This is a genomic window from Pectobacterium atrosepticum (genome assembly GCF_000740965.1).
Classification (GTDB): domain Bacteria; phylum Pseudomonadota; class Gammaproteobacteria; order Enterobacterales; family Enterobacteriaceae; genus Pectobacterium; species Pectobacterium atrosepticum.
In genome coordinates, this window is record NZ_CP009125.1 from 3,919,508 (window position 1) to 3,977,178 (window position 57,671).

The 57,671-nt window shown below is 51.7% G+C and carries 53 protein-coding genes (2 of these 53 running past the window's edge); 21 read left to right on the forward strand and 32 right to left on the reverse strand.

The window, feature by feature from the left end; genetic code table 11:
* The 6 genes from GZ59_RS17320 to GZ59_RS17345 form a co-directional block, all read right to left on the reverse strand.
* On the reverse strand, positions 1-392 hold the 5' portion of the coding sequence (locus GZ59_RS17320; RefSeq protein WP_011095075.1) for a glycerate kinase. 754 nt of this gene lie to the left of the window's left edge; only the first 392 of its 1,146 coding nucleotides appear in the window; its start codon is at positions 390-392; its stop codon lies off the left edge, out of view.
* A gap of 176 nt (positions 393-568) precedes the next feature.
* Positions 569-1,483 (reverse strand): 2-hydroxy-3-oxopropionate reductase, encoded by a 915-nt coding sequence (gene garR, locus GZ59_RS17325; RefSeq protein WP_258042075.1) that lies wholly within the window; start codon positions 1,481-1,483, stop codon positions 569-571.
* Between the two features lie 60 nt (positions 1,484-1,543).
* On the reverse strand, positions 1,544-2,314 hold the full coding sequence (gene garL, locus GZ59_RS17330; protein ID WP_011095077.1) for a 2-dehydro-3-deoxyglucarate aldolase: 771 nt from the start codon (positions 2,312-2,314) through the stop codon (positions 1,544-1,546).
* Positions 2,315-2,382: 68 nt separating this feature from the next.
* Entirely contained in the window at positions 2,383-3,723 is a 1,341-nt protein-coding gene (gene gudD / locus GZ59_RS17335) for a glucarate dehydratase (RefSeq protein ID WP_011095078.1), read from the reverse strand.
* A gap of 37 nt (positions 3,724-3,760) precedes the next feature.
* On the reverse strand, positions 3,761-5,113 hold the full coding sequence (locus GZ59_RS17340; protein WP_011095079.1) for an enolase C-terminal domain-like protein: 1,353 nt from the start codon (positions 5,111-5,113) through the stop codon (positions 3,761-3,763).
* Positions 5,114-5,716: 603 nt separating this feature from the next.
* Entirely contained in the window at positions 5,717-7,069 is a 1,353-nt protein-coding gene (locus GZ59_RS17345) for an MFS transporter (RefSeq protein ID WP_011095080.1), read from the reverse strand.
* A gap of 560 nt (positions 7,070-7,629) precedes the next feature.
* On the opposite strand from GZ59_RS17345, the gene garD reads away from it, so the two are divergent.
* From garD to GZ59_RS17365, 4 genes are all read left to right on the forward strand, one after another.
* Positions 7,630-9,204: a galactarate dehydratase gene (gene garD, locus GZ59_RS17350; protein ID WP_011095081.1), complete on the forward strand. Its 1,575-nt coding sequence runs from the start codon at positions 7,630-7,632 to the stop codon at positions 9,202-9,204.
* A 665-nt stretch (positions 9,205-9,869) separates the two neighbouring features.
* A complete protein-coding gene (locus tag GZ59_RS17355; RefSeq protein ID WP_011095082.1) occupies positions 9,870-11,405 on the forward strand; it encodes a methyl-accepting chemotaxis protein in 1,536 nt (511 codons plus the stop codon).
* 174 nt (positions 11,406-11,579) lie between these two features.
* Entirely contained in the window at positions 11,580-11,984 is a 405-nt protein-coding gene (locus GZ59_RS17360; RefSeq protein WP_011095083.1) for a FlxA-like family protein, read from the forward strand.
* A gap of 197 nt (positions 11,985-12,181) precedes the next feature.
* Positions 12,182-12,538: a FlxA-like family protein gene (locus GZ59_RS17365; RefSeq protein ID WP_011095084.1), complete on the forward strand. Its 357-nt coding sequence runs from the start codon at positions 12,182-12,184 to the stop codon at positions 12,536-12,538.
* A gap of 92 nt (positions 12,539-12,630) precedes the next feature.
* On the opposite strand, the gene GZ59_RS17370 is transcribed toward GZ59_RS17365, so the two are convergent.
* The 5 genes from GZ59_RS17370 to GZ59_RS17390 form a co-directional block, all read right to left on the reverse strand.
* Positions 12,631-12,852 (reverse strand): DUF3820 family protein, encoded by a 222-nt coding sequence (locus tag GZ59_RS17370; RefSeq protein WP_011095085.1) that lies wholly within the window; start codon positions 12,850-12,852, stop codon positions 12,631-12,633.
* A 98-nt stretch (positions 12,853-12,950) separates the two neighbouring features.
* Positions 12,951-15,026, reverse strand: a complete 2,076-nt coding sequence (ligA, locus tag GZ59_RS17375; RefSeq protein ID WP_071843039.1) for an NAD-dependent DNA ligase LigA — start codon at positions 15,024-15,026, stop codon at positions 12,951-12,953.
* Between the two features lie 126 nt (positions 15,027-15,152).
* Positions 15,153-16,589, reverse strand: coding sequence for a bifunctional D-glycero-beta-D-manno-heptose-7-phosphate kinase/D-glycero-beta-D-manno-heptose 1-phosphate adenylyltransferase HldE (hldE, locus tag GZ59_RS17380; protein ID WP_039293420.1), 1,437 nt, complete (start codon positions 16,587-16,589; stop codon positions 15,153-15,155).
* Between the two features lie 243 nt (positions 16,590-16,832).
* Complete coding sequence (gene glnE / locus GZ59_RS17385) at positions 16,833-19,688, reverse strand: bifunctional [glutamate--ammonia ligase]-adenylyl-L-tyrosine phosphorylase/[glutamate--ammonia-ligase] adenylyltransferase (protein ID WP_039293423.1); 2,856 nt, start codon at positions 19,686-19,688, stop codon at positions 16,833-16,835.
* Between the two features lie 52 nt (positions 19,689-19,740).
* Positions 19,741-21,078: a CYTH domain-containing protein gene (locus GZ59_RS17390; RefSeq protein ID WP_039293426.1), complete on the reverse strand. Its 1,338-nt coding sequence runs from the start codon at positions 21,076-21,078 to the stop codon at positions 19,741-19,743.
* 346 nt (positions 21,079-21,424) lie between these two features.
* On the opposite strand from GZ59_RS17390, the gene GZ59_RS17395 reads away from it, so the two are divergent.
* Positions 21,425-22,045, forward strand: a complete 621-nt coding sequence (locus GZ59_RS17395; RefSeq protein WP_039293429.1) for a TIGR04211 family SH3 domain-containing protein — start codon at positions 21,425-21,427, stop codon at positions 22,043-22,045.
* A 108-nt stretch (positions 22,046-22,153) separates the two neighbouring features.
* Positions 22,154-23,398 (forward strand): multifunctional CCA addition/repair protein, encoded by a 1,245-nt coding sequence (locus GZ59_RS17400; RefSeq protein ID WP_039293435.1) that lies wholly within the window; start codon positions 22,154-22,156, stop codon positions 23,396-23,398.
* 59 nt (positions 23,399-23,457) lie between these two features.
* On the opposite strand, the gene bacA is transcribed toward GZ59_RS17400, so the two are convergent.
* A complete protein-coding gene (gene bacA / locus GZ59_RS17405) occupies positions 23,458-24,276 on the reverse strand; it encodes an undecaprenyl-diphosphate phosphatase (RefSeq protein WP_011095092.1) in 819 nt (272 codons plus the stop codon).
* Positions 24,277-24,583: 307 nt separating this feature from the next.
* Positions 24,584-24,937, reverse strand: a complete 354-nt coding sequence (gene folB / locus GZ59_RS17410) for a bifunctional dihydroneopterin aldolase/7,8-dihydroneopterin epimerase (protein WP_039293439.1) — start codon at positions 24,935-24,937, stop codon at positions 24,584-24,586.
* 107 nt (positions 24,938-25,044) lie between these two features.
* Between folB and plsY the strand changes: the two genes are divergently transcribed.
* Entirely contained in the window at positions 25,045-25,680 is a 636-nt protein-coding gene (gene plsY, locus GZ59_RS17415; RefSeq protein ID WP_039293442.1) for a glycerol-3-phosphate 1-O-acyltransferase PlsY, read from the forward strand.
* 78 nt (positions 25,681-25,758) lie between these two features.
* Here plsY and GZ59_RS17420 read toward each other — a convergent pair whose 3' ends face one another.
* Complete coding sequence (locus GZ59_RS17420) at positions 25,759-27,345, reverse strand: methyl-accepting chemotaxis protein (RefSeq protein WP_039293444.1); 1,587 nt, start codon at positions 27,343-27,345, stop codon at positions 25,759-25,761.
* Between the two features lie 247 nt (positions 27,346-27,592).
* Here GZ59_RS17420 and ppa point away from each other — a divergent pair, with 247 nt between their 5' ends.
* A complete protein-coding gene (gene ppa, locus GZ59_RS17425; RefSeq protein ID WP_011095096.1) occupies positions 27,593-28,123 on the forward strand; it encodes an inorganic diphosphatase in 531 nt (176 codons plus the stop codon).
* A 93-nt stretch (positions 28,124-28,216) separates the two neighbouring features.
* Here the strand turns inward: ppa and GZ59_RS17430 are convergent, their stop codons facing one another.
* Genes GZ59_RS17430 through tamA form a run of 3 tightly spaced genes read right to left on the reverse strand, consistent with a single transcriptional unit; the run spans position 28,217 to position 34,319 of the window.
* Positions 28,217-28,567: a gamma-glutamylcyclotransferase family protein gene (locus GZ59_RS17430; RefSeq protein ID WP_011095097.1), complete on the reverse strand. Its 351-nt coding sequence runs from the start codon at positions 28,565-28,567 to the stop codon at positions 28,217-28,219.
* A gap of 2 nt (positions 28,568-28,569) precedes the next feature.
* Positions 28,570-32,607 carry an autotransporter assembly complex protein TamB gene (tamB, locus tag GZ59_RS17435; protein ID WP_039293447.1) on the reverse strand — a complete coding sequence of 1,346 codons (4,038 nt, stop codon included), beginning with the start codon at positions 32,605-32,607 and terminating at the stop codon, positions 28,570-28,572.
* Entirely contained in the window at positions 32,604-34,319 is a 1,716-nt protein-coding gene (tamA, locus tag GZ59_RS17440; protein ID WP_039295233.1) for an autotransporter assembly complex protein TamA, read from the reverse strand. The genes tamB and tamA overlap by 4 nt, the downstream gene beginning before the upstream one ends.
* A 476-nt stretch (positions 34,320-34,795) precedes the next feature.
* Here tamA and msrA point away from each other — a divergent pair, with 476 nt between their 5' ends.
* Entirely contained in the window at positions 34,796-35,434 is a 639-nt protein-coding gene (gene msrA / locus GZ59_RS17445) for a peptide-methionine (S)-S-oxide reductase MsrA (protein ID WP_011095100.1), read from the forward strand.
* A 171-nt stretch (positions 35,435-35,605) separates the two neighbouring features.
* Positions 35,606-36,931 (forward strand): polyamine export protein PaeA, encoded by a 1,326-nt coding sequence (gene paeA, locus GZ59_RS17450; protein WP_011095101.1) that lies wholly within the window; start codon positions 35,606-35,608, stop codon positions 36,929-36,931.
* Positions 36,932-36,995: 64 nt separating this feature from the next.
* Here paeA and GZ59_RS17455 read toward each other — a convergent pair whose 3' ends face one another.
* Positions 36,996-37,202 (reverse strand): DUF1107 domain-containing protein, encoded by a 207-nt coding sequence (locus GZ59_RS17455; RefSeq protein WP_011095102.1) that lies wholly within the window; start codon positions 37,200-37,202, stop codon positions 36,996-36,998.
* A 348-nt stretch (positions 37,203-37,550) separates the two neighbouring features.
* Here GZ59_RS17455 and GZ59_RS17460 point away from each other — a divergent pair, with 348 nt between their 5' ends.
* Positions 37,551-38,129 (forward strand): YtfJ family protein, encoded by a 579-nt coding sequence (locus tag GZ59_RS17460; protein ID WP_039293450.1) that lies wholly within the window; start codon positions 37,551-37,553, stop codon positions 38,127-38,129.
* Between the two features lie 2 nt (positions 38,130-38,131).
* Here the strand turns inward: GZ59_RS17460 and cysQ are convergent, their stop codons facing one another.
* On the reverse strand, positions 38,132-38,872 hold the full coding sequence (cysQ, locus tag GZ59_RS17465; protein ID WP_039293453.1) for a 3'(2'),5'-bisphosphate nucleotidase CysQ: 741 nt from the start codon (positions 38,870-38,872) through the stop codon (positions 38,132-38,134).
* Between the two features lie 328 nt (positions 38,873-39,200).
* Between cysQ and GZ59_RS17470 the strand changes: the two genes are divergently transcribed.
* Both GZ59_RS17470 and GZ59_RS17475 read left to right on the forward strand, forming a co-directional pair.
* Positions 39,201-41,153 (forward strand): bifunctional 2',3'-cyclic-nucleotide 2'-phosphodiesterase/3'-nucleotidase, encoded by a 1,953-nt coding sequence (locus GZ59_RS17470; RefSeq protein ID WP_039293458.1) that lies wholly within the window; start codon positions 39,201-39,203, stop codon positions 41,151-41,153.
* Between the two features lie 190 nt (positions 41,154-41,343).
* Positions 41,344-41,898 carry a flavodoxin family protein gene (locus GZ59_RS17475; protein WP_011095106.1) on the forward strand — a complete coding sequence of 185 codons (555 nt, stop codon included), beginning with the start codon at positions 41,344-41,346 and terminating at the stop codon, positions 41,896-41,898.
* 63 nt (positions 41,899-41,961) lie between these two features.
* Here GZ59_RS17475 and GZ59_RS17480 read toward each other — a convergent pair whose 3' ends face one another.
* Positions 41,962-42,384 carry a DUF2502 domain-containing protein gene (locus GZ59_RS17480; RefSeq protein ID WP_011095107.1) on the reverse strand — a complete coding sequence of 141 codons (423 nt, stop codon included), beginning with the start codon at positions 42,382-42,384 and terminating at the stop codon, positions 41,962-41,964.
* A 291-nt stretch (positions 42,385-42,675) separates the two neighbouring features.
* On the opposite strand from GZ59_RS17480, the gene ipdC reads away from it, so the two are divergent.
* Together ipdC and ytfE are read left to right on the forward strand one after the other, a co-directional pair.
* Positions 42,676-44,343 (forward strand): indolepyruvate decarboxylase, encoded by a 1,668-nt coding sequence (ipdC, locus tag GZ59_RS17485; protein WP_011095108.1) that lies wholly within the window; start codon positions 42,676-42,678, stop codon positions 44,341-44,343.
* A gap of 102 nt (positions 44,344-44,445) precedes the next feature.
* Positions 44,446-45,111, forward strand: a complete 666-nt coding sequence (gene ytfE / locus GZ59_RS17490; protein ID WP_039293463.1) for an iron-sulfur cluster repair protein YtfE — start codon at positions 44,446-44,448, stop codon at positions 45,109-45,111.
* A gap of 108 nt (positions 45,112-45,219) precedes the next feature.
* On the opposite strand, the gene fklB is transcribed toward ytfE, so the two are convergent.
* A complete protein-coding gene (gene fklB / locus GZ59_RS17495; protein WP_011095110.1) occupies positions 45,220-45,840 on the reverse strand; it encodes a BamJ family beta-barrel-assembly machinery protein in 621 nt (206 codons plus the stop codon).
* 2 nt (positions 45,841-45,842) lie between these two features.
* Here fklB and GZ59_RS23965 point away from each other — a divergent pair, with 2 nt between their 5' ends.
* On the forward strand, positions 45,843-45,977 hold the full coding sequence (locus GZ59_RS23965; protein ID WP_258042074.1) for a hypothetical protein: 135 nt from the start codon (positions 45,843-45,845) through the stop codon (positions 45,975-45,977).
* A 265-nt stretch (positions 45,978-46,242) separates the two neighbouring features.
* Positions 46,243-46,956 carry an OapA family protein gene (locus tag GZ59_RS17505; protein WP_039293467.1) on the forward strand — a complete coding sequence of 238 codons (714 nt, stop codon included), beginning with the start codon at positions 46,243-46,245 and terminating at the stop codon, positions 46,954-46,956.
* Here GZ59_RS17505 and GZ59_RS17510 read toward each other — a convergent pair.
* The 6 genes from GZ59_RS17510 to yjfP form a co-directional block, all read right to left on the reverse strand.
* Positions 46,953-47,315, reverse strand: a complete 363-nt coding sequence (locus GZ59_RS17510; protein ID WP_039293470.1) for a DUF488 domain-containing protein — start codon at positions 47,313-47,315, stop codon at positions 46,953-46,955. The genes GZ59_RS17505 and GZ59_RS17510 overlap by 4 nt on opposite strands.
* A 127-nt stretch (positions 47,316-47,442) precedes the next feature.
* On the reverse strand, positions 47,443-47,895 hold the full coding sequence (gene rplI, locus GZ59_RS17515; RefSeq protein ID WP_039293471.1) for a 50S ribosomal protein L9: 453 nt from the start codon (positions 47,893-47,895) through the stop codon (positions 47,443-47,445).
* A 41-nt stretch (positions 47,896-47,936) separates the two neighbouring features.
* Positions 47,937-48,164, reverse strand: a complete 228-nt coding sequence (rpsR, locus tag GZ59_RS17520; protein WP_005974788.1) for a 30S ribosomal protein S18 — start codon at positions 48,162-48,164, stop codon at positions 47,937-47,939.
* Positions 48,165-48,168: 4 nt separating this feature from the next.
* Entirely contained in the window at positions 48,169-48,480 is a 312-nt protein-coding gene (gene priB / locus GZ59_RS23090) for a primosomal replication protein N (RefSeq protein WP_162014383.1), read from the reverse strand.
* Between the two features lie 14 nt (positions 48,481-48,494).
* Positions 48,495-48,887, reverse strand: coding sequence for a 30S ribosomal protein S6 (gene rpsF, locus GZ59_RS17525; protein WP_011095115.1), 393 nt, complete (start codon positions 48,885-48,887; stop codon positions 48,495-48,497).
* 181 nt (positions 48,888-49,068) lie between these two features.
* Entirely contained in the window at positions 49,069-49,821 is a 753-nt protein-coding gene (yjfP, locus tag GZ59_RS17530; protein ID WP_011095116.1) for an esterase, read from the reverse strand.
* Between the two features lie 294 nt (positions 49,822-50,115).
* Here yjfP and GZ59_RS17535 point away from each other — a divergent pair, with 294 nt between their 5' ends.
* The 3 genes from GZ59_RS17535 (at position 50,116) to prfH (ending at position 54,032) form a co-directional block, all read left to right on the forward strand.
* A complete protein-coding gene (locus GZ59_RS17535; RefSeq protein WP_011095117.1) occupies positions 50,116-52,056 on the forward strand; it encodes a methyl-accepting chemotaxis protein in 1,941 nt (646 codons plus the stop codon).
* 234 nt (positions 52,057-52,290) lie between these two features.
* Positions 52,291-53,412, forward strand: a complete 1,122-nt coding sequence (locus GZ59_RS17540; RefSeq protein ID WP_011095118.1) for an RNA ligase RtcB family protein — start codon at positions 52,291-52,293, stop codon at positions 53,410-53,412.
* Complete coding sequence (gene prfH / locus GZ59_RS17545) at positions 53,409-54,032, forward strand: peptide chain release factor H (protein ID WP_011095119.1); 624 nt, start codon at positions 53,409-53,411, stop codon at positions 54,030-54,032. Before GZ59_RS17540 ends, prfH begins: the two co-directional genes overlap by 4 nt.
* Before the next feature lie 36 nt (positions 54,033-54,068).
* Here the strand turns inward: prfH and GZ59_RS17550 are convergent, their stop codons facing one another.
* Together GZ59_RS17550 and GZ59_RS17555 are read right to left on the reverse strand one after the other, a co-directional pair.
* The gene (locus tag GZ59_RS17550; RefSeq protein WP_011095120.1) at positions 54,069-54,530 is read right to left on the reverse strand and encodes a hypothetical protein; all 462 of its coding nucleotides are present in this window, start codon (positions 54,528-54,530) and stop codon (positions 54,069-54,071) included.
* Entirely contained in the window at positions 54,511-54,846 is a 336-nt protein-coding gene (locus GZ59_RS17555) for a hypothetical protein (protein ID WP_039293476.1), read from the reverse strand. Before GZ59_RS17555 ends, GZ59_RS17550 begins: the two co-directional genes overlap by 20 nt.
* Positions 54,847-55,023: 177 nt before the next feature.
* Here GZ59_RS17555 and bsmA point away from each other — a divergent pair, with 177 nt between their 5' ends.
* The gene (gene bsmA, locus GZ59_RS17560) at positions 55,024-55,332 is read left to right on the forward strand and encodes a biofilm peroxide resistance protein BsmA (protein WP_011095121.1); all 309 of its coding nucleotides are present in this window, start codon (positions 55,024-55,026) and stop codon (positions 55,330-55,332) included.
* 63 nt (positions 55,333-55,395) lie between these two features.
* Here the strand turns inward: bsmA and GZ59_RS17565 are convergent, their stop codons facing one another.
* The 3 genes from GZ59_RS17565 to rnr all read right to left on the reverse strand — a co-directional run.
* Positions 55,396-55,794, reverse strand: coding sequence for a DUF350 domain-containing protein (locus GZ59_RS17565; protein ID WP_011095122.1), 399 nt, complete (start codon positions 55,792-55,794; stop codon positions 55,396-55,398).
* A gap of 23 nt (positions 55,795-55,817) precedes the next feature.
* Complete coding sequence (gene rlmB / locus GZ59_RS17570) at positions 55,818-56,552, reverse strand: 23S rRNA (guanosine(2251)-2'-O)-methyltransferase RlmB (RefSeq protein ID WP_011095123.1); 735 nt, start codon at positions 56,550-56,552, stop codon at positions 55,818-55,820.
* A 102-nt stretch (positions 56,553-56,654) separates the two neighbouring features.
* Positions 56,655-57,671: the end of a ribonuclease R gene (gene rnr, locus GZ59_RS17575; protein ID WP_011095124.1), read on the reverse strand. Its footprint extends 1,440 nt past the window's final position; 1,017 of the gene's 2,457 nt are visible here — the last part of the coding sequence; the start codon falls outside the window, past its right edge — the gene reads right to left on this strand; the stop codon is at positions 56,655-56,657.

Below are 57,671 nucleotides of genomic sequence, written 5' to 3' on the forward strand. Positions count from 1 at the left end.
ATGATGCAGTGCTGAACGCCGTGATCCAACGCGCAGCGAATCAACTCGCCCGTACCATAGCTGGTGGTCTTTAACGGATTACGCAGTTGAGAAGGCACGCGTTCCAGACCGCTTGCCGCCGCCATCTCAATAAAAGCTGTTTTTTCATCGCCAGACAGGCCAAAGAACGCATCAATGTTATCGCCTAACGGCCCTGTCACCTTCACATTCACAATCTTGCCATCGGTCGCAGCAACCATGGCTTCAACTGTCCCTTCCCCACCATCTGCAACGGGCAATTTGACATAGCAGGCATCGGGAAATATTTCACGAAATCCCTTTTCAATCTGCGTGGCAACTTCTTGTGCAGACAGGCTTTCTTTATAAGAATCCGGTGCGATCACTATTTTCATAAACGATCCGATTTCATCAACGTTCCGATTGCATCAATAATCCGCGCGCTCATGAAATAGCGCTTATATCCACCTGCTTTCAGGGTAGAGATCCTGAAATCTCTTGGGTAGATCAGAATGCTTATCTGCCAGTCGGCTGGCACACAGTGCCAGCCTCGTGACTATCGCTTCACGGGTTATCTCGTGACTTCTACTTTAGCCAGCTTTTCGTAATAACACGCCAGTGCGCTATGGTCGGCCGATCCCAGATCGTCCGCTTTCAACGCCTGCATCATTTCCATCACCGCCGCCGTTAACGGCAACTGTGCGCCCACGCCATGTGAGGTATCCAGCGCGTTCGCCAGATCTTTAATATGCAGATCGATGCGGAAGCCCGGCTTAAAGTTACGATCCATGACCATCGGCGCTTTCGCATCCAGCACGGTGCTGCCAGCCAGCCCACCGCGAATCGCCTGATAAACCAGATCGGGGTTAACGCCTGCTTTCGTCGCCAGCACCAGCGCTTCAGACATGGCAGCAATGTTCAGTGCCACAATCACCTGGTTCGCCAGTTTGGTGACGTTGCCCGCACCGATATCACCGGTATGTACAACAGAACCTGCCATTGATTTCAGAATTTCAAAGCAGCGCTCAAACTGCGCTTTGTCACCACCGACCATCACGGACAGCGTGCCGTCGACCGCTTTGGGTTCACCGCCGCTGACCGGTGCGTCCAGCATGGCGATCTCTTTCTCCGCCAGCACAGCAGCAATTTCACGGCTGGCAAGCGGTGCGATTGAACTCATATCCACCACAATGCTTCCGGCACGCGCACCTTCGATGACGCCGTTTTCGCCCAGCACCACCTCTTTTACATGTGGAGAGTTAGGCAGCATGGTGATGATAACGTCGCTCTGCTCCGCAACCTGTTTCGGTGTTTCAGCTGACGTCGCACCTGCCGCAACCACTTCCGCGACGGCTTCCAGATTTCTGTCCATCACGACTAATGAGTAACCTGCTTTCAGCAGATTTTTACTCATCGGTTTTCCCATAATGCCCAGTCCAATAAAACCAATTTTCATCGCCCTAACCTCATTGTCTGATGTAGATATCACTTCAATTCACGATGAACCCGCCTCATGACGGATCCGATTCGCAGCGGAATCACTGAATTACTTTTTGTATTTGTCGCTCAGCGCCTGTGTCGCGCTGCGGAATACGCCCAGATCGCTGCCTACCGCGACGAAGCTTGCACCCCATTCCAGATAGCGACGCGCATCGGCTTCAACCGGAGCCAGAATGCCGCAAGGTTTGTTATGCGCCGCAGCGCGATCGAAGATGTGGCGGATCGCTTTCTGCACGTCAGGATGGTTAGGCTGACCGAGATAGCCCAGCGCCGCAGACAGATCGCTCGGGCCAACGAATACGCCGTCTACGCCGTCTACCGCGATGATCGCATCCAGATTGTCGAGGCCGTCCTGGCTTTCGATTTGCACCACGACGGTAATGTTGTCGTTAATCTTGGCGAAATAGTCCGGTTCGGTGCCATAGCTATTGCTACGATGCGCCACAGAAACACCGCGAATACCCGCAGGCGGGTAACGGGTTGAAGCGACCGCACGCGCGGCTTCTTCTGCCGTTTCCACGAAGGGGATCAGGAAGTTATTGAACCCTATATCCAACAGCCGTTTGATGATGATCGGCTCATTGCACGGCGGGCGGACGACGGGCGCACTGTGGCTACCTTTCAGCGCCATTAGCTGAGGGATAAACGTCACGATATCGTTAGGCGCGTGTTCTCCATCCAGCACTAGCCAGTCGAATCCCGCGAGCCCCAGCACTTCAGTTGAAATCGGGTTGCCTAGCGCACACCAGCAGCCAATCAACGTTTTCCCCTGCTGCAAATCTTGGCGAAAACGGTTAGGTAACAGCGGAGTCTTCATTTTTTATCCTCGGTCATTCCAGCGCCACTTAGCTGAAGCGGCGCGCTCAAAAACGGAAAAGCAGAACGTTAGCGAACCAGACACGGACGTTTATTATCAAATGTCCACTCAGGAATAAGGTACTGCATTCCCATTGCGTCGTTACGTGCGCCTAATCCCATGTTTTTATACAGTTCGTGTGCTTTCATTACCTGATCCATATCCAGCTCAACACCCAGACCCGGTTTCTTCGGTACTTCCACCATGCCGCCAACAATCTGCAACGGTTCTTTCGTCAGGCGCTGGTTGCCTTCCTGCCAGATCCAGTGCGTATCAATCGCCGTAATCTTGCCCGGAGCCGCCGCGGCGACCTGAGTAAACATGGCCAGTGAAATATCAAAGTGGTTATTGGAGTGAGAACCCCAGGTTAAGCCCCATTCGTGGCACATCTGCGCCACACGAACGGAACCTTGCATCGTCCAGAAGTGCGGATCGGCCAACGGAATATCGACCGATTGCAGCGAAATCGTGTGGCCCATTTGTCGCCAGTCGGTAGCGATCATGTTGGTCGCGGTAGGCAGACCGGTCGCACGGCGGAATTCAGCCATCACTTCACGACCGGAGAAACCTTGTTCCGCGCCGCACGGATCTTCTGCATACGCCAGTACGCCGCGCAGTTGTTTGCCCAGACCGATAGCTTCATCCAGCGACCAGGCACCGTTCGGGTCTAGCGTGATACGTGCCTGCGGGAAGCGCTTAGCCAGTGCAGTCACTGCTTCGGCTTCTTCACTACCAGCCAGTACACCGCCTTTCAGTTTGAAATCATTGAATCCGTATTTTTCATACGCGGCTTCAGCCAGACGCACGATGGTTTCTGATGACAGAGCTTCTTCGTGACGCAGCCGATACCAGTCGCACTTCTCATTCGTCTGGCTCTGGTAAGGCAGATCGGTTTTATTACGATCGCCGATGTAGAACAGATAACCCAGCATTTCTACCGCATCACGCTGTTGGCCATCGCCCAGCAGCGAGGCCACGCTGACATTGAGGAATTGCCCCAGCAGATCGAGCATTGCGGCTTCTATACCCGTGACGACATGGATGGTGATACGCAGATCGAACGTCTGCAAACCGCGTCCAGAAGAGTCACGGTCAGCGAACTGCGCACGCACTGCCGTCATCACGTTTTTGTATTCGCCCAGCGTTTTACCCACCACCAGCGCGGCAGCATCCTCAAGCGTCTGACGGATTTTTTCACCGCCAGGAATTTCACCAACACCGGTATTCCCAGCGTTATCTTTCAGAATCACAATGTTGCGAGTGAAATAGGGTGCATGTGCACCGCTCAGGTTGAGCAGCATACTGTCGTGACCTGCAACCGGAATAACCTGCATGTGGGTAATAACCGGAGTTGAATTTTGCAACGTCATTTTCTTATCCTTATCTCTCTAATTTTTCTATGTAGGGTTAGCGGCCAAAAACCGGGCGTTTACGATCAAATTTCCAACCAGGAATCAGGTACTGCATGGCGGCTGCATCATTACGTGCCCCGCTCGGTAATTTTTTATACAGATCGTGAGCTTTCATGACCTGTTCCATATCCAGCTCAATTCCCAGACCGGGACGATCTGGCACCTTAATTTTACCGTTGACGATTTGCAGCGGCTCTTTGGTCAGATGCTGCCCTTCCTGCCAGATCCAGTGCGTATCAATCGCCGTCGGGTTACCCGGCGCCGCCGCACCCACGTGCGTGAACATCGCCAGGGAGATATCGAAATGGTTATTTGAATGGCAGCCCCACGTCAGGCCCCACTCATCACATAACTGGGCGACGCGTACCGCACCGTGCATCGTCCAGAAATGCGGATCGGCCAGCGGGATATCGACCGCTTGCAACATCACGGCATGATTCATTTCACGCCAGTTGGTGGCAATCATGTTGGTCGCTACTGGCAGCCCGGTAGCACGGCGGAATTCAGCCATCACCTCACGACCGGAGAAACCTTGCTCAGCACCGCACGGGTCTTCCGCATAGGTCAGAATGCCCTTCATGTCTTTGCACAAATCTATTGCTTCATCCAGCAGCCAGGCACCGTTTGGATCGACGGTAATGCGGGCATCTGGGAAACGTTTTTTCAGCGCCTTCACGGCATCGATTTCCTGCTCACCGGGCAGCACGCCACCTTTAAGTTTGAAATCTTTGAATCCGTAGCGGTCGGTGGTGGCTTCGGCCAGACGCACAATCGCCTCGCTGTCCATCGCCTGTTGGTGACGCAGGTGGTACCACTCGTGCTTACCTTTTTCACCTGATACTTTCTCACCAGATAAATAAGGCAAATCCGTCTTCGTGCGGTCGCCGATATAGAACAGGTAACCGAGCACGGTGACTTCATCACGCTGCTTACCCGGCCCAAGCAGTTCGGCAACCGGGACACCCATGAATTGCCCCAGCAGATCGAGCAGAGCCGCTTCGAGTGCCGCCACCGCATTCACGCGCAGCTCAAATGTCCAGGCACCTTTGCCGAAAGAATCAAAATCAGAAGATTGGTTGCCGACATGGATGTCATGAACCAGACGGTTCATACGGGCGATTTGTTCGCCTTTCACGCGGGGAATGGCCTCGACCAGCGTGTTGTAAATGACTTCACCACCGGGAGCCTCACCAACACCGGTATGCCCAGCGCTGTCGGTTAAAATCACGATGTTACGGGTGAAGTAAGCGCCATGTGCACCACCGATATTCAGCAGCATGCTGTCATAGCCCGCAACAGGGATGACTTTCATGTCGGTAATTACAGGAGTCGCTGAAAAATTTGTCATTACAGGCTCCCGTCATGAGTAGAGCAAACAGAATTTACGCTTAGGTTTCCGATACTTGCCAAAACGCAGGTACGCATTGAGGCGGATGAAAATAATTCAGTCATACAGAAATAAAAAACAGATGGTGCACCAGTAGATGATTTCATGTTGTTTTCCTACTTTTTAGCGCGACCTTGTTTTTACTCTGATTTGAAATGAACAATGCCTGTAGGGTTATCAGAATAAAAACAGGTATAACTACCTTGATACCGGAATAAAACGATCGGGAAAGCGGTGCCATAATCCGTGCCGCCTTACCAACCTCAGTAAAAAGTATAAGTTTTCTTATTTCACAACTCATTGGGCAATAGCACAGCATTCCCTGTCGAAATGCAGATTAAATATGTCATTATCACAGGCCAATGGGAGGTGTTTCACGAAAACCGGGAAAAGCGAATTTCTGCCTTATAAACACCGGAATACAGACCATTAGCGCCCGATTTCAAATAGGTAAATCCCTACTTTCCATGACATAAATAAAGGACAAAACGCCGAGCCATCAGTATGACGGCACAGCGTTTTGTGTTACTGCCTACATGCAGGTTAATGCTGTAACGAACGACTTTAATTCTTAACGAATGGCTTCAATTCGACACGTTTAATATCTTGCACAATGAACAGGTAGCTGACGATGGCAACCAGCGCATGGATCCCGACATACACCAAGCCACCATTGAAAGAGCCGGTCATCCCGATGATGTAGCCAATTGCAATCGGCGTTACGATACCAGACGCATTGCCGAACATATTGAACAGCCCGCCACTCAACCCGCTGATTTCTTTCGGTGCCGTATCGGCCATAACCGCCCAACCTAGCGCACCAATACCTTTGCCGAAGAAGGCCGCAGACATCACAGCAATGACGACCCACTCGGTTTCAACGTAGTTACAAATCACCATCGACATGGAGAGCAACATACCGAGAACGATAGGCGTTTTACGGGCAAAGGTCAGTGAATTGGTCCGGCGCATCAGGTAATCGGAAATGATGCCGCCCAGAACGCCACCCACAAAACCGCAGATAGCAGGCACCGAGGCAACAAATCCCGCTTTGAGGATCGACATGCCGCGCGCCTGAACCAGATAAAGTGGGAACCAGGTGATGAAGAAGTAGGTCATTGCGTTAATGCAATATTGACCAATATAAACACCAAGCATCATACGGGACTGCAGTAATTGCTTGATCTGATGCCATTTTTCACCCTTCACGGTCGCTTTCTTCGACCCTTTGGCATCCATATTAATCAGTGCGCCACCGGCTTCAATATAATCCAGTTCAGCCTGATTCACGCTAGGGTGATCTTTGGGATCGTGGATCACTTTCAGCCAGACAAAGCTGAGGATGATACCTAACCCGCCCATGAACCAGAACACATGCGCCCAACCTACGGCGTGTACCAGCCAGCCCATGATAGGAGCGAAGATCACGGTCGCAAAGTACTGTGCCGAGTTGAATATCGCGACAGCCGTTCCACGCTCCTGTGCGGGGAACCAAGCCGCCACAATTCGGCTATTTCCCGGGAAGGAAGGTGATTCACACAAGCCGACCATAAAGCGCAGGAGGAACAAAGAAATGACGATGCCCGCCCCGCTGAAGATATCGACAAAGCCTTGTAATAAGGTAAAAATCGACCAGGTGAAGATACTGTAAAAATAGACTTTCTTTGAGCCAAAGCGATCGAGCAGCCAGCCTCCGGGTATTTGACCAATAACATATGCCCAGGAGAACGCAGAGAAGATAAATCCCATCCCTACCGCATCCAGTCCAATATCCTTGGACATTGCTGAACCAGCAATGGACAAGGTCGCACGGTCTCCATAGTTAAATGACGTGACAATAAACAACATCACGACAATCCAGTAGCGGGCGTTTGTTCTCTTTTGTATCGCGCCAGCTGCTGAGCTTACTGTATTCATGATGAACTCCTGCTTCAATCGCGGTTCGCTCATTCATTCTGAATAACAGATAACGGTGTAGGGTTATCAGAATGAAGATCGGTGGATAGTTAACATTCCCATTTTTATTTTTTTTTGCGAATAGCCAGGCTATATAGCATCAGAGTAATTAGCTGACATCTTCAACTCGCAGGAACATTATAATTTTTACCTGCTGGATGCTCACTAGATAAAAGCACAACATTAAAAATGTCCTTTGGAATATGTTGGTGCACTTGCCCTATATAGTGCGAGGTATTTCACGAAAAACGCCGTTATTCTCTTTTTACATTCATACATATTATTTTCATTTCCGGCCTAAAAACAGTGCGCAGACAAAATGTGATCAAACTCACCAAAAACTAGTCATTCACCCGATAAATAAGAAACAAAAAGCGCCGGCTTAGGTCAATTGCATAATGTACGAGAAAGGAACCTCACGTATACTCATTAGCGAGCAATGAAGTAGTCATGTGGTAAGTTACTCGTATAGTAATAGTTACCACAGCGTTTCTGATAAACAAATAATAAAGGCTTGCATCATGTCAGATAAATCAGAAAGTAATGCTGCACAAGAGCAGCCACTTTATATTAAGGTTCACGATTCCGATAATGTTGCCATTGTTGTTAATAATAATGGCTTACGTGCCGGAACCCGTTTTAATGATAATCTGGAATTAATTGAACATGTTCCGCAAGGTCACAAAGTTGCCCTTGTTGATATCGCCAAATCAGGCGCAATCATCCGCTATGGCGAAATTATCGGCTATGCGCTGCGCGATATTGCCAAAGGAAGCTGGATTGACGAATCCGTTGTCGAGTTACCTCAGGCACCCGCGCTGGAAACCTTACCGCTGGCGACCAACATTCCCCCTTCTCTTCCTCCGCTGGAAGGCTACACCTTTGAAGGTTATCGCAACGCTGATGGCAGCGTAGGCACGAAAAACCTGTTGGGCATTACCACCAGCGTACACTGCGTCGCGGGCGTAGTGGACTATGTCGTCAAAATTATCGAGCGAGATTTATTACCCAAGTATCCCAATGTGGACGGTGTGGTCGCGCTCAATCACCTCTATGGCTGTGGCGTGGCAATCAATGCCCCTGCGGCGGTCGTTCCTATCCGCACCATTCACAATCTGGCACTGAACCCGAATTTTGGCGGCGAGATACTGGTGGTGGGTCTGGGCTGTGAAAAATTACAGCCGGAACGCCTGCTAGAAGGAACGCCAGATGTACAGGCCATCTCCCTCGATGACACCAGCATTGTCCGCTTGCAGGATGAACACCATGTTGGTTTCAGATCGATGGTGGATGACATTCTGACGATGGCAGACAAACACCTGCAACGATTGAACAAACGTCAACGTGAAACCTGTCCAGCATCAGAGTTGGTTGTCGGTATGCAGTGTGGCGGCAGCGATGCTTTCTCTGGCGTCACCGCTAACCCAGCCGTTGGTTTTGCATCTGACCTGCTGGTACGTTGCGGCGCAACCGTCATGTTCTCCGAAGTGACCGAAGTACGCGACGCTATCCATCTGCTAACACCACGCGTCATCAATGAAGAGGTCGGTAAACGTCTGTTGGAAGAAATGGCCTGGTACGATAACTACCTCGACAGCGGCCAGACCGACCGTAGCGCCAACCCATCGCCGGGCAACAAAAAAGGTGGCCTCGCGAACGTGGTGGAAAAAGCACTCGGCTCTATCGCCAAATCCGGCACCAGCGCAATTGTCGAAGTCCTGTCCCCCGGCCAGCGCCCCACCAAACGCGGGTTGATTTACGCAGCAACACCAGCCAGCGACTTTGTGTGTGGTACCCAGCAGCTCGCTTCCGGCATCACCGTACAGGTCTTCACCACCGGTCGCGGTACGCCCTATGGTCTGCTGGCCGTACCCGTGATCAAAATGGCGACCCGTACCGCGTTGGCAAACCGCTGGCACGATCTGATGGATATTGATGCCGGTACGATTGCAACCGGAGACGCCACGATCGAAGACGTCGGCTGGCAGCTTTTTCATTTCATTTTGGATATCGCTAGCAGCAAGAAAAAAACCTGGTCCGATCAATGGGGGCTTCATAATGCCCTTGCCGTTTTCAACCCAGCCCCAGTAACCTGATTATATTTTTCCGCAGGCCAGAGCCATTATCTGGCCTGCGGATGGCATTATTTGATCTACAATAAATTCAGCTTCAATAAAAACATAGAAAAAGCAGTAATTAAAAGAACAAACATCAATGCAGCAACATTTCATTTCATTCATGCAAAGAAAAAATAAAAAAAAGTTAACAATAAGTTCTTCTTATTGTCAATTACTCCCATCCAGAACACTCTCTTAGTAAATCTACTATGTGCCCCTCACCTATTTTTCATCATTTTTTCTCTGATTATTTATTGCCAATAAAATGAATCAATTGACAGGTAATCGTCCTCATCATAAATTTACGCGTGCTGAAAAAGCGTGCTAACACTGATGAAACATTTGTTACAAATATATAGTTACAAAACGCCATCACGCACAATATAGGGTCAATAGCCCGCTCATTAAAAATAGTGCATAGCATTGTTTTATATAAGCGAGTAAATCGCCCAAAAAAATTCAGTATACCTATTTGAATAACTTGAATATTTACACAGCAATATGCCTGACAGATTTCACGGTATCGTCACGCGGCAGCCCTGTAACGTTTCAGCCTCTGGAATAACCAGAACGGCTGAGGCGAGAAAAGCAGCCAACATGGCTGAACCTGGAAACTGAGCGGGATACGTACGCCGGGGTTTCTAATGAGATTGAATACACCTGTAACACAGCAGGAGTATCTGTTAGACATGGACACCATATTGATGTCCACAACAAATATTCACAGCCACATTACCTATGCCAACTCTGCCTTCATTAAGGTTAGCGGTTTTTCTGAAGAGCAGCTCATCAACCAGCCTCACAATATTGTGCGTCATCCAGATATGCCCGTTGAAGCCTATGCCGACATGTGGTTTACGTTGAAACAAGGTGATAGCTGGACTGGATTAGTTAAAAATCGTCGTAACAACGGCGACCACTATTGGGTTCGCGCCAACGTTACACCGGTTTACCAGCAAGAGCAGCTTGCGGGCTATATCTCGGTACGTAACACGCCCAATGCCGAAGAAATAAAAGCGGCCGAAATGCTGTATAGCGCCGTGCAGAAAAAACAGGCGGGCAGCCGCAAGTTCTATAAAGGGCTGGTCGTTCGCACCGGACTCTTTTCTCCGCTGTCGCTCTTACAAAAATTGTCAGTCCGTTGGCGCTTGCGTATCGCGGTATTGGCTGTGGGGCTGATCCCTGCACTATGTGCTTTCAGTGGAATGAATCCGCTATGGCTATTGGCACTGACGCTGTTACTCATCGTCATCATGGATCAGTTTCTGCAAAAGCAAATTGCACAGCCAATCAGGATGATACTCAAGCAGGCTCAGCATGTCGTATCCGGTCGTAAAGTAAACCATACCCATATGAATCGGGTAGACGAAATTGGCCTGCTGCTACGCTCCGTCAACCAGTTTGGCTTGAACCTACACTCGCTTGTCGATGACGTCAGTACGCAGGTTAACGGCATCACCAATGTCAGTCACAAACTGGCAGAAAACAATGTCGACCTGAATACGCGCACAGAAGAAACATCAGCAAATCTGCAACAAACCGCCGCCGCCATTGAAGAAATCACCGTTGCCGTACAACAAAGTGCAGAAACGGCGGCACAAGCCACAACAATGGCACAAGCAGCCAGCAGTACCGCCCTTAAAGGTGGCAATATCATGAAGGAAACCATCGGCATGATGGATTCCATCTCCAGCGCCAGCGATAAAATCGTTGATATCATTGGCGTGATAGACAGTATTGCCTTCCAGACGAACATCCTTGCGCTGAACGCAGCGGTTGAAGCCGCCCGTGCTGGCGTGCAGGGACGGGGGTTTGCCGTGGTGGCCGCTGAAGTTCGCAATCTGGCACAGCATTCCGCCTCTGCGGCCAAAGAGATTAAAACGTTGATTGACACCAACGTAGAAAGCGTGAAAAAAGGCAGCACAATGGTAGAGAACGCGGGCAAACATATCAGCGACATCGTTGATGAAGTCTTGCAGGTCTCCACCATGATCAAAGAGATCAGCAACGCAACGCATGAGCAAACTTCTGCACTGGGCCTGATCAATACCTCTATTGCACAGATAGAACAAATGACGCAGCGCAATACCGATATGGTCACGCACTCAACAGAAGCCGCAGAAGGGCTAAACATTCAGGCTAAGCGACTGAACAGCGCGATTAACGTGTACGGTAGTTAACTGCGTCATGTCATCACTATTGCTGGCAAGAGAGTAAGGAAACACTCTTGTCAGCCCCCCTTTTTTCCTTTAACAAGTGCCCGGCAGTCCCTCACTGATTTGTAAGTTTTTCGTAAAGAAAATAGCGGCACAGCCGATAGTGATTGGAGAACTGACTTATTTCAGGAGGAAGTGATGTCCAACGATATCAGCCGGATTACCATGAATACGTTGTCAAAAGTAGCGGTGGCACCTACGGCCAGTAAGAGTAAGGCTACATCAACTACAGAGAGTAATGCTGCACCCGCGGCCAGTAGTGGTAATGGCGCTCAACAAAAAATTGCCGCATTACAAAATCAAATCAAAGTTCTAACCAAACAGCTAAGAGAATTGAGCGAATCAGCCGTCAATGCGCAAAGTGAAGATGAGCGCAAACTCATTAAGCAGCAGCAGCAAATGATTCAGGCGCAAATACAGGCACTCTATGCCGAGATTGCCCGCATCCAAAAAGAAGAAGCAGAAAAGCAAGCGCTTAGCGCGGCATCAGAAACAACATCACAACAAAATGAAAAAAAAGACGGTGTTGATATCTACGTCTGACCGCAATCTCTGACGCATTCCCCCATTATTTATCTCTCTTTCCTGGCTGATACATTCCGTTACATTAGCTGTCAGGAAAGTGAGTATTTCATGTTTCATTGCCAACAATGTCACCTTCGAGAAAGTGTTTAAATTGCCGATATAAGGGCTTGTACCCCTAATAATTTGGGTATGACGGCATATTTTCAGGAGGGAAAATGTCAAACACAATAAGCAGTACTAGCATATCGACAACAACGGCAAGCAGCAGTAAAAGTAGCAACACGTCAGAGCAGCAGATTGCGCAGTTAACCAAGCAGGTCCAGACGCTCACCAAACAGGTGAGTAAGCTGACCGAATCGGCTTCCAGCGCAGAAAGCGATGAAGAACGTAAACTGATCGAACAGCAGCAGCAGGCAATTCAGGCCCAGATCCAGGCATTACAGGCTCAAATTGCTCGTTTGCAGAGTGAGAAATCAGAGCAACAGTCTGATTCCTCTTCTACGACGCAAAATGCTAAACAAGAAGGCGTTAATCGTCCAACCGCAGACAACAAGATTAATATCTACGTATAGTCTGCGTCAGGGATGGAGTAGTCAGTAAACGCAAAAGGTCGCTTCATTGAAACGACCTTTTTTCATCACGGGTTACGCCGAGAGAGGGATAATCAGGAACGAGGTCGCTTCAGCGGCGTTACCAACCCTTGTAGACCCTCTATCTTGATTGCCAGCGTAATTTGCATCAACTCCCCTAAGCGCCCCTGAGGAAATTCATCCTTACGGGAAAACCACAGCAGGTACTCTTCCGGTAAATCAATCAACACCCGCCCTTTATATTTCCCAAAAGGCATCTGCATCCTGGCAATATCTATCAGGTCTTCTTTTTCCACCCGCTTTCACTCCCAATAGCTTAGTCGTTTCAGGTTCAAGATACACAGAGCGACCACAAGGCGAGGCCCCATTTAGGAACCTCATCCCCGTGTTTCTCCTATAACGTGCTTACGTCACCGTGATTATTCAATAGTCGGATCATTTCCGCCTCATCGATCACTGGGATCCCCAACTCTTGCGCTTTCGCCAGTTTAGAGCCTGCGGCTTCACCAGCGATCACCATATCGGTTTTCTTCGAGACGCTGCCGCTCACTTTTGCCCCTAAGGCCGTTAGTCGATCTTTGGCTTCATCACGGGACAGAATACTCAGCGATCCGGTCAATACTACCGTTTTCCCCGCAAACGGGCTGTCGATCTCTTCAGCATTGACGACCTTAACCTCTGGCCAGTAGATGTTGATACCGGCAGGATCGGTCAGCTCGCGGATCACGGTTTGGTTGTGCTCTTCTTCAAGGAAATGGCGTACATGCGCGGCAACGATTTTACCGACATCCGGCACCTCAAGCAGCGCGTCTTCATCGGCAGCAAAAAGCGTCTCCAGCGAACCAAAATGCGCAGCCAGATTGGCAGCCGTCGATTCGCCAACGTCACGGATCCCCAGCGCATACAGGAAGCGCGCCAGCGTGGTGCTCTTCGCCTTTTCCAGCGCATTGACCAAGTTCATCGCGGACTTCGGCCCCATGCGATCCAAACCCGTCATGATCCCGGCGCTCAGACGAAACAGATCGGCCGGTGTTTTGACGTACTCTTTTTCCACCAGTTGATCGATGATCTTATCGCCCATGCCCTCGACATCCAGCGCACGGCGAGAAACAAAGTGCTTCAGCGCCTCTTTACGCTGGGCACCACAGATCAATCCACCGGTACAACGCGTGACGGCTTCCCCTTCCACACGTTCAACATCAGATCCACACACGGGGCAGGCCGCAGGAAAAACGATCGGTTGCACGGTTTCGGGCCGTTCAGATTCCACGATGCCGACGATCTGCGGGATAACATCCCCCGCTCGGCGCACAATCACGCGATCGCCAATCTGCAAACCTAGCCGCTCAATTTCATCGGCATTATGCAGCGTAGCGTTGCTGACGATCACACCCGCCACGGCGACGGGTTCCAGACGCGCAACGGGCGTAATCGCCCCCGTCCGCCCCACCTGAAACTCGACATCGCGCACCCAGGTCAGCTGTTCCTGCGCGGGGAATTTAAACGCCACCGCCCAGCGAGGCGCACGGGCAACGAACCCTAATCGTTCCTGCAACGCCAGCGAATCAACTTTGACGACGACGCCATCAATATCAAAGCCTAATGAACTACGAGTCTGTTCAACCTGACGATAAAAATCGAGTACCTCAGCCGGACCAGTGCATAACTTGATTCTGTCGCTAACCGGCAATCCCCACGCCTTGAACTGCATCAACCGCTCCCAGTGGCTCGCGGGCAGTTCACCGCCTTCCAACAGGCCGACACCATAGCAGAAGAAGGTCAACGGGCGTTTAGCCGTAATGCGTGGATCGAGCTGGCGCAGCGATCCGGCAGCGGCGTTACGCGGGTTGGCAAAGACTTTGCTCCCTGTACGGCGAGCCTCTTCGTTTAACTTCTCAAAGCCGCCGTGCTTCATAAACACTTCGCCGCGCACTTCAACACGACGCGGAATATTTTCACCCTCAAGACGCAATGGGATCGCCCCAACGGTACGGATGTTACTGGTGATATTTTCCCCAGTCGTTCCATCCCCTCGCGTGGCTGCCTGTACCAGAACACCCTCTTCATACAACAGGCTGACAGCCAAGCCATCCAGTTTCAGTTCACAGCAGAATGTCAGATCGTCACCGTTCTTCAGCCTGTCACCAATTCGCTTGCTGAAGGCCAGATAGCTTTCTTCATCAAACACATTATCCAGCGATAGCATTGGCACTTCATGGCGGACCTGCTCAAATGCGGCCAATGGTGCCGCACCAACGCGCTGTGTAGGAGAATCGCTCGTCACCAGTTCTGGGTGATCGGCTTCTAACGCCTTCAGTTCCTGCATGAGTTTGTCATATTCGCTATCAGGAATTTCGGGCGCATCTTCAACGTGATATTTGTATTCGTGATGGCGTAAGACCCGGCGCAACTCCGCTACCCGCAGTGCGACCGCATTCACTTCGGCTGGTTCTTTCTTCACTGGTTTCATACCTGTTTTATCTGACGTGTCGCCCTGTCGGCGTCATGATTTTTATGATTCTCGCCCGTGATAGGCCTAGGCGAGAATCATTAACTTGCAGCTTGAACGGCATCGACGCCGTCAGTTTTATTTCGTTTAAGATTGAGACGTGCTGGCTTTAATCGTGTTGATAATATTTGTCGTGGAGCAACCGTCCTCAAAATTCAGGACTTTCACTTCACCGCCGTTGGCCCAGACCTCTTCACTACCGGCGATTTCATGTGGCTGGTAGTCTCCGCCTTTCACCAGAATATCCGGCAGGATACTGGCAATCAGACGCTGCGGCGTACCTTCTTCAAATGGCACGACCCAGTCGACAGCTTCCAATGCGCCCAACACGATCATCCGCTGCGGCAGCGGGTTGACAGGCCGAGTCGGCCCCTTCAGGCGTTTAGTTGAAGCATCGCTGTTTACCGCAACGATCAGCCGATCGCCAAGTTTGCGAGCATTTGCCAGATAAGACACATGTCCAGCATGCAGAATATCGAAGCAGCCGTTGGTCATCACAATCTTTTCGCCACGCTGACGCGCCAACTCAACGGCATGTTTCAGCTGTTCTTCGGTCATCACACCAAATCCAGTGTCGGCACGGCCACGGATAGCATTTTCCAACTCAATCGGAGTAACGGTTGAAGTTCCCAGCTTGCCAACGACGACGCCTGCGGCAGCATTCGCCAGGAAACAGGCCTCTTCCAGCGAATTACCCGCCGCCAGCGCAGCAGCCAGCACACCAATCACCGTGTCGCCAGCACCAGTGACGTCATACACTTCCTGCGCCAGCGTCGGCAAATGCAGTGGGGCTTTGCCCGGCTGTAGCAACGTCATCCCTTGCTCGGAACGCGTAATCAGCAACGCAGACAGCTCGTAATCAGCCACCAGTTGCATACCGCGCTCGACCAGTTCTTCTTCCGTTTTACTACGCCCTGCGACTGCTTCAAATTCAGACAGATTCGGCGTCAGCAGCGTCGCACCACGGTAACGGGAAAAATCGGTGCCTTTTGGGTCGATCAGCACCGGAACGCCAGCCGCTTTTGCCGTCTGAATCATGGTTTGCACATGCGCCAAGGCGCCTTTTGCATAGTCAGACAGCACCAGCGCGCCAATTTCTGGCAGCGCCTGTTGGATACGCTCAATGATCGGTTGAGGATCAATCCCCTCAAAGCCCTCTTCGAAATCCAGTCGAATCAGTTGCTGATTGCGCGACAGTACGCGCAGCTTGGTGATCGTCGGGTGCGTAGGAACAGAGACAAAATCACACTTCACATTCACTTCGCCAAGTTTGGCGTTCAGTGCGCGTGCAGCATCATCAACCCCCGTTAACCCGACCAGACGCGATCCCGCCCCTAATGCTGCGATATTCATTGCGACGTTCGCCGCGCCGCCCGGGCGCTCTTCGATCGTATCAACCTTGACCACAGGCACCGGTGCCTCTGGTGAAATTCGGCTGGTTGGCCCATACCAGTAACGATCCAGCATGACATCACCAACCACTAACACACCCGCTTGACGGAAATCAGGCAGCGTCACTTTCATCCTCTACTCCAGGCTTATTTCGCATAATGCGCGTAATAATATCATAGGCACGTATCATACACGCCACTGCTGCGCGGCTCTAAACCGCACGGCACATTTTGACCATATAGATATACCCTAAATAATTCGAGTTGCAGGAAGGCGGCGACGCAGCGAGTCCCCAGGAGCTTACATCAGTAAGTGACTGGGGTGAGCGAGAAAAGCCAACGCACATGCAGCTTGAAGTATGACGGGTGGAGAAACTTACGCACCCATCAGCCACTTATTCCAACTCACCAGCACCTGTTCCCGCTCAGCAACAAACCGATCCTTGCTAACCCGCCCGGACAGTTCCTGCAAAGCCAGATGGTGCAGTTCATTGCGCATCGTGACATAGGCCAGCTTGAGCGCATTGGCTTCGCTCTCTTCCATCACGCCATACTGCGCCATCAGCTCCAGAATACGCACATTGTCTGACCAGTGAGTCAAACGTGGTTCCTGCGCGGCGTAGCGCAGCACCAGATACTGGGTGATAAATTCGATATCCGTAATACCGCCCGCATCAGTTTTGATATCAAAGCGTGATTTATCTTTGTTCGCCAAATGCTGACGCATTTTTTCCCGCATTTCCCGCACTTCAGTTCGCAAGGTATCTGCATCACGCTCTGCACAGAGGATACTGCGGCGGATAGACTCAAATGTCTGTTGCACACCGCTTTCGCCGTACACCATACGCGCGCGCACCAATGCCTGATGCTCCCACGTCCACGCCTCATTGCGCTGATAATCATCAAATGCTTCAACCGTGCTGACCAACATGCCAGCCGCGCCCGATGGCCGCAAACGGGCATCCACTTCATACAGAATGCCTGATGACGTACGGGTGCTAAACAGATGCATCACACGTTGTGCAAGCCGCAGGTAAAACTGGCGACCATCAATACTGCGCTCGCCATCCGTCATCACGTCCGATGGACAATCCAGCAAGAACACCAGATCCAGATCGGAGCTATAGCCCAATTCCCATCCCCCGAGTTTGCCATAGGCAATGACGGCAAAGCCACGGCCTTCACGATGCTGCAAGTGGGAGGGTTGGCCGTAGCGCTCCACCATCAGCCCCCACGCCTGCTGAACCACTGCCGCGATAATCGCTTCTGCCAAATACGTTAAGTGATCGCTCACTTTCATTACCGGCAGTACGCCACCGATATCTCCTGCGGCGATGCGTAACTGTTGTGACTGCTTAAACTGGCGAACGGCTTCCAACTGTTGTTCTTCATCATCCTCAGGGACGCGCATCAAATACTGACGTAACTCGTCAGCGTACGCGCCCGGAGCCGTCGGCTGATACAGCGTTGACGCATCAAGCAATTCATCCAACAGAAGGGGATAACGTGCCAGTTGACTGGCAACCATCGGCGAAGCCGCACACAGGCGAATCAGTTGGGCCAGCGCGGCACGAGACTCCAGTAACAGTTCGAGATAGGTGGTTCGAGTGACAATCCCCAGCAGCAGCGGGGTCAAACGAGACAGCACCGTATCGGCCTCCTGACGAGCACAGACCTCCGCCAGCAAACACGGCATGAGCTGATCCAGCACATCTCGCCCGCGTGGCCCTATTGTGCGTTTCGCCACATCATTACGGAATTCCACAATCGTCCGCATCAGCTTCTCACGCACGGTTTCCGTAAGATGCGGCGTCAGCGGAGCCAGGTCACCGTCATCCAGCGTGTCCTGCCATAGGCTGCTATAGCTGCTATGTTCAGGGATATCATTATTGTCCGGTGCATCATCGCCAATCAGTTCATCAAATACGTGGCGCACCGCCTGCATATGCTGTGACAACATGGATTGCAACGTGTCCCAACTGTCGAACCCCATTCCCCATGCCAACCGCTGCTGATTCAGTTCATCACTCGGCAGCGTTTGTGTCTGTTCATCGGCAATCGCCTGCAACAGGTTTTCCAAACGGCGCAGAAACAGATAAGAGGTACTGAGATCGTGCACCTGCTGCGGGGTTAATAACCCCAATGCTCCCACATGCTGGAGAGTAGGCAACAGTGAACGTCCCTGTAACCCCGGTTCACGTCCGCCTCGAATCAGTTGGAAAACCTGCGTGATAAATTCGATCTCACGAATCCCACCCGCGCCCAGCTTGATGTTATTGCGCAGATCCCGGCGACGCACTTCACGGGCAATCATGCCCTTCATATTGCGTAAAGACTGGATCACGCTGAAGTCAATATAACGACGAAAGACGAAGGGCTTTAATGTACTGCGCAGTTCCTGACTGTAGGCATCGTCCATTCCGCCCATCAGACGCGCTTTAACCATCGCGTAGCGTTCCCAGTCGCGGCCCTGTTCCTGATAATAATCCTCCATGGCCGCAAAGCTGAGCACAAGTGGCCCGCTGTCGCCAAAGGGACGTAGCCGCATGTCCACACGGTAAACAAAGCCATCGACGGTCGGCTGATCCAGCACCTTAATGAGCCGCTGTCCCAAGCGCGTGAAGAACTGCGCGTTATCCAGCTCACGCCGTCCGCCTTGCGTATGACCATTTTCGGGATAAACGAAGATCAGGTCGATATCTGAAGAGAAGTTAAGCTCTCCCCCACCCAATTTTCCCATGCCAAGAATCAGCAGAGGCTGAGCAACGCCCTGCGCATTGCAAGGTGTCCCCCACTCACGGCAACAGGCCTGATATAGCCAGCTTCTCGCCGCCACAATTATCACCTCGGCCAGCTCGCTAAGCTGACGCAGCGAGTGTTCCGTCGTACTGGTTTGCAGCGCCTGCGACCACGCAATTCGCACCAGCATATGGCGGCGAAACCGGCGCAATGCCGCCATCAACGCATTTTCATCGTTAACGTCAACCAGTGCGTTGCTCAACCAATCGGCGTAGTGCTGCCACTCTTCAGGCTGTGGCGGCTGCTGATGAATCTCCTGCCACCAGTCAGGATGCAGCGCAAGCGCATCGCTGACAAAATCACTCAATGCCAGAACAGCCGAGTCGTTGTCTGTTATCGGTTCATCAGGCGCGGCCTCCCGCAAACGCGACAAAGCACGCTGAGATTGTTCCGTCAGAAGCACAGGTAAAGCGGGCAAAGGAAGTATCGACATGGGGGTTCCCTTGATACGCCGCCTATCCTCACTGACAAGCGGCAGTTAACGGTTACTGTGATGGTCCACCGCTATGCAGCCAGAACGGAGGCAGGGTCAACACTTCTTTGCGATAGGCTTCCAGATAAACAGAAGGAGCCTGATCGACAGCAAGGTGCTCAATTTCCTGTAGCAACGTCTGCCAGTGTTCAACGTAGGCTTCCACTTGATCCGCCGGATAGGCACCGGATAAAAGAAGAAAAGCGTAGAGATTACGTTGCAGACGAGGGATTTGCTGTTCGTATTGTTCTTCCGTCAATTTAGAAGAGAAGGCGCTTTTCAGCTCCGCCGTGCTGCGGCTTAGCATAATGTCGGCAAAGCGTTTGAACGATCCCTGTAGCTTAATGCGATCTTTATTATCCATGTAGTCGCGCCAGCCAGACTCGACCAGCCAGGAAGTCAGTACCAACTTACTTTGCAGGTAGTCGGTGCTGTAACAGATTTCCGACCCGCCGGAGCCTTGTAGCCGATTTTCCAGCGTGGCGAGTGCAGAGCGGAAAAGCGTGGTGACCCTACGCAGCACCACGCCCCCCACCAGCACCAGCATTTCGCGCATCAACGCGCTGGCCTGTGGCAGAGCTTCACGAGCAGAGGAATCCCCTCTTACCCACAGTTCTTCATGGTATTGCCAGTGACTTAAGGCCAATTCCAGCGCCGCGCGGATCGCCTGATCGATATTGGTTTTGGAGTCCACAACCAACCGATTGAGAGGAAGACACTCGCGAACCGGATTGCCTTTAGCCAGATGGTATCCTCGTGCCGCCTTACTGAGGCTGCCCTGGCGCATACCACCAAACTCCGCGATTTCCTTTGCCAAGGCCAGCAGATGAGTGGTCTGCCCCACCTTAAGCTCCATCTCCAGTTCGCACAAAGGTTCACTCAGATCGCCAGCGCGGATTTCGCCGCGATCTAACGCAACCTCAATCACGCTTTGATAGTAAGTAAACACCCACTTTTCACGCGTAAAATCTGTGCTAAACAGCGGGTTAAGCGACGGTTGCAGCGTTTTAACATCGCAATCTTCCGGCCAGATTTCCGCAGGAAACAGGCTAAGATCCAGTTCTGCTGTCTCCAGCGCAACATTATACTCAGGGTGCTGATGCAGCCCGCCAATCACCTTGCCGGCTGTTTTCACCGTCATTTCGTAGCGTTCATTCTCGCCGCGAATACGCAGCCCAATGCCATTACGACGCAGATAATTATCCGCCGTTTCATAATAGATATTGCTCAGACGCTGAGCACGCATGTGCTCATACTGGCTATAATCGCTCTCCCATTCAGCCAGTTGTGTCAGCAGCGATTCAACGCTGTCGGGATGAACAATAAATTTCAGCTCAATTTCTTCACTCATAGCATTCACAATACCAAGACCACGTTCATTATCATGTCAGTAAATAACATTTTACTTCACCTGACTACCCTTACCGTACACACTCTTTTTCAGCTGCGAACAAGCGCGCATTTCTTATGCAAACCTACTTATCAGCAATGCCACTTTCCCGTGCTTAAACAGGCAGCATGCCGTCTTCCAAGAACCTGCCCCAGTAGGCGTTATTCGCGCTGTCCGTGTCCAAAATGGCAAATAAAATAGCCCTAATGGGATAGGTTCTAAGACTGTTCTCATTTCGGTTTATAGATTGCCTCGTCAGACTTAAGCCTCTACTATCAGACCACCATTAACGCAACATGATGATCTTATGCAGAAATTAGGCTTACTCTGTTTTACTTTATTTTCACTCACGCTGAGCTGGACCACACAGGCGGAAGAAAAACGCTACATTTCCGACGAGTTATTGACGTATGTCCACAGTGGGCCAGGCAATCAATATCGTATCGTCGGTACTGTGAACGCTGGCACTGAGGTCACACTACTCAGCGTTAATGAAAGTGCGGGCTATGCACAGATTCGTGACGATAAAAACCGCACCACCTGGATTCCTCTCGACCAGCTTAGCAATACGCCAAGCCTGCGCACACGAGTGCCAGAGTTGGAAAAACAGGTAAAAGACCTGACTGACAAACTGAATAATATCGATCAAACCTGGAACCAGCGTACCGCTGATATGCAGCAGAAAGTCGCTGCCAGTGATAGTGTTATCAACGGGTTACGTCAGGAAAATCAGGATCTAAAAAATCAGCTTATCGTCGCACAGAAGAAAGTTAGTGCGGCGAATGTCCAGCTTGACGATAAGCAGCGCACCATCATTCTACAGTGGTTTATGTATGGCGGCGGTGTTGCTGGCATAGGCTTGCTGCTGGGTCTGCTGTTGCCGCACATCATCCCTCGCAAAAAGAAAAATGACCGCTGGATGAGCTAATCGAAATACGTGCCTGCTTCTTGCAGGCATTTTTCTTTGCGGCCAACGTAGCGGCGCAAAGATGGTAGAATGTTGTGAAGTATTGGTTATTTATTCAGGAGCCCGACGTTGAAGATTTACCTTGTCGGCGGCGCTGTTCGGGACAGCCTGCTGGGTTTGCCCGTCACTGAGAAAGATTGGGTGGTGGTCGGCGCTACGCCAGAGCATCTGCTTGCGCAGGGCTACCAGCAGGTCGGAAAAGATTTTCCCGTCTTCTTACACCCCATCAGCCGCGATGAATACGCCCTCGCGCGTACCGAACGTAAATCCGGTAAAGGCTATACCGGATTTGTCTGTCATGCTGAACCGGATGTTACGTTAGAGCAGGATTTGCTGCGCCGCGATTTGACCATTAATGCCATTGCTCGTACCGAGCGTGGCGATCTGATCGATCCTTATCATGGCCGTCGCGATCTCGACAATCGCGTACTGCGCCACGTCTCGGATGCCTTCAGCGAAGATCCGCTACGGGTTCTGCGTGTCGCCCGTTTTGCCGCGCGTTTTGCTCATCTCGGCTTCCAGATTGCAGAAGAAACCATGGCGCTAATGCAAAAAATGGCGCATGAAGGCGAACTGGCTTACCTGACGCCAGAGCGCGTCTGGAAAGAGACGGAAAAAGCACTCGGCACGTCGTCGCCGGATGTCTATTTTCAGGTGCTGCGTGACTGCGGCGCACTGGCCGTGCTGTTCCCTGAAATCGATAATCTGTATGGCGTACCTGCCCCTGCCAAATGGCACCCGGAAATCGATACGGGCATTCATACCATGATGACGGTAGCAATGGCCGCACGCCTCAGCCCTGACATTGACGTGCGTTTTGCTACGCTGTGCCACGATTTAGGAAAAGGGCTAACGCCACCTGAACTATGGCCGCGTCATCTTGGCCACGGCCCGGCGGGCGTCAAACTGGTTGAAGCACTCTGTCAGCGCCTGCGCGTACCTAATCCGATTCGTGATTTGGCGAAGCTGGTTGCGGAATATCATGACCTGGTTCATACCGTGCAGGTGCTGCAACCCAAAACCCTGCTGAAGTTATTTGATGCGATTGACGTCTGGCGCAAGCCGCAGCGTCTGGAACAGTTAGCGCTGACTAGCGAAGCCGATGCCAGAGGCCGAGCCGGTTTCGAAGAAAACCCTTATCCGCAAGGCAATTACCTGCGTGAAGCCTTCCGCGTCGCCAGTCAGGTAAGCAGTGCAAGCGTCGTCGCCGATGGCTTTAAGAGCATTGATGTGCGCAATGAACTGGCACGCCGCCGTATTCATGCATTAGCAGACTGGAAAGCACAACAGCCTGATGTATCAAGCACGTCCTAAAAAAAGAGGCCACGCTCATGCGTGGCCTCTTCTCTATAATTACAGCTAAACGCTCAGTCTTACATAAATACCATGTAAACAACGCCTGCGACGATAAAACGGTAAATCGCAAAGGGAATAAACGAGATTCGTTTGATGATTTTCAGGAAAGTTTTAATCGCAATCAGCGCCACAACAAACGCCGTCACGAAACCAACGGCAAACATCGGCACATCAGCCAACGACAGGAAATGCCAGCTCTTATACAGATCCAGAACGGTCGCGCCCATCATCATAGGAACCGCCAGGATAAAAGAGAACTCAGAGGCCGCATAGCGGCTGACGCCCATCAACATCCCGCCGGAAATGGTCGCTCCCGAACGTGAAAAGCCGGGCCACAGCGCCAAACACTGAAAACAGCCAATCATAAATGCCTGACGATGCGTAATGTCATCCAGCCCAACGGCGCGCGGCTCTTTTGGCTTAAACCATTCCGCGGCTAGCAGCAGAAAGCCACCGATAACCAGCGAGTACATCACGTTTTGCGGATAAAACAGCGATTTGATGACATCATGAAAAATCAGACCGAGCACGACCGCAGGGATCATCGCCAACAGGATGTGCGTCAGCTTCAGACGCCCAGAGGTTTTCCCCTCATGCGGCACCTTGCCGAAGTGAATCCCAATCAGGCCAAAAAGGCGACGCCAGAACATGACGACAACCGCCAGAATCGATCCAAGCTGGATGATAACTTCAAACGTCTTGGCTTTCTCATCAACAAACCCTAACCAATGACCAACAATAATCATATGCCCCGTAGACGATACGGGCAGAAACTCGGTCAGCCCTTCGACCACGCCAAGAATAAATGCGATTAGCAACGAATGCAGGTCAGTCATCTAAAAATCCTTGCCTCTAATAAAAACGAAAATGCAGCCCATAAAAAAGCGGCCACGCACTTCAGCGAGCCGCTACACACCCTAAATAATTCGAATTGCATGCAGGCGGCAAGAGAAAAACCCCGATGAGCTTACTCAAGTAAGTGATTCGGGTGAGCGACCCCAACGGGGCGAGGTCCACGTAAGTGGGCCGAGTAGCGCGCCAACATACATGCAGCTTGAAGTATGACGGGTATAACTGGCTTATAGACTATTCAGGTTACGATTTAGTTGCACGTAAACCCGTATTTATTCTGTTAAATCAGATTTATCGCGCACCGCGCTCAATAATGACCCCAACCTGACGCGCCTGCGCGACTGCGCCCGGCTTGCTAAGCTTGATGCGCAGCCAGGGAATCGAGAAGCGTTGCATCAGCATGTGTGCAACTTCTTCAGCAACACGCTCCACCAGAGCAAAGCGTTGGTTTGCCACATGGGCAATCACCGCGTCACTGACATCAGCATAGCTCAGGCAATCATTCACATCGTCACTGGCCGCAGCCTGACGGTTATCCCAGCCCATTTCGATATCGAACACCAGTTTCTGCTGGATGGTCTGTTCCCAATCGTAAACACCAATCGTAGTGATTACGGTAAGTTCTTCAATAAATACGATATCCATCACGCCGTTCTCTGTTTTTGTCGCTGTCGGATACCACTTCCGACGGAATATGCGTATTATCCACAGATGAGAAGAGTAAAACGACCCTTATTAAACGGAATGGCGTTATGAGTGTTACCGCGCTTGGTATGATGTTAATCGCGTATCTGTGTGGCTCTGTTTCCAGTGCGATTTTGTTCTGCAAAATTACTGGGCTGCCCGATCCGCGTCTGCATGGTTCTGGGAATCCTGGAGCCACGAACGTATTGCGTATTGGCGGCAAGGCTGCCGCTGCAACCGTATTGGTCTTTGATGTCCTGAAAGGCATGCTGCCTGTCTGGGGCGCTTATGCATTAGGCGTTACCCCGTTGTATCTCGGGTTAACCGCCATCGCCGCCTGCCTCGGCCATATTTATCCGGTCTTTTTCCACTTTCGCGGTGGTAAAGGCGTGGCAACCGCTCTTGGCGCCATCGCCCCAATCGGCTTGGATCTGACGGGTCTGATGACCGGCACCTGGCTACTAACCGTACTGTTAAGCGGCTATTCCTCGCTCGGTGCCATTGTCAGTGCGCTTATCGCACCGTTTTATGTCTGGTGGTTCAAGCCACAATTTACCTTCCCCGTCGCGATGCTCTCTTGCCTGATACTGATGCGTCACCACGACAATATCCAACGCCTATGGCGCGGACAGGAAAGTAAAATCTGGGATAAGCTGCGCAAGAAGAAGCAACCGGAAGACGAGGATACGTCCCCCGAAGAGTGAAGAGTAAGGCAAAAAAATTCCCGTTTTCACGGGAATTTTTTATGAGGGACTCCCCTAAATAATTCGAATTGCAGGCATTTAGAATCGGCCGATAGCGGCAAACTCCTGCGACTGCACTTTAAACTGTGCCATGCTTTCAGCTAACAGACGCGCCTGATCTTCCAGTGAGCGTGTAGCGGCCGCGGATTCTTCGACCAGAGACGCATTTTGCTGTGCAACTTCATCCATCTGCGATACCGCCAGATTCACCTGTCCAATGCCATTGCTCTGCTCACGCGTTGCCGTTGAGATTTCACGCATTAGCGACGTCACTCGTGCCACCGCGTCAGAAACGTCGTCCATTGTTTCACCTGCCATTTTTGCCATAACGGTGCCTTCACTGACGCGGCTCTGGGATTCCTCCATCAGCGTTTTGATCTCTTTCGCCGATTGCGCACTGCGCTGCGCCAGATTACGGACTTCCCCCGCAACGACCGCAAAGCCACGTCCCTGCTCACCCGCCCGCGCGGCTTCAACTGCCGCATTTAGCGCCAGAATATTGGTTTGGAACGCAATGCCGTCAATCACTGCCAGAATATCGCCAATACGTGCGGAGCTGCTGGAGATCATCTGCATTTTCTCAATCATGCCCCCCACCGTCTCGCTGCCTTTAGTGGCAATGTCAGACACGTTTTGCGCCAGCGTATGAGCTTGTTCCGCACTCTCAGCGTTTAGCGTTACCGTGGCGGTCAACTGCTCCATACTGGCTGCGGTTTCTTCCAGCGATGATGCCGACTCTTCCGTACGAGCAGCCAGATGGGTATTACCGGATGATAGCTCGCGAGTACCAACGTCAATCTGCATCCCCGCATCGCGGACGCGGCCAACGGCGGTTGCCAGCGAATGCTGCATTGCCTTCATCGCCTGAATCAGGCGGCCAATTTCATTATTGCCACCATCGGCAATACGCTGGGTCAGGTCACCGTGGGCAATAAACTCCAACTGGACGACGGTATCTTCAAGCGGAGACAAAATGGAACGCTTCAGTGCAATCCATGCAGCTAATACCAGCAGCAGAACAAATACGCAGGCAATACCGATGATCACCAGACGGTCAAACGCAAAGCTTTCTGCTTCTGTGAGCATGTTTTCCCCAACTTCCAGCCCAAAGTCGCGGAATTCATTCGCTACTTTATCCATCTTAACGCTAAGCGGTGGTAGCACGTCTTGCAGTAACACGTAATAAGCAGCAACGTCACCACGTTTCAGCGCATCGACCATTGGCTGAACGCCAAGGTTCATGTATTGCTCGTAGTTGCTTTTGACCTCTGCCGCCATTTTGGCGCCGCGTTCCGTTACGGTTCCATAGGAAAGAAAACGCGTCATTTCTTTGTGGGAGAGCGCCGTATAGGCTTCCGCTCGCACTACCGACGCATTTGCGAGATCGGTCAGCCCGTTTTCCATCTGACGAGCAGCCAAAGCCGCCCCTGTTCTTGCACGCAGCGAGGCGGTATAGCTCCCAGCCAGCGCAGTAACCTCTTTGCCCTGAATCTTGTCGATTGTTGTAAGCGAAGTGATTCCCTGATTAATGGAAGTGATGCCAATTCCGCAGACCAGCAATAAGAGCAGTACCATCGTTCCTAACAAAGCAATCAAGCTCGTCTTGATTGTGATGTTTCTTAACATTTTTGTTTCCCTGGAATTACAACTAGTAAATAAATGCGGAGAAATGCTCCACATAACGTGATCTCGATCATGTTTCTATCGGTAGCAAGCCTGCTTTCTTTAAAGAAACTTTAGTAACGAAAGTATTTTTACTTAAACTGCTCACGCTAACGTATGGCGCCTCGGTGCGCTAAAAGTCAGGGACATTAAACGCTTTTTGGCTATAATGACGGCCACGCTATTCAGGTTTTAAGAGAAGGAAACTGACATGAGTCTGAACGATGTTCCAGCAGGTAAAGATCTGCCAGAAGATATCTATGTAGTGATTGAAATCCCCGCGAATGCCGATCCAATCAAATATGAAATTGATAAAGATACCGGTGCGCTGTTTGTAGACCGTTTCATGTCTACAGCCATGTTCTACCCATGCAACTACGGCTACATCAACCACACGCTGTCTCTGGATGGCGACCCAGTTGACGTGCTGGTACCGACCCCGTATCCGTTGCAGCCGGGCTCAGTGATCCGCTGCCGTCCTGTTGGCGTGCTGAAAATGAGCGACGAAGCGGGCGAAGATGCCAAGCTGGTTGCCGTTCCGCATAGCAAGCTGACTAAAGAATACGATCATATTAAAGACGTTAACGACCTGTCCGAACTGCTGCGTGCACAAATTAGCCACTTCTTTGAACACTACAAAGATCTGGAAAAAGGCAAGTGGGTGAAAGTTGAAGGTTGGGATAACGCTGAAGCGGCAAAAGCCGAAATCATTGCTTCCTTCGAGCGCGCGAAAAACAAATAAGCGCTACGCGATCAAAGACACCGCACGATCAAAAACACCGCTTTACGCGGTGTTTTTATTTATGGAGATAATGACTTGATTGGTTACTCGACTTCAAGCCTCTTCTTCATTGCGCTTCAGCCAGTCGCCGCTGGCAATACGCATTAGCCCTACAACAGGGTGTTTGTACAGATAAATCCAGGCATTGCCCAGAGGGGTGGGAATCAACTCACGCTGGTATTCGTGACCGTCCCGTTTTAACGCATCCAGTTCCGTCAGAATCGACGAACTAATGCGATAGACCTCGCAACGGATCTCTCCATCGCCAGGTACGACTGCCGGATAATGGCCGAGATCGTACAGCTCGAAACCAGCGAGCAGACAATCCCCTAACCATTGCGCATTCGTCATCCAATGACTATTTCCCTGTTTGCGTCGTAAACTGCCGTAAACAATAATTCGCATCGCTAGAACTCAAACTGATAGAGCACATCTAATGCCTGACTAATTCCAGACACCGCTTCCAAGTATAGCTTTGGCATCAGGCGGTAACGCAGCGTTAACGTTGCCAAAGAATCGAATATGCCAACTCCATATTTCACTTGCAGACCCGGAAGGACGTAACCGCTGACGACAACCTGAGAATTATCGCCAACACCCTGTGTATCCAGAGCTAAATTACTTACGCCAAAGGCCTCGCCGATTTTACCCACAACTTGACCACTTTGTGCAACCCCTAAACCTACTAACATTGAGGTCATCGCCGAGCTATCTGCTCCGCCGCTGTCCAAACCCTGTCCACGCAGCAGATAAGAGAGCGCTTCCTGCTGCGACATCGCCGGATCGGAGAAGACTTCCAGCTTCGGTGTAGCAGCCATGCCAGTGACGCGCACGCCTGCGGTAACGTCGTCAGCAGTGTTGTCTGGATTACGCACGGCTTCGATATTCAGGATCGGCTGGTCGGGCGGGCCAGAGAACAAAATCAGTCCTTTACGGACGATCAAATCTTGTCCATAGGCTTTAAAGCGGCCGGACGGAATATCGATCTGGCCGTTTAGCCCTAGTCCGCGCTCGTCCTGAACCATCTTCAGGTCACCCTGTAGACGGGCGGCAAGCCCAAATGCATCTAGCTGTACATCATTACCAACGCGGATCGTGAGGTTGCTATTAATAGGAATCGCAGCGCTGGCTTTTTTCAGCGGCTGGCGCTGAGCATCGAGCATCACTTCATCCGACGACACCGCCACCGCGCTTTCCGGCATATCTTTAACCACGATACGCGCCCACGGAATACTGACCGATCCGTTTAACGCAAACAGCTGCGGCGTGGCCTCGAAAACAATATCTGGCGAAACATCCAGCCTCGCCATAGGCGGAATCGTCACCCGCAACTTCTGGCCTTTCGCGGCAATTCGCGCACGCCAGGCATCAGGCTGCGACCAGTCCGCGTTCCCACCAAGATTTAACTGTCCATTATCCGTTTTCAGGAAACCTTGCAGCGTTGACGACATCCCACTGAAGTTCACCGCCAGTCGCCCATTGGTCAGGTCAATCGGCATCCAGTTGCCATCAATATCCAACCGTTCCAGCACCATCTGGCCGAATAACTGCGGGCGAGCGACATCTCCCGCGAGACGCAGGTTCGCATTCAGTATCCCCGCCGCTTTTTCTCCTTTGCTCAATGCAGGGTTGAGCAACGCCAACGAAATATTATTGATCGTGACGCTGCCGCCGAGATTGCGCCGACCCTGTGGATCGGTCACTTGAATATCACCGCTGAAGCGCCCGTTTTCGCGAATCGCCATCAGCCAGCCAAGCTGCGCCCGCCCGCGATCGAGCCCGGCATTCAACGTAAAAGTATCGAAATCAATCGGCAACGTATTGCCCTGCATCTGTTGGCGAACGCTGATGCCGTTCCCTACCAGCGATACTTTCGCCTGCGGTAAGCCTTGTCCCGCCTGCCAGCTGATATCGGCACCGCCCGTGAACGTCCCAGCCAGCACCGTATCCTCCGTCAGGAACGGTTTTAACATGGCAAGATCGAAACGGTTCAGTCGAACGCTTGCCTGTCCGCTCGGCCCCGCTTCAATCGCTTTTGGTACACAAAGTTCTGCGTTCGGATTACGCCAGCAGTGCGTGCCAATTGTGATCTTCTGCTGCGTATTCAGGTAATCCAGCGCCATATCCTGTGTCAGACGCCATTCCCCCACAGGGGTGTCGAAACGGGTATTGCTCAACGTGCCACGCCAGCGTTGTTCCTGACGATCGAAGCTGCCTGAAAGCGCTAATTGCCCCGCGACCGGCTCACCCTGCATATTCAATCGGAGCTGGTGCTGTTTCTCGTTGCCGCTGGCATCCAGCGTTAACAGACTAATATTCAGGCCATCTTGCTTCAGATCTTCAAGACGCACCGCGAGCTTGCCCTGAATCTGCTGCTCAGAGCGGACATCACCTTCCACCCTCACCTGGCTAATCGTGATAGCCTGCCAGCGCAGCCCGGAAGCCGTGATATCCGCTAACATCTGCGGTTCACGCAGATTGCCGCGTAGTTTGAGTGTGCCGATGGCGCGCCCCGCGAGGCCGGGCAACATACCATCCAGCGACGGCGCATTGATGTCCGCATCCAACTGCCACTTGTCGCTCAGGTCGCCTTTGACGTTCAGTTGGTTACGGCCTAACGCCAGATTCAGCCCAGGTATTGTCCACTGGCCCGCGGCGTTACCGCGTAGTTCGCCTCTGGCCGTGAGCTTGTTCGCTTTCACGTTACCGTCCAGCCGCAATTCAGGCACCTGCAACTGCCAGCTACCGCCATAGACGCTGCCGCGTGTCGTTATTTTCCCGTCTATTTTCGCGGGCCATTCGGGCCACTGTTTCGCGGTGTTAATCCCGTTCAGCAGGAGTTCACTGCGCCAGCTTATCGCTTTACTCCAGTCGATAAGTGCACTCAGATCGGCGTTGCCCTGCAACGCTGCCAGCCGCAGACGGCTCAGCGTAAACTGCTGCTCATTGCCTTTGCCATCCAGCAACAGCATCGCGGGGGGAATGTCCGCTCCGCTGAGGTCGCCACGCAGCGACAGCGCGTAGTCGGTCGCTTTGCCGTTAAAACGCAACCTGACGTTGCTAGCCTGATACTGTGTTGCCCCCGTCAGAGGCCAGCGCACACGCTCGGTTTGCAGCGTCAACGCCAGCGGCAGCCCGGCTTCCGCCAGTTTAGTTTGTAGGTCTACCTGCGCACGCTGCGGCCCCGAGAGATTCAATGCCACATTCAGCTGTTCGCGCAGGCCGCCGTCGACCGTCAGTTTCAGCTTTTCGCCCTTGAGCGGATCGACGTTCAACATGCCGTTCGCCGTTAGCGAAACGGGCCAGTTATCACTGAGCGTCGCCTCACCGCGCACATTCAATCCGCCCTGCGGCGATTGCACGATCAATTTGTCCAGACGCAAATGCTGCTGTTGGGTCGACGCCTGCACGAACAGGTTATTAATCAAAATGTCCTGATCGCCTGTCAGCCGCAGTTGTTCGCCATGAATCTCGACAATGTTCAGATCCAGCGGTAACGTGAACTGCGGTAGATTCGGCAGCAGCGGTTTGGAGAACAATTCGCTTAGGCGTTCACCCAGAGGCTGTTCAGGCTCTGCTGGCTTGTCAGATGCGCTATCCGTTTTGGGTGTCGATGCTGTCAGTATCGGTGTCGTGGTGGTGGCTGCCGCGACCGTATTATTTGCCTCTAGCACTTTATCGATTTGAAGCGTTTGCGAGGAGCCTTGCTCAACCGCCTCGCGTACGTTCGCCGCTGTTTCTTTGATGACGGATGCCATTTCAGCCGCCGTCACTTTGCCATCTTCCAGCACATCGACAGGTGTTTTCGGTAAAGCCACCAGCAGCGCACTAATTTTGGTCGGCAACAGCGTCAGCGCGCGTCCTTCCCACTGCATTCCCGTACGGAATTCGCCCAGTGAAATCGCCGTATCATCGACAGTAACCTGAACACTATTGAGTACCAACTGACGCAGAGAAATAGGGAAAGGTGCTGAGATTTCCGTGACTGGCGTCGAAGGAGGCGGTGATTCTTCTGCCGCTGGCAAGGCTTTGGTATCCACGACGACATCCACGCGGTTCGCCGAGAGATCATTGATGCACAACTGGCTTTTGCGTAAACACCCTAACGCCAGCGACAGATGAAATTCATCAACCTTTACCGTCACGCCCGGCATCTCGTAGCTGACATTTTTCAGCGTTAAATCACGCCAGCCACCGCTCACGCTGGCAATATCGAGTCCCGGCACCACGCGCGCGGCGGTATTCAGCAACAGATGCAGGCCCGGCGTAGTTCCCACCAACAGCCCCAGCCCGACAATGAGCAGTAATAAGAAGGCGACGATCCCGATACCTATCTTTTTCCACCAGCGTCCTTTCCGCACTGGCGGCGTCGGCGCGCTATCAGGCATGACGTTTTCTTCTGGCACCGGATCCTGTACTTTTTTTTCGTTTTTATCATCCATCATAATTCAGGCCCCAGTGCGATATAGAATTGAACATCGTTCTTCTTCTCTGCATCGCCGATCGGCATGGCAACGTCGAGTTTCACTGGGCCAATCGGCGAGGCCCAGCGCACACCGACACCCGTGCCAGTCTTGAAGTTACTCCGTTTGATGTCATTCACCGCTTCACCTGAATCAACAAAAACCGCACTCCACCATTTTCCCGTCACGTTGTATTGGTACTCGAGCGAGCCAGTCGCCAGCTTGGACGCACCGGTCAGTTTGCCGTCGCTGTCACGCGGCGAAATAGATTTGTATTTATACCCACGAATGCTGCGATCGCCACCGGCAAAGAAACGCAGTGAGGGAGGAACGCGGGAGAAATTATTGGTCTCAATCCAGCCCAGATTGCCGCGCGCGACAAAACGGTGTTTATCCGCCAGCGTACGAATCCAGACGTTCTGCGCCTGAACCACGGCAAAATCGATATCCGATCCCCAGGTAGTGTCGGAAATATCGATAGAATAACGCTGCGTATCACCCCATACCGGCATCAGCCCGCCGCGTTGACGAGTTCGGTTAATGCTCACGCCCGGATAGATCAGCATCGTGGTATCCGTCACGCTCGCCTGCGTAAAGTGATCGAGGCTCCAGCGCAGGTTGATCGCCCGTTGCCAGCCGCTGGAAAGATCCCAGTAGCGTGCAACATTCACCGTGGTGCCATCGGATTTGGTATCGTTGAGATCTTCGCGTTTAAAACCGCCTTGCAACAGGTAATACTGCTCAAGCGGGTTCTTCAACAAGGGAATTTTGTAGCTAAAATCGAGTGATTGCTCCGGCGCAGACACGCTCAGGCTGCTTTCCAGACTGTGGCCCCGAGAATTCACCCAAGGTTTATTCCAGGTCGTTTTAAAACGAGGGCCAACATCAGTGGCATAACCCACCCCAGTTTCGATGCGGTTGCGGGTTCGCGGCGTCACCACAGCGTCAAGCGGCAGAACCTTGGTGCTTTTTGACTGTTCGAAATTGGGCGATACCACGACGGAATTAAACCATCCCGACGCAGAGAGGCGACGGTTTAACTCACCGAGATCCTCACTGGTGTAAACATCGCCTTCATGAAACGGTACCAGATTTTGCAGATAATCATCGCGGATTTGTGCGCCCTGAAAATTCACAGCGCCAAAACGATAGCGTTCCCCACTATCAAAATCGATGTCCCAAAATGCTTCTCTCTCTTCGCGCATCACGCCGAGCTGGCTTTGCTGGAAGCGTGCATCAAAATAGCCTTTGCGTAATGACAAGCCGTTCAACCCGCTTTTAAAGCGATCGTAATCACTGTGATTCAACACAGAACCAATTTCAGGACGATCGTCTTTAACCAGCTGCTGATAGTCTTTATCGTCATGCGCACCGCCACGCAAGGTGATGTTCACACCAGCAATTTTTACCGGTTCGCCGGGCGTAACAGTCGCAATCAATACAGGTCGCCCACCATTAACGGCAGGTCGAAATTCAAAACCAATCTGTGGATCGTAATAGCCGAGCGCACGCAACCCCTGACGGATCGCCTCATCAACGCGTGACCGGAAACGCCCGTCAGCATTAACCTCATCGACCGCAATGGTAGATAAACCTGCCCGCACATTTTTTTGTAACTGCCCTTCCAGCCCCATGACTTGCAGACGCACACTCGCCGCCTGGCTATCTGGCGCCAACATGAGCAGCGCGCACATCAGGCCAAGAATCCGGTATCGTGGTGCACCGCAGCCAGCAAGGACGTTCTTTTGTTCTGCTACGCCTTTTTGCCCGGTAACACTTTTTTTTCCAATGAAACGGTTCTTTGAAGTGAAACGTCTTTTTGCAATGAAAATAGTCACTGAGCTCCCTGATAAATCGGTCTGTCGCCTAAAACCTATAGCATGGCTTTTATCACTTCGCCCGCCGCGTTGACGGCCGCCGCTGTACGCTTACCTGACAATCCGCCATGTAGCGCTGAAATCTTCTGCCAACTTTGCATGATATTAGTGATAAATACTAATTTTCTATCTTAAAAATAGATTTTCACCTACAAACATCAGTGTGCGGCATTACAGATAAACATTACCTTAACATTAAACACCATTAAGATATAAAGACAGCCCAATGCTTCTTGGTTATGCTTTCAATGAAAGCGGGTTATTTACCCAGTCTAGCTGGAGTTAACAACGTGATGAATTCGATTGATAAGACGCAGCGGATTACGCAATCCGATGCTTTACCGGGGCGTTCCACCCCTATGCCAGTAGCCAGGCTGCACGTCGTGCATGAACATTCCATGACGCATGTGCCGGACCACATGTCTGTCGCTATTTTTGCGATGGGCTGCTTCTGGGGCGCAGAGCGTTTGTTCTGGCAACAGCCGGGCATCTACAGCACCGCTGCGGGTTATATCGGTGGTTACACGCCCAATCCGACCTACCGTGAAGTGTGCAGCGGGCAAACCGACCACGCCGAAGCAGTGCGTGTCGTTTTCGACCCTGCGACTATCAGCTACAGCCAATTGCTGCAATTATTTTGGGAAAATCACGACCCCGCACAGGGTATGCGTCAGGGTGGTGATATCGGCAGCCAGTATCGCTCCGCCATTTATACGCTCACTCCCGAGCAGGAACAGGCCGCGCAGGCGAGCCTTCAGCGCTTTCAACAGGCGATGAGGGAGAACAGCGACGGTCGTGCGATCAGCACAGAAATCGAACCTGCGGGCCCGTTCTATTATGCGGAAGAGGATCACCAGCAATATCTGCACAAGAATCCGAACGGCTACTGTGGATTAGGCGGCATCGGCGTCTGTCTGCCGCCTCCGCGTTGACCGCTGGCGGTAATTTCACCGCTCCTGCTATAATGCCCCCGAACCGGGCTAATCCTCGCCCGGTTTTGACCTTCAATAACGATCATAATGTGTTCACTTTTATGTGTTCACCTTTCTGAGGATCGCTGCGTCAATCTCGGCTCATGCGAAAACTTACCTAAAGTAAAAACTATGTTAAACAGTCTATTACTGATTCTTTTTCTTATTGCCATCAGTGCGTTTTTCTCGATGTCGGAGATCTCGCTGGCGGCGTCTCGTAAAATTAAACTCAAACTGATGGCTGATGAGGGAAATATCAACGCCAATCTGGTGCTCAAGTTGCAGGAAACGCCGGGCATCTTCTTTACCGTGATTCAAATTGGCGTCAACGCCGTCGCGATTCTGGCCGGTATCATCGGCGATGCGGCATTTTCCCCTACCTTTTCCATGCTGTTTGAACGCTTCATGTCACCCGAATCCGCAGATAAAGTCAGTTTCATCTGCTCATTTGTCCTTGTCACTAGCCTGTTCATTCTGTTTGGCGATCTCACCCCGAAACGCATTGGTATGATTGCGCCGGAAACCGTAGCGGTCCGCATAATCAACCCCATGCGCTTCTGCCTGTTCCTTTTCCGCCCGATGGTCTGGATATTTAACGGTCTGGCTAACGTCATTTTCCGCATGCTCAAGCTGCCGATGGTGCGTAAGGATGACATCACGTCCGATGACATTTACGCCGTGGTGGAAGCCGGTGCGCTGGCTGGCGTACTGCGTAAGCAGGAACACGAACTGATCGAAAACGTGTTTGAGCTGGAATCCCGTACCGTGCCTTCTTCCATGACCTCGCGTGAAAGTGTGGTCTACTTCGATCTACGCGAGCACGAAGACAGCATTAAGGAAAAAATTGCCCAGCAGCCACACTCAAAGTTTCTGGTTTGCGATGGCACAATTGATCAGATCGTCGGCTACGTGGATTCCAAAGACCTGCTGATTCGGGTGCTGGGAAACCAGAGCCTGACGTTGAGCAGCGGCGTACAGATTCGTCAGGCGCTGATCGTTCCGGATACGCTGACACTGTCCGAAGCGTTGGAAAGTTTTAAAACCGCGGGCGAAGATTTCGCGGTCATCTTGAACGAATACGCTCTGATCGTCGGCATCATCACCCTTAATGATGTGATGACGACACTGATGGGCGATCTCGTCGGCCAGGGAATGGAAGAGCAGATTGTGGCGCGTGATGAGAATTCATGGCTGGTTGAAGGTGGTACACCAATAGAAGACGTGATGCGGGCGCTGAATATTGATGACTTCCCACACTCCGGCAACTACGAAACTATCGGCGGATTCATGATGTATACGCTGCGGAAAATCCCGAAACGTACCGATGCGGTGCGCTTCTCAGGCTATAAGTTTGAGGTGGTGGATATCGACAGCTACAAAATCGATCAGTTGCTGGTGACGCGTCTGGAAGATCGTCCGATTATCGCGTCAAGTGCGAAAGTTGATAGCACAGACTAACCGTTACTCTGGCAAAGCCAGATAACAAACCAGAACGGCCCGCTACGGGCCGTTTCTTTATCATTTATCCCATCTCAGCCTGAAGCCGGATGACCTGGCGATTCACTTCTGACATCACCAGAAGATGCTGCTTATCTTGTTTCTTTGGCAATAGAATTTTGCCGTAGTCGAACTCAAAAGCACCAACCCCTTTTATGTACAGCCGCCCGCGAAACAGAGTTTTCACATATTTGGCGACTTTCGAAGGATTGTAACGTTCGAAGATCCTCATCGTTTTACTCTCCCGTTTTATTTTTCTACGCTCTCCCTTTCGCCAACATGGTTGAGGTTCTGGAGCGCTAATGAGATAACGGATACTGCTAATTAGTACTGTAAAACGGCATTTAGTTCCCTACCATTTAGTATTCTTAACTGCTTTTACGGATTTTTACAGAATAGTGTTTAAGTAAATATTTAGTCATCAGTATAAACCTTCAAAAATAAGGGTTTTGTGCACTCCGGCATAAACCGTGTTATCGCGGAGCAGGACAGACCCGTTTCCTGAATCTACGCTTATTCCATAGCCTGACATTTTCCATAATAGACATCGCATCAGGCCCCCCACACGGAAGGACATACCATGATAAAAATACGCCACCTGCTCCTCGCGCTCTCTACCGCTTCCTTGCTGGGGCTTATCTCACTCCCAGCCTCGGCCCATACGCTAGTGCTCAACCAATCGGTTCCCCCCGTCGGTGTCGCGGACAGAGGAGAACTTCAGTACCTTAATAATCAGTTTAGTTATAAAAACTGGAACAGCGCGCAATTGCCTGGGAAAGTACGGGTGATACAACACATCGCCGGCCGAACCTCGGCAAAAGAGATGAACGATCCCCTCATCTCCGCACTGAAGGCCGCTAACCTACCGCATGATTATTACCAAACGACGACAATCGTGAATACCGACGATGCCATCATCGGCACCAGCATGTTTGTGCGCAGTAGCCTTGAGGACAACAAGAAAGCCTTTCCATGGTCGCAATTCATTGTCGACAGCAACGGCAACATGCGCAAAACCTGGCGGCTACAGCCGCAAAGCTCAGCTATCGCAGTGTTGGATAAACAGGGAAAAGTCCGTTTCGTGAAAGATGGCGCGTTGAGCGGGCAGGAAGTGCAGCAGGTGATGTCCCTGCTGCGTCAGTTACTGGAAGAGAAATAGCGCTAAAATAAAGAGACGCGAAAACCGGGGTTGAGGAAAGATTCACGCGGCGTGTAAGACAGAGGCTGCCCCTGCCAATCGTGAATCTGCGCCCCAGCAGCCACCGCCACCGCATGGCCCGCCGCTGTATCCCAAATGTTAGTCGGCCCGAAGCGTGGGTAAAGCTGCGCTTCACCTTCTGCCACCAAACAAAATTTTAGCGATGACCCAATCGCCACCGTCTGGTGCTCACCCAACTGGCTAAGATAATCTTTCAGTTCACGATCGGCATGAGAGCGGCTGACTACCACCAGCGGCGGATACGCCTGCTTCACCGAAATTTGCCGGCGCTGACCGTTCTCTTCTTTCCAGGCTTTACCGTCCGCCGCGGAATACATCACGCCCGTGACCGGTACATAAACCACACCCATCACGGCTTGGCCGTTTTCGATCAGCGCAATATTGACCGTAAACTCGCCGTTGCGGTTGAGGAACTCTTTCGTGCCATCCAGCGGATCGACCAGCCAATAGCGCTGCCAGTGCCGACGGACTTCCCACTCCGGCGGATCTTCTTCTGACAGCAAAGGAATATCAGGAAACGCCGCCGCCAGTCCTTCCTTAATGACCCGATGAGCCGCGAGATCGGCTGCGGTCACTGGCGAATCATCTTTCTTGTGCGCGACATCTACGGGCTGCTGCCCATCGTAAACCTGCATAATGGCAGCACCGGCATCACGGGCCAGATGGCAAATAGGTTCTAGCATGATCTACCTCGTCGTTATTGGTTGCGCGTAACGCAGACTTCATCTCTGTCATTCATTATATACCCCAAATAATTCGAGTTGCAGGAAGGCGGCAAGAGAGGGAATCCCGATGAGCTTACTCAAGTAAGTGATTCGGGTGAGTGAACGCAGCCAACGCACATGCAGCTTGAAGTATTACGGGTATACATCTGTGAGGCAATCTACGATTATCGCCATTACTGATGTCATCCTCAGAATTTAGAGACGATAATCACTTTAACTTCATCATGATATGAAAGACACCCCGATCGCCTCACGCGTCGACAATCACCGCACAAGGAGTTACGCAATGAAGCATTCACTGGCACTCAGCCTGCTTGCTACGCTGGTCGCCACGACCGTTCATGCCGCCACCGTTGATTTACGGGTATTGGAAACCACCGATCTGCACAGCAATATGATGGATTTCGATTACTACAAGGATACCCCAACCGATAAATTTGGTCTGGTGCGCACCGCCAGTCTGATTCACGCCGCGCGCGAACAGGCGACCAACAGCGTGTTAGTAGATAATGGCGATCTCATTCAGGGTAGCCCGTTAGGCGACTACATGGCGGCTAAGGGGTTGAAGACTGGCGATGTACACCCAGTTTATCAGGCGATGAACACGCTGGATTATTCCGTCGGCAATATCGGTAATCACGAATTCAACTATGGATTGGACTACCTGCACAAGGCGCTGTCTGGCGCGAAATTTCCTTATGTGAACGCCAATGTGCTGGATGCAAAAACGGGCAAACCGCTGTTTACGCCTTACCACATTGAAAATAAATCGGTTAAAGATCGCGATGGTAAGCAGCATACCCTGCGCATCGGCTACATTGGCTTCGTCCCGCCGCAGGTCATGGTGTGGGATAAAGCCAATCTGACAGGAAAAGTCACCGTGGAAGACATCACGGAGAGTGCCAAAAAATGGATACCGGAAATGCGTAAGCAAGGTGCCGATCTGGTGATTGTTATCCCCCACTCTGGCCTGTCCGCCGAGCCGTATAAAGCGATGGCGGAAAACTCCGTTTACTACCTCAGCCAAATTCCTGGGGTTGATGCCATCATGTTTGGTCATGCTCACGCGGTTTTCCCCAGCAATGACTTTGCCAACATCAAAGGCGCGGATATCAAACAGGGAACGCTTAACGGTGTGCCTGCCGTGATGCCGGGACAATGGGGTGACCATCTCGGCGTCGTCGATTTCACATTGAATAACGACAGCGGCACATGGAAGGTGGAAAATGCGAAAGCGGAAGCCAGACCTATCTATGACAAAGCACAGAAGAAATCACTGGCGGCGGAAGACGACAAGCTGGTGAAAGTGCTTTCCGATGCGCACAAGGACACGCGCGAGTTCGTCAGCAAGCCGATCGGCAAATCCGCAGATAACATGTACAGCTATCTGTCGCTGATTCAGGACGATCCAACCGTGCAGATCGTCAACAATGCTCAGCGCGCCTATGTCGAACACTTTATTCAGGGCGATCCCGATCTGGCCGACCTGCCGGTGCTCTCCGCCGCCGCACCGTTTAAAGCCGGTGGACGTAAAAACGATCCAGCCAGCTATGTCGAGGTGGAAAAAGGCCAGCTCACCTTCCGCAACGCCGCCGATTTATACCTCTACCCGAACACGCTGGTGGTGGTGAAAGTCAACGGACAACAGGTGCAGGAGTGGCTGGAGTGCGCTGCGGGCCAGTTCAAACAAATCGATACGAGCAAGCGTGAACCGCAATCGCTGCTCAACTGGGACGGCTTCCGTACCTATAACTTCGACGTGATCGATGGCGTCAATTATCAGATTGATGTGACGCAACCTGCCCGCTATGACAGCGAGTGCGCATTAATCAACGATAAATCGCACCGTATCAAAGCGCTGACGTTCAACGGCAAACCGATCGATCCTAAAGCAACTTTCCTGATCGCCACCAATAACTACCGCGCCTACGGCGAGAAATTTGCCGGTACGGGTGAAAAGTATGTGGCCTTTGCATCGCCGGATGAAAACCGTTCCGTGCTGGCGGCTTACATCAGTGCGGAAACGCAAAAGTCGGGAGAAGTGAAGCCGCAGGCGGATAACAACTGGCGTTTGGCGCCTATCGTCAGCGATACGCCGCTGGATATCCGTTTTGAAACGTCGCCGTCAGAGAAAGCCACCGCGTTTATCAAAGAGAAAGCACAGTACCCGATGACGTCCATCGGTAATGATGACACGGGCTTTGCGGTTTACCGCCTCGACCTGCAACACGCTAAATAAGCGCTTAACGCCTATTATGCGCAGGCTCCTGCTTCGGCGGGAGCCTGAACGATCGGTTATTCAAACCAGAAAATCCTCCATTTTCACCCCAGTATCATACTGTTACAGAGTAATGAAACAGGGGTAATCTCTTCTCGGTGTACAGTAGGTTATCTACATACCGATACAACATAGAAAAATGGGGACAAGAATGTCAAAAACCGTCGTTATTTATCATTCAGGCTATGGTCACACGCAACGTTTGGCTGCTGCCGTCGCAGAGGGTGCAAATGCCGAGCTCATCGCAATTGATGCAGAAGGGAATATCAGCGACGCCGAGTGGGAGAAACTCAACGCTGCCGATGCCATTATTTTCGGTACACCAACCTACATGGGCGGCCCGACCTGGCAGTTCAAGAAATTTGCGGATGCCAGCTCTAAAGCCTGGTTCTCCCGCACCTGGAGCAACAAAGTATTTGGCGGTTTTACCAATAGCGCCAGCCTAAACGGGGACAAGCAGGTCACGCTGATCTATCTGCAAACGTTGGCTTCACAGCACGGTGGGATTTGGGTCAGCCTGAACCAGTTGCCGTCCAACGCCAAAGCGGCGAAACGCGACGATCTGAATAACCTTGGTGGATCAGTAGGTCTGCTGGCGCAGACACCTTCCGACGCCAGCGCAGATGAAGTGGTCGCTGGCGATCTGGCGACCGGTAAACTGTATGGCCAGCGCATCGCTGATATCGCCGCGAAACTGGCAAACTAGTTAAAAGACACATCATATCTCGATCAACAAGCGCCGCCCTTTCGCGGCGCTTTTTTTATCTGACTAGTCGCGGAACGAGCCTCGCCCATTGCGGTAGTACCCATCTCCTCGCTCATGTCCGCGCCTGTCCCAATCACCTCGGCGTGGCCCACGTTCCTCAACATAACGCGGCGGATCAAAACGACGATTGTCATAATGGCGTCTGTCGCGCTGACTCTCACGCCACTCGCGGGCATCCCGCCAGCGCCAGCCATCCCAGTAGTAGCCATGCCGATTACGTTCACCACGATTGTAACCTCGGTGTTCCTGCCACCAGCGCTCGCTGCGCCAGTCGTAGCCATCCCAGTAATTACCTCGTCTGTCACGCTCGCCGATATTCAACGTGACGCCAGGCATCAAATCGATGCTGGCACCCTTCGCCTCTGGCGCTGGCATAACCGCAAACATTCCCACAAACAGGGCACTGATGACGAGTGGCTTAAACATAGGGTAACTCCTGGCTCACCGCGACTGCGGCCTAGCAAAGATATACGGGGAATTCCTGTGCGCCACTATCAGATAAATACGCATTTTCCTGATTTTACCGTTCTTAACGTTTCGCTAACACTAATAGAGGCTATTCATCAGCATCCTATTAATTAATTTAATGAATCAAGCTTCATCAGGCACGAATAAATAAAGACTCAGGGATTAACCATAGGGAATAAATATTAGAAATATTCATCTTAGCGCTAATACTTAATATCAGAATATCCATCATGCACAGAGGGAATAGCCATGAGCGAAAATTATACGGTGGGCGATTATTTACTGGATCGCCTGACACAGATCGGCATTCAGCATCTCTTCGGCGTACCGGGTGATTACAACCTGCACTTTCTCGATCATGTCATCAGAAACCCAGATATTACCTGGGTGGGCTGCGCGAACGAGTTAAACGCAGCTTACGCTGCTGATGGCTATGCACGATGTCGCCCGGCAGCGGCGCTGCTCACCACTTTCGGCGTCGGTGAACTCAGCGCGATTAACGGCATTGCGGGCAGCTACGCGGAATGCCTACCTGTCATCCACATTGCCGCAGCGCCCTGTCTCGCTTCACAACGCAATGGCGAATTACTCCATCACACATTAGGAGACGGTGACTTTAGCCACTTTTCCCGCATGGCGGCAGAAGTCACCGTTGCCCAAGCCAGCCTCACCGTCGAAAACGCAACCGCAGAGATCGACAGAGTGATTGGTGAAGCCCTCGCTCAGCACAAACCGGTCTACCTGTTTCTACCAGTAGACGTGGCGGCAGCACCTGTCGGTGCACGACCCTATCCGCTGGTTATCCCTGAACCATTACACTCTGATGATTCGCTACGCGCCTTTACCACCGCTGCCACCGATATGCTGAGCAAGGCAAAATCAGTCTCGTTGCTGGCAGATTTTCTGGCTCAACGCTTTAGCCTCGCGGGGAAAATCCAACGCTGGCTTGATAAAACACCGCTTCCCCACGCCACTTTGCTGATGGGAAAAGGCACGCTAAACGAACAGCACCGCAGCTTTACCGGAACCTACTCAGGCAGCGGCAGTCACGAATCAATCCGAGCGCACATCGAAGATGCGGATGCCATCATCAGCATCGGCGTGCGTTATACCGATACGATTACCACCGGTTTTAGCCATCAGATTCCGATCGAAAAAAATATCGATATTCAGCCAACGCTGGCTCGCGTAGGGAATCAGGTTTTCCCCTCCGTTCCCATGTCAGACGCTATCGCAGTGCTGGAAAAAATCACAGAAAAATTCGCCTCCCGCTGGGATCACTGCACCATTACGCCTCCGGTTTTACCGCAATCGGAACACAGAAGCGCACTCAGTCAGCGCGAGTTTTGGCAACAGATACAGCGTTTCCTCCGCCCTGACGATATCCTCGTCACCGATCAAGGCACCTCCTGTTTTGGTGCCGCTACGCTCCGGTTACCAGCGGGCTGTCATTTCATCGTCCAACCGCTGTGGGGGTCGATAGGCTATTCTCTGCCAGCCGCATTCGGCGCACAGATTGCCGAACCCGAAAGACGCGTGGTTCTGTTGATCGGCGATGGCTCACTTCAGCTCACCGTACAGGAGTTGGGTTCTATCATTCGGGATCGCTTGAATATGGTCATTGTGGTGCTGAATAACGAAGGCTACACCGTCGAACGCGCTATTCACGGCTCGGAACAGCGCTATAACGATATTGCGGCCTGGAACTGGACACAACTTCCTACCGCGCTGGGCGCAAATGAAAACGAGATACTCTGCAAGCAGGTGCGTTCACCCATCGCGCTCGCGCAGGTACTTGAGCAAGTGAACGCGGAATCTCGCTTGTCACTCATAGAGGTGGTATTGCCGAGAATGGATATCCCAGCGCTCTTACACACCATCACGCAATCGCTTGAGACACGCAACACCGTGCAGTAATACGGAATGCATTTTACCGCCTACCTCGTAAGCGGTATATTCAACGCTAAAAGATGCATTTAAAATGCAATTTATAAACTGCATTTATTGAGAGGCATCATCATGGCATACCGCGATCAATCCCTGGGTGAGTTGGCTATCGCTATTCCGCGCGCCACTAAACTCTTTCGTGAACTCAATCTGGATTTCTGCTGCGGCGGAAAACAAACGCTAAGCCGCGCAGCTGGCAAAAAAGATCTCAATATCGACGAACTGGAAGCGCAGTTAGAGAAACTGGCCGCACAGCCTTCTGACGCACGAGACTGGCGTGAAGCACCGTTGGCTGACATCATCGCGTACATTATCCCCCGTTTTCATGACCGCCACCGTGAACAATTGCCGGAGCTGATTCTGATGGCAAAAAAAGTCGAGCGCGTGCATCACGACAAAGCAGACTGCCCGCACGGCCTTGCAAACCAACTGACCGCGATTTACAACGAGCTGTCTCAGCACATGATGAAAGAAGAGCGCATCCTCTTCCCAATGATCGGTCAGGGAATGGGCGCGAATGCTGCCGCACCGATTTCAGTGATGGAGCATGAGCACGATGACGCCGGGCGTGATGTGGAAGTGGTCAAAGAACTGACCCACGGCGTCGTACCACCGGAAGGTGCCTGCAACACCTGGCGTGCACTGTACTCCGGTATTAACGAGTTTATTACCGATCTGATGGAACACATCCATCTGGAAAACAATTTGCTGTTCCCACGCGCGCTGCGCGGTGAGTAATGTCGCTGTAGTAAAAAATAAGAAAGTCCAAAAAATAAGAAAGTCAGTAAAAACCATTTAGTAAAAACAACAAAGGCGCTCAGTGAGCGCCTTTGTTTTGTCTGGAACTTACAGAATTTCCAGCAGTTCCACTTCAAAAATCAGGGCGCTGAACGGCGGAATGGAAGCACCCGCGCCACGTTCACCATACGCCAGATTATGTGGAATATAGAGTTCCCACTTGGAACCGACTGGCATCAGCGTCAACGCCTCAATCCAGCCTGGAATCACGCCGCTTACAGGGAATTCAGCAGGTTGACCACGCTCAACAGAGCTATCGAACACACTGCCGTCAGTCAAACGACCAGTGTAATGCACACGTACACGATCCTGACGAGCCGGAATCGCACCTTCACCCTGTGTCAACACGCGGAATTGCAGACCAGACTCCGTGCTATCCACGCCTTCTTTCTGTGCGTTTTCAGCCAGGAATTGCTGACCTTCTACCGCCAGCTCTTGCTGACGATCGCGACGCACCGCATCAGCACGCTCATGAATTTCGCGCAGCGCACGATGAACCACATCCACAGGCACCGCTGGCGCATTACCTTCCAGCGCATCACGTAGACCAGCAAGCAGAGCTTCTGGGATCAGGCCTTCAAGACCTGATTCCTGTAACTGTTGACCAACCTGTAAGCCGATGCCGTAACTTGCCTGCGCCTCGACGCTATCAAAAGAAGGAGTTGTCATGGATGTTCCTTTTAATCTGTAAAAAACTGAAAGCGCAGCATAACAGCGACAGGGATTGGGGTAAAATCCTGTGTGCAGGCAATCACGTTAACTGGACGCTAGCCAAACCATTACCGGAAGCTGGCCTATACTGGTAGTTCTGATGTTTTTGGCGCACGGCTTGCCTTAATCATCAACGCGTTAACTGGTCAGTTCATGCAGATTATCGGTATACTGGATTGCGTTATCATCCTGATACTGTTTTTATGCCGACGCCGCCTTGCTACTGGTATAGCTTGGTTTGGCATGACGTGGTTAATCACATCATTTTTATCTGATGCGTTTTTTACACCGGCACTGTTTTTTATACTGATGTTTTTATACTGACTATTTTTATTCTGAATTGTAGTAAGAGAGGTCACCATGGGCAGAATTGCGCCCAGGAAGCGGAAAACCACCTGGGATTATCAAACGCTAGTACGCTTCTGTCAGCGAATTATCCAGCGGCAGCCCTCAAATGCTGTAGCGGTAGAAAACGACGAGGAGCGCGAAGAGCAGGAGCGACTGTCTCCCCCCTCCTTGCGTGAGCGTATTGGTGTCTCGCTGCGAAAAGTCTGGCATTTACCTGACGGCTACCACTGGATGGAACCGTTGCCGCTGCTCCATCGTCGCTGGATTTTAATCGCTATCGCAGTGCTGCTGATTGTGTTGCTCTGGCCTTACAATACGCAACATCCGCAACCTGCCCTTACCATGCCCGTTCCTCTTACGCAGGCAGATAATCAGGCTGCGATGCAGGCCGTGATTATTGAAAGCCAGCCTTCAACACCACAACAGCAGCCTGCCGCTACGCCGCCGCCGACACAGTCATCGGCGCCATGGCGACAGTATGAAATAGCCTCAGGGCAAACGCTGGCACAGCTCTTTCGCGATAACAATCTGCCCGTCAGCGATGTGTTCGCTATGGCTCAGGTGGAAGGCAGGGATAAGCCGCTCAGCAATTTACGGTCGGGTCAGGAAGTCAAATTGCAGTTGAATGCACAAGGCATGGTCGCAGAGCTGGAAATCGAAACCACGGCAAACCAGACGATTCGGTTCACCCGCGGTGCAGACGGCGCGTTTACCCGAACACGCTAACGAGCCAGCTGTTCCAACAGAAAATCGCGCAGGACGATAGCATGATTGTGCTGCGCGTCTTTGCTGCCATAAAGCAGCGTGATTGCTTTCTTTTGCTCGAGTAACGTCATCAGCCTGCCGCTCGCATCGCTCTGCGCCAACTCATTACGATAATAGTCCGCAAATTCCGCCCAGCGTTCAGACTCGGCGTGAAACCATTTCCGCAGCTCGCTACTCGGCGCAATGTCTTTAAACCACTCAACACCCTCCAGACGTGCTTTACTGATGCCACGCGGCCACAGGCGGTCAATAAGAAAAGTGTGGGAAGAGAAAGGGGCTTGCGCGTCATACACGCGGGTGAGGTGAATCAAGTCAGACATATGGCACCTTCTTTTCTAGGTAATAAGGTAATGATAGATCATTCCCGTATCCCTAAAATGCAAAACGCTGGCACAAGGCCAGCGTTTCACATGCTAACTAAAGTGTTAATTCAACGATAAACGTGAATTACGCTTCAGCAACAACAACTACATTCAGTTCAGCAAATACATCGCTATGTACCTGGAAGCTTACTACGTGCTCACCGGTAGTACGCAGAACGCCGTTCGGCAGACGAACTTCGCTCTTAGCAATGTCAACACCGGCAGCCGTTACCGCATCAGCGATATCGCGAGTACCGATGGAACCGAACAGTTTACCTTCGTCGCCTGCTTTAGACGCGATGGTAACGCTACCCAGTTCTTTGATCTTGGTGGCGCGAGCTTCAGCAGCAGTCAGAACGTCAGCCAGTTTGGCTTCCAGTTCAGCACGGCGTGCTTCGAAGAACTCAACGTTTTTCTTAGTTGCCGGCACAGCTTTGCCCTGCGGAACCAAGAAGTTACGAGCATAGCCCGCTTTAACGTTTACCTGATCACCCAGGCTGCCCAGGTTTGCTACTTTATCAAGCAGAATAACTTGCATTACTTTATCCTCTCAAAGTCTCGTTAATGGACAGTGGCCGATTACTGATGACGGTCAGTGTACGGCAACAAAGACAAGTAACGCGCACGCTTGATAGCGCGGGCCAGCTGACGCTGGTATTTTGCACGAGTACCGGTGATACGGCTCGGAACAATCTTGCCGCTTTCAGTGATATAGTTTTTCAGCGTAGCGATATCTTTATAATCAATCTCTACAACGCCTTCCGCGGTGAAACGGCAGAATTTGCGACGACGGAAATAACGTGCCATGTGGCTAGTCTCCAGAATCTATCAATTCAATCTGCTCGGCATGTAACACTATCTTGCTCAGACCATTACGCCCTTGATGGCAGCTAATGAATCCGTGCACGGTAAGTTGCGTGCCGACCGTTATACTGTGGGTAACTGCTTGTGACGATAGTCCGCTGACAATCACGGGCATACGACACCATGCTTGCCGACTTAATCCGGCTTCCTCCTGTGTCGAGCGGTGCTCAAGCACAAACTGACAGTGAGGAATACCTGACGGACTGACTTTACGAATAGGCGTTTTGCACACTGTGCCGGACAACACCAGACGATTCATCGTCACCACAACAATTACTCTTCAGAATCCCCTGCTTCCACATCATCGCCAGCTTCAGCGAAATCTTCACGACGCTCACGGCGTTCGTCTTTCGCTTTCACCATTGGAGATGCTTCAGTTACCGCGTGCTTAACGCGCATAACCATGCTGCGGATAACGGCATCGTTAAAGCGGAAGTTTGTTTCCAGCTCATCGATCGCTTCCTGCGGCGCTTCAACGTTCAGCAGAACGTAGTGAGCTTTGTGCAGTTTGTTGATCGGGTAAGCCAGCTGACGGCGGCCCCAGTCTTCCAGACGGTGGATCGTGCCCTGCGCACCAGTGATGGTAGCAGTGTAGCGCTCGATCATGCCCGGAACCTGTTCGCTTTGGTCAGGATGAACCATAAATACGATTTCGTAATGACGCATCGAATTGCTCCTTACGGATTATTCAGCCTCCTGTCTGGGTCAACCGCGGCCCGTGGAGGCAAGGAACGTGTATGTGTGCGGCTGAAAAAATGACGCGTAAGTATAGTGCTCGACATTAAAGAACACAAGGAAGAAACACAGGAGTTTTCTACGTTGTGATATTTGCAGAATTAGCGTGGGATTACAGCGTCCGCTGGAAGAAATCAGCACCCGCCTGTAACGCCGTCGGCGTAATACGATGCGCCACACCCGGCTCGGTCAGATACGTCAGATTGGCGAGTGTACCGCGTGCCTGTAGTGCCTGATGGAGACGTGCACTTTCTGCCGCTGGCACGACATCATCCGCTTCGCCATGCCACACAAGCAGCGGCCGATTGGACAGCGCATCAAGACGTGTAGTGACATCATAATCAGCCAGTTTGGTCGCTAACGCCTGCAACACCGCCTGATTTTCCTCGTGATCGGCCGGAACCGGAGGAAATAACGTTGATGATAGCGTGGAGAAATAGCCGGAACCCATAAATGCAGCCACCGCAGTAATCCAAGGATAGCGAGCCATGCACCCAAGAGCACTCATTCCACCAAGCGACGCACCGCAAACGCCAACACGTTCACCGTCGATCAGCCCACGCTGCCGATATTCCGCAACATAGTCGGGAAGTTCTTCAATATTCGATTGCAAAACATCCCAGAAATGCCCCAATCGATGCGCGTCATCCCCGTTATAGCGGGCACCGTGCATTGCCGCATCAGTCAAAATCACCCGAAACCCAGCCTGAGCCAGCGCGTAGCCAAAATATGAGTACACCTCCTTTGACGACATGTAACCATGGAAGAAAAAAATCGTCGGTAGAGGCTGTTCCCTTCTTCCCAAAGGCGCCGCGTGAATCGCTTCGATACCGCTACCGAGTTTATCCAGTGACATTTCGACCATATTTCCCTCGTTTCCAGTTCTGTCAGCCTATTTTTATGTAGCGAAATCGTATTTAGCAAAAAGGGGACAACCTTTTACGATAAATTCACTTACAGCCACCCTCTTATCTCAGTGTTTTCATTAATTCCTTACTGGTTTAATCGGCATATTTATGTAAATAAAAAAATCACATTGATCTAGATCAATAACAGAAATGAATGTTTACACTCCGTGATTAATTTTTTTTCATTTACTGCCGTTAACGCATGTGAAGCAAGACTAAAAAATAACCTTTTTATTATAAGAGACACACATATGTTGGGACTTTCCTTTAAACACTGGGGTTTGGGTATCAAGTTATCAATTATCGCCTCCCTGAGCGTGGCGATATTGTTCATTGCCTTCACTCTCACCCTTACCCGCTCCGCAGGCGATCAATTGAAAGCGTTGACCCTCAACGACATGCAGAGTCAGGTGAATGGAGTCACTGACATGATCAACATGTACGATACCAGCCTACAAGCCGAGGTCAGCAACTATACGCGGCTGCTGGCGAGCTTTCTGCCGACACAGTTTTCACTGGATACCGTTAACCGCACCCCTTTCAGCAACACCTCTCACCCAACACTAAAGGCTGGCGATACGGTATTGAACCTCAACACCGACGTGACGGATGACTTTCTGAGCCGTACCCACGCGATCTCAACGATTTTTGTCCGCGATGGAGAGGATTTTACGCGTATCACCACTTCACTGAAAAAAGAAGATGGATCGCGCGCGATGGGCACCAAACTCGATCGTGAAAGCCCAGCGTATGCACTGGTGATTAAAGGTGAAACCTACAGTGGGTTAGCAACACTGTTCGGCAAACAGTACATCACCCAGTATCAACCGATACACGATGGTGAAAATAAGGTTATCGGTATTCTGTTCGTCGGCGTCGACATCACGAAGCAATTTACCGAGATGCAGCAAACTATTCTGAACAAGAAAATGGGTGAGACAGGCCATTTCTTTGTACTTAGCGCGAAAAAAGGAAAAGATGCAGGTAACTATCTTTACCACCAAAGCAATGCCAACCAACGCCCTGACTGGTCAGAAGGTGCGTTAGAGAAAGTGCTGGCAACCGGTAATGGTACGATCGAATACGACAACAACACGATGAAAGGCGAAGAAAAAACCCGGATCATGGTGTACCGCAGTATTCCACAATGGAACTGGATTGTGGCAGGTACCATCAGCAAAGAAAGTCTGATGGCGGAGGTTAACCGCACCCGCAATCTGTTTTTGGGCGGTGGCATTATTCTGGTTCTGCTCTTCGCGGCATTCTTTGTCGTGCTGACGCGTAAATGGCTGAGCCAGCCGCTGGTTGAAATCGTCAAAGTGGCGGAGCAATTTTCTGCCGGTAACCTGACGGCCACGCTTTCCAGCAATCGCGGCGATGAAGTCGGCCGCCTGATCGATGCGATTAACGGCATCGGACAGGGGCTAACAACGATTGTGTCACAGGTCAGAAGCTCCTCCGAAGAAATCAGTGCCAGCACCGATGCGCTGGCTGCTGATAGCGAAAATATCAGTGAGCAGATTGCCCGTCAGGCCAGTAGCGTCGAAGAAACATCTGCCAGCATGGAGCAGCTCTCCGCCAGCGTGAAGCAGAACGCCGATAACGTCTCTGCCGCCAAAGATCTGGCGGAGCAGAGCGCAGCCGCAGCGCGAAACGGCAGCCAGACCGTCACCGATTCGGTCTCTACGATGAGCGACATTAAAAACTCATCTCAGCGGATTGCCGATATCACGACGGTGATCGAATCTATCGCTTTCCAGACCAATATCTTGGCGCTCAATGCTGCGGTAGAAGCCGCTCGTGCGGGCGAACACGGCAGGGGCTTCGCCGTCGTTGCTGCTGAAGTGCGAGCACTGGCACAGCGTAGTTCTACCGCAGTGAAAGAGATCGAAACCTTGATTGATGAATCGCTGGAAAAGATCGAAGCGGGCTATCATTTCTCAGAAAAAACGCAGGCTGTAATGGACGACTTACGTAACCGCATCCTGCAGGTCAGCACCATCGTGAACGATATTGATATCGCCTCACGCGAGCAGTCCGCTGGGATCAACCAGGTAAACATCGCGATGGTACAGATTGGTCAGGCAACGCAGGAAAACGCCATTCTGGTCAACAATTCGGAAGATACCGCGCAGAGTCTACGTCAGAAAGGCCACCATCTCAGCGAGCTGGTCAGCGTCTTCCGTATTTAACATCCACACAGCGGTCATCGTGTTGCCAGTATTGCACGATGGCCACCACTTGAGTATTATGCCCGCGATTTTCCACTATTCCCCCACTGACAAAGGAGACGACATCATGACAACAATTACTCTGATTCTTTGCAGGACATCTCGGGACTAATTCCGCATTCTTTTCCGCTTTGCGTTATCCCCCCAGCTGTAGCCTGCCTTACCCTATTTTTAAATTGATCAGCAGGATGATCTATGGGCAATGCTATTCGCTCTATTTCGGCGCGCGTCAGTGTGATCGCGACGGAAAATACCTGGATTGAAGATAAAGCAATCCAACAGCTTCAAATTACATCACAACTTCCCGATATGGTACGCGTGGCCGGTATGCCAGATTTGCATCCGGGCCGTGGTTATCCCATCGGTGCCGCCTTTTTTTCACAACAGCGCTTCTATCCGGCGCTAGTCGGAAACGATATCGGCTGCGGTATGGCGCTATGGCGTACTGGCTTGAACGCCAAAAAAATCTCACTGGATAAGCTGGAAAAACGGCTTGGCAATATCGATGGGCCACTGGAAGACGATATCGATATTCCACCCGCACTGGCGGATTTCCGCTATTCGCTGGGCACCATCGGCGGCGGTAACCACTTTGCAGAATTACAGCAGCTTGATGAAATCTATCAGCCAGATGCGCTGAATACTCTGCACATTGATCCTAAACAGCTGCTGTTGCTCGTGCATAGCGGCTCACGCGGATTAGGGCAAACCATACTGGAAGCCCACGTGCGGGAATTCGGTCATCAGGGTATTGAAGCCAACACGCCAGCTGCTGAGGCCTATCTGGAACAACATCAATTTGCGCTGACGTTTGCCACCCACAATCGGCGACTGATCGCGCAGCGGATGCTGGAACGTTGGCATACGGAGGGCGATGCTGCACTGGACGTGAACCATAATTTGGTGACATCGGCAACGATTGAAAGCATTTCCGGCTGGCTGCACCGCAAAGGCGCGACACCCGCCGACTGCGGCCCAGTTATCATTCCCGGTTCACGCGGCGACTACAGCTATATTGTGCAACCCATTCCCCACGCAGACAGCCTCTATTCGCTGGCACATGGCGCGGGCAGAAAGTGGATGCGTACGGAGTGTAAAGATCGACTGTCTTCGCGTTATAGCGTCCAGCAACTGGCGCGCACGCGTTTCGGCAGTCGGGTGATTTGTCAGGACAGGCAGCTGATCTTTCAGGAAGCACCGGAAGCCTACAAACCGATAGACAGCGTGATCGGCGCGATGCAGCAGGCGGGATTAATCACGCTGATTGCCCGCCTGAAACCGGTGCTCACCTACAAAACGCGCGGGGAAGATAAATGATATTACTTCAACTCTCCGCCGCGCAGGGACCGGACGAATGCATGCTGGCAACGGCAAAAGCGTTGCACGCTCTGACGCGAGATGCCGCGCGGCAAGGCATCGAGTGCGAAATCATCGAAACAGAAGTAGGGAAACGTGCCGGTACATTACGTTCCGCACTGGTTCTGTTAAACGGTGAGCAGGCAGAACCGCTGGCTGCAAGCTGGTGCGGTACGCTTCAGTGGACGTGCAATAGCCCTTGGCGCAAAGGTGGCGGACGTAAGAACTGGTTTATCGGCGTCGCACGTTTTCATCAGGAACAGGCGTTTGCCGATGACGAGATTCGTTTTGAAACCACTAAATCCTCCGGCCCCGGCGGACAGCATGTGAATAAAACCGAGTCTGCCGTCCGCGCTACCCATGTCGCTAGCGGTATCACGGTGAAGGTGCAGAGTGAACGCAGCCAGCACGCTAACAAGCGTCTGGCGTGTTATCTCATCGCCTATCGTCTGGAAGCGTTACAACAGCAGCAGCACGCCGAACTACGGGCACAGCGGCGTCTGTTCCATCATCAGATAGAACGCGGCAATCCGGTAAAAGTCTTCAAGGGCGAAGATTTTACGTTGGCCACCTCGCGCTAACCTCAACTAACGGGTGGGCATCTCATTGCCCGCTCGTTATTTTTTCTCAGAAATGACCTTAAAGTATTGGGATAAACTGAACGGCACCTGTAGACCAGGCAGCTCGCCGAGTCGATTAAGTTCATCACGATGCGACTCTATCCATTGCTGCTGCAAGGGCTGCAACGTCGTTGTTCGCGCCGCAATTAGCGTATCCAAAAAACTCCGCTTCCCCTCCACTGCCAAATGGAATGCTTTTATCGCCAGTTTATCCACCTCACTTTCGGTACAGCGATTCATCGCTTTCTCATTCAAATAAATAAGAGCAGTGGCTTTATCATCATTGTTTAATGTCCAGAACCAATCGTTTGCAGACGGAAGCGTGACGGGACTCTTCTTTCCTCGCTCACGGCACTGCTGATAAATCGAATCTAGTTCGTGTAATGAAGATTCGACAGCGTGTGTATAGCCAGTAATAAAGAAGAAGAAAAAGATAAACCTACTTATTGTACGATGCATAAACACACTTCCAGAATTCGGACTCGTCTCCTACAGAAGACCATGCCATTGGCTCCACAACTTGATCCAATTTATGCCTGAGAATATTTGGTATACCCGCCATCGCTTGGCCGTAAAGTTCCCAATCATAATCGCTAATATTATAAGTTACGTCTTTAGCACTGCGAGGATCGCTGAAAATACTGTAAAGAGGGGTTGTTGAAACAGCGAATGCTAGTCGGTTTGCGCTATCAACTAGTGTGTTGATTTGTTCAATAGCTTCTACCGAACGAGCACTTAAGGTGAGTTCCTTGATCTGACAAGTGGCAATTCCCATGCCCTACTCCATCCAAGTAAATGATTACAAAAATCGGATCGTTTATTCCCGTACTCATACTCATGAAAAAATTAAAATAAACAATTAATAATAATCTGGTCAACCCAAATTAAGCCTTTATCGTAGATTTTGTAACGGTGCTACACTCCCGTTATCTATTCCTGTCAGGCTGAAGCGATGAACATCGTACGGATACTTTTCTTACCCTTAATATTGGCGCTGTCTGGCTGTCAGCTCATACAAGGGAAGCCTGTCGCGGCACCTCCACCTGCGGGGCACGCACTCGAAATTCGTTACGCGCAAACCAGCCTGTTAGAAAAGGTGGGTACGATCTCTGTTACCGTACGCGGGAATGGAGACGACGCCGAGCGAGCCATTCAGCAAAAAGCCGATGCCTCTGGTGCGCACTATTATGTGATTGTACTGAAATCCGAGGCTGCAACGCTCCCCGGTTTGTGGTCCGCACGTGCCGTGCTGTATCGTTGAATCCGCAGGGTATGCTGTAAAAAAATACCGGGAAGATTCCCGGTATCATCATGCTGAGACAGATTAATACGACATACACGCCGCATTCAGGATCCCACCGCTAAGCGAAGCGGCACAGAGGAAGGCGCCAGACGCAATATCGTTATTCTGGATATGCTGGCTGAGACGCGGCATATACAGACGCACCGCGAAATAAATCAGCAATTGCACCACCAGCGCAACCACGCCCCAGGTAATGTAATCCACCAGACTCACCGAATTAATCGCCGCGCTGGAAAGCGGGATCACATAGCCAATCAACGCCCCACCAAACCCAATAGCTGCCGTGCCGTTGTTTTCTTTAATCAACGCCCATTCATCATGCGGCGTAACGCGAGTGTAGATAAATAAAAAGGCCAGCACCATGGCAAACCCGATAAAGAAATAGGATGCAAACGCTAACAACGCATTGAGTATCGGCATAAATTCCTCTTAATGAATAAAATTCATCCGCCACGCTGGCGAACAGCTTCAAACAAACACACACCGGTAGCAACAGACACATTCAGTGAAGACACGCTGCCTGCCATCGGGATGCTGATCAACTCGTCACAGTGCTCACGGGTCAGACGACGCATGCCTTCCCCTTCCGCGCCCATCACCAGCGCCAACGGACCGGTCAGTTTACTTTGGTACAGCGTATGATCCGCTTCACCGGCCGTGCCAACGATCCAGATATTACGCTCTTGCAACAGGCGCATCGTACGGGCCAGATTGGTCACGCTGATAACCGGTATGGTTTCCGCCGCGCCACAGGCCACCTTCTTCACCGTCGCATTCAACTGCGCAGAACGATCGCGGGGCACAATCACCGCATGTACACCAGCGCCATCCGCATTACGCAGGCAAGCGCCCAGATTATGTGGATCGGTCACGCCGTCCAATATCAGCAGGAAAGGCATTTCCAGATTGTCTAACATCGCAGGCAGATCATTTTCCTGATATTTCCGCCCCTCTTTGACCTTCGCTACGATCCCCTGATGCACCGCGTCTTCAGCCTGCTTATCCAGCCATTGACGACTCGCCACTTGAATGACGATACCCTGCGCTTCCAGCTCGGCAATAACGGGCTGAAGGCGACGATCGTCGCGCCCTTTGAGAATAAAGACTTCCAGAAAACGCTGTGGATCGCGCTCAAGTAGTGCCTTAACCGCGTGGATACCGTAAATAATTTCGCTCATTGATACTCTTCAAATTAACCATAACAGGCAGAACCTGTTCATTAGAGATAGAGGTTTACCCTACTCCTCCTCTTCATCGAGGAGGAAGCAGATTAACTAACCTTACTCAGCAGACTTTTTCTTCGCGCGTTTAGCCTTGGTCGCGGCGGCGATTTTATTCGTCTTTTCCGCGTTCTTTTTCGCTTTATCGCGGTTCTTTTTCGGTTTGGCTTTTGGCTTATCCGACGTCGCGTTGCGATCGCCTTCTTTACGGACCGCAGCATCCGGCTCAAAATTTGCGGCCGCTTTGCTTGGGCTACGGCGGCGTCGACTTGGCTTAGCCTCACGCGAATCCGGTTTCTTCGTACGGTCACGCGCGGTTTTCCCTTCGCCACGCACCTTGCGCGTGCTGGAAATCAAGGCGAAATCAATGTTGCGCTCGTCCATATGCACGGCTTCAACGCGGATTTCCACTTCATCACCCAGACGATAAACCTGCCCGCGCGATTCGCCGATCAGTCGCTGACCGATATTATCGTAGCGGTAGTAATCATTATCCAGCGTAGAAACGTGTACCAGTCCATCGATAAACAAATCTTTCAGGCGCACGAAGAAGCCAAAACCGGTGACACTGGCAATAATCCCCGTAAAGACTTCACCAACGTGATCCTGCATAAAGTCGCACTTCAGCCAATCCGCGACGTCACGCGTTGCTTCATCCGCACGACGCTCCGTCATCGAACAGTGCATACCCAGCTGTAGCATCTCGTTAATGTCGCTATGCCAGCCGCCCGTTGACGTCCAACGTTCATGACGATCGCTTAACAGATACTTAATGGCGCGGTGCAGCGACAGGTCAGGATAACGACGAATTGGCGACGTGAAGTGGCCGTAAGACGTCAATGCCAGCCCGAAGTGTCCCCGGTTTTCTGGGTCATAAATCGCCTGTTTCATTGAACGCAGCAGCATAGTTTGCAGCATTTCCCGATCGGGACGGTCCGCCAGTTCATTCATCAATTCGGCGTAGTCTTTCGGCTGCGGCTTCATTCCGCCTTTCAGCGTCAGACCCAGCTCGCCCAGCACGCTGCGCAGGGCTAATACATGGTCTTCACTCGGTTGATCGTGCACGCGGAACAATGC

What these genes read in the sequence shown, in the direction of transcription:
- rpsR (WP_005974788.1), bottom strand. Translation starts at nt 48,164, where the DNA reads ATGGCACGTTATTTCCGTCGTCGCAAATTCTGCCGTTTCACCGCGGAA.
- GZ59_RS17470 (WP_039293458.1), top strand. Translation starts at nt 39,201, where the DNA reads ATGAAGCATTCACTGGCACTCAGCCTGCTTGCTACGCTGGTCGCCACG.
- folB (WP_039293439.1), bottom strand. Translation starts at nt 24,937, where the DNA reads ATGGATATCGTATTTATTGAAGAACTTACCGTAATCACTACGATTGGT.
- ytfE (WP_039293463.1), top strand. Translation starts at nt 44,446, where the DNA reads ATGGCATACCGCGATCAATCCCTGGGTGAGTTGGCTATCGCTATTCCG.
- GZ59_RS17420 (WP_039293444.1), bottom strand. Translation starts at nt 27,345, where the DNA reads ATGTTAAGAAACATCACAATCAAGACGAGCTTGATTGCTTTGTTAGGA.
- msrA (WP_011095100.1), top strand. Translation starts at nt 34,796, where the DNA reads ATGAATTCGATTGATAAGACGCAGCGGATTACGCAATCCGATGCTTTA.
- paeA (WP_011095101.1), top strand. Translation starts at nt 35,606, where the DNA reads ATGTTAAACAGTCTATTACTGATTCTTTTTCTTATTGCCATCAGTGCG.
- prfH (WP_011095119.1), top strand. Translation starts at nt 53,409, where the DNA reads ATGATATTACTTCAACTCTCCGCCGCGCAGGGACCGGACGAATGCATG.
- tamB (WP_039293447.1), bottom strand. Translation starts at nt 32,607, where the DNA reads ATGATGGATGATAAAAACGAAAAAAAAGTACAGGATCCGGTGCCAGAA.
- GZ59_RS17475 (WP_011095106.1), top strand. Translation starts at nt 41,344, where the DNA reads ATGTCAAAAACCGTCGTTATTTATCATTCAGGCTATGGTCACACGCAA.
- GZ59_RS17390 (WP_039293426.1), bottom strand. Translation starts at nt 21,078, where the DNA reads ATGAGTGAAGAAATTGAGCTGAAATTTATTGTTCATCCCGACAGCGTT.
- fklB (WP_011095110.1), bottom strand. Translation starts at nt 45,840, where the DNA reads ATGACAACTCCTTCTTTTGATAGCGTCGAGGCGCAGGCAAGTTACGGC.
- garL (WP_011095077.1), bottom strand. Translation starts at nt 2,314, where the DNA reads ATGAAGACTCCGCTGTTACCTAACCGTTTTCGCCAAGATTTGCAGCAG.
- tamA (WP_039295233.1), bottom strand. Translation starts at nt 34,319, where the DNA reads ATGTGCGCGCTGCTCATGTTGGCGCCAGATAGCCAGGCGGCGAGTGTG.
- plsY (WP_039293442.1), top strand. Translation starts at nt 25,045, where the DNA reads ATGAGTGTTACCGCGCTTGGTATGATGTTAATCGCGTATCTGTGTGGC.
- GZ59_RS17505 (WP_039293467.1), top strand. Translation starts at nt 46,243, where the DNA reads ATGGGCAGAATTGCGCCCAGGAAGCGGAAAACCACCTGGGATTATCAA.
- GZ59_RS17510 (WP_039293470.1), bottom strand. Translation starts at nt 47,315, where the DNA reads ATGTCTGACTTGATTCACCTCACCCGCGTGTATGACGCGCAAGCCCCT.
- GZ59_RS17550 (WP_011095120.1), bottom strand. Translation starts at nt 54,530, where the DNA reads ATGCATCGTACAATAAGTAGGTTTATCTTTTTCTTCTTCTTTATTACT.
- ligA (WP_071843039.1), bottom strand. Translation starts at nt 15,026, where the DNA reads ATGAAACCAGTGAAGAAAGAACCAGCCGAAGTGAATGCGGTCGCACTG.
- rlmB (WP_011095123.1), bottom strand. Translation starts at nt 56,552, where the DNA reads ATGAGCGAAATTATTTACGGTATCCACGCGGTTAAGGCACTACTTGAG.
- GZ59_RS17430 (WP_011095097.1), bottom strand. Translation starts at nt 28,567, where the DNA reads ATGCGAATTATTGTTTACGGCAGTTTACGACGCAAACAGGGAAATAGT.
- GZ59_RS17540 (WP_011095118.1), top strand. Translation starts at nt 52,291, where the DNA reads ATGGGCAATGCTATTCGCTCTATTTCGGCGCGCGTCAGTGTGATCGCG.
- priB (WP_162014383.1), bottom strand. Translation starts at nt 48,480, where the DNA reads ATGAATCGTCTGGTGTTGTCCGGCACAGTGTGCAAAACGCCTATTCGT.
- GZ59_RS17345 (WP_011095080.1), bottom strand. Translation starts at nt 7,069, where the DNA reads ATGAATACAGTAAGCTCAGCAGCTGGCGCGATACAAAAGAGAACAAAC.
- rpsF (WP_011095115.1), bottom strand. Translation starts at nt 48,887, where the DNA reads ATGCGTCATTACGAAATCGTATTTATGGTTCATCCTGACCAAAGCGAA.
- ppa (WP_011095096.1), top strand. Translation starts at nt 27,593, where the DNA reads ATGAGTCTGAACGATGTTCCAGCAGGTAAAGATCTGCCAGAAGATATC.
- GZ59_RS23965 (WP_258042074.1), top strand. Translation starts at nt 45,843, where the DNA reads ATGTTCCTTTTAATCTGTAAAAAACTGAAAGCGCAGCATAACAGCGAC.
- GZ59_RS17365 (WP_011095084.1), top strand. Translation starts at nt 12,182, where the DNA reads ATGTCAAACACAATAAGCAGTACTAGCATATCGACAACAACGGCAAGC.
- garD (WP_011095081.1), top strand. Translation starts at nt 7,630, where the DNA reads ATGTCAGATAAATCAGAAAGTAATGCTGCACAAGAGCAGCCACTTTAT.
- gudD (WP_011095078.1), bottom strand. Translation starts at nt 3,723, where the DNA reads ATGACGTTGCAAAATTCAACTCCGGTTATTACCCACATGCAGGTTATT.
- GZ59_RS17480 (WP_011095107.1), bottom strand. Translation starts at nt 42,384, where the DNA reads ATGTTTAAGCCACTCGTCATCAGTGCCCTGTTTGTGGGAATGTTTGCG.
- GZ59_RS17535 (WP_011095117.1), top strand. Translation starts at nt 50,116, where the DNA reads ATGTTGGGACTTTCCTTTAAACACTGGGGTTTGGGTATCAAGTTATCA.
- GZ59_RS17455 (WP_011095102.1), bottom strand. Translation starts at nt 37,202, where the DNA reads ATGAGGATCTTCGAACGTTACAATCCTTCGAAAGTCGCCAAATATGTG.
- yjfP (WP_011095116.1), bottom strand. Translation starts at nt 49,821, where the DNA reads ATGGTCGAAATGTCACTGGATAAACTCGGTAGCGGTATCGAAGCGATT.
- rplI (WP_039293471.1), bottom strand. Translation starts at nt 47,895, where the DNA reads ATGCAAGTTATTCTGCTTGATAAAGTAGCAAACCTGGGCAGCCTGGGT.
- GZ59_RS17460 (WP_039293450.1), top strand. Translation starts at nt 37,551, where the DNA reads ATGATAAAAATACGCCACCTGCTCCTCGCGCTCTCTACCGCTTCCTTG.
- GZ59_RS17360 (WP_011095083.1), top strand. Translation starts at nt 11,580, where the DNA reads ATGTCCAACGATATCAGCCGGATTACCATGAATACGTTGTCAAAAGTA.
- GZ59_RS17555 (WP_039293476.1), bottom strand. Translation starts at nt 54,846, where the DNA reads ATGGGAATTGCCACTTGTCAGATCAAGGAACTCACCTTAAGTGCTCGT.
- ipdC (WP_011095108.1), top strand. Translation starts at nt 42,676, where the DNA reads ATGAGCGAAAATTATACGGTGGGCGATTATTTACTGGATCGCCTGACA.
- cysQ (WP_039293453.1), bottom strand. Translation starts at nt 38,872, where the DNA reads ATGCTAGAACCTATTTGCCATCTGGCCCGTGATGCCGGTGCTGCCATT.
- hldE (WP_039293420.1), bottom strand. Translation starts at nt 16,589, where the DNA reads ATGAAAGTGACGCTGCCTGATTTCCGTCAAGCGGGTGTGTTAGTGGTT.
- glnE (WP_039293423.1), bottom strand. Translation starts at nt 19,688, where the DNA reads ATGTCGATACTTCCTTTGCCCGCTTTACCTGTGCTTCTGACGGAACAA.
- GZ59_RS17565 (WP_011095122.1), bottom strand. Translation starts at nt 55,794, where the DNA reads ATGCCGATACTCAATGCGTTGTTAGCGTTTGCATCCTATTTCTTTATC.
- GZ59_RS17395 (WP_039293429.1), top strand. Translation starts at nt 21,425, where the DNA reads ATGCAGAAATTAGGCTTACTCTGTTTTACTTTATTTTCACTCACGCTG.
- GZ59_RS17355 (WP_011095082.1), top strand. Translation starts at nt 9,870, where the DNA reads ATGAGATTGAATACACCTGTAACACAGCAGGAGTATCTGTTAGACATG.
- bacA (WP_011095092.1), bottom strand. Translation starts at nt 24,276, where the DNA reads ATGACTGACCTGCATTCGTTGCTAATCGCATTTATTCTTGGCGTGGTC.
- GZ59_RS17340 (WP_011095079.1), bottom strand. Translation starts at nt 5,113, where the DNA reads ATGACAAATTTTTCAGCGACTCCTGTAATTACCGACATGAAAGTCATC.
- bsmA (WP_011095121.1), top strand. Translation starts at nt 55,024, where the DNA reads ATGAACATCGTACGGATACTTTTCTTACCCTTAATATTGGCGCTGTCT.